The sequence below is a fragment of the Streptomyces sp. NPDC004266 genome (assembly GCF_042874095.1).
GTDB lineage: Bacteria > Actinomycetota > Actinomycetes > Streptomycetales > Streptomycetaceae > Streptomyces.
On sequence record NZ_JBIAMM010000020.1, the window covers coordinates 1 to 55013 of the forward strand.

At 74.7% G+C, this 55013-nt stretch carries 53 protein-coding genes and 1 pseudogene (1 of these 54 running past the window's edge); 31 read left to right on the plus strand and 23 right to left on the minus strand.

The annotated features are described in order from the left end of the window. Positions 1-261 precede the first annotated feature (261 nt). The 6 genes from bioD to ACFYUZ_RS34590 all read left to right on the plus strand — a co-directional run bounded on the left by bioD (position 262) and on the right by ACFYUZ_RS34590 (position 5018). The gene (bioD, locus tag ACFYUZ_RS34565; protein ID WP_389316022.1) at positions 262-993 is read left to right on the plus strand and encodes a dethiobiotin synthase; all 732 of its coding nucleotides are present in this window, start codon (positions 262-264) and stop codon (positions 991-993) included. Between the two features lie 4 nt (positions 994-997). Continuing rightward, entirely contained in the window at positions 998-1342 is a 345-nt protein-coding gene (locus ACFYUZ_RS34570; RefSeq protein ID WP_389316024.1) for a VOC family protein, read from the plus strand. Positions 1343-1353: 11 nt separating this feature from the next. Next, positions 1354-2007 carry a class I SAM-dependent methyltransferase gene (locus tag ACFYUZ_RS34575; RefSeq protein WP_389316025.1) on the plus strand — a complete coding sequence of 218 codons (654 nt, stop codon included), beginning with the start codon at positions 1354-1356 and terminating at the stop codon, positions 2005-2007. A gap of 40 nt (positions 2008-2047) precedes the next feature. Then, the gene (locus tag ACFYUZ_RS34580; RefSeq protein ID WP_389316027.1) at positions 2048-2485 is read left to right on the plus strand and encodes a GNAT family N-acetyltransferase; all 438 of its coding nucleotides are present in this window, start codon (positions 2048-2050) and stop codon (positions 2483-2485) included. 176 nt (positions 2486-2661) lie between these two features. Continuing rightward, positions 2662-4002, plus strand: a complete 1341-nt coding sequence (locus tag ACFYUZ_RS34585; protein ID WP_389316029.1) for a hemolysin family protein — start codon at positions 2662-2664, stop codon at positions 4000-4002. Beyond that, a complete protein-coding gene (locus ACFYUZ_RS34590; RefSeq protein ID WP_389316031.1) occupies positions 3999-5018 on the plus strand; it encodes a hemolysin family protein in 1020 nt (339 codons plus the stop codon). The genes ACFYUZ_RS34585 and ACFYUZ_RS34590 overlap by 4 nt, the downstream gene beginning before the upstream one ends. A gap of 67 nt (positions 5019-5085) precedes the next feature. Here ACFYUZ_RS34590 and ACFYUZ_RS34595 read toward each other — a convergent pair whose 3' ends face one another. Next, positions 5086-6228, minus strand: coding sequence for a maleylpyruvate isomerase N-terminal domain-containing protein (locus ACFYUZ_RS34595; RefSeq protein WP_389316033.1), 1143 nt, complete (start codon positions 6226-6228; stop codon positions 5086-5088). Positions 6229-6292: 64 nt separating this feature from the next. Between ACFYUZ_RS34595 and ACFYUZ_RS34600 the strand changes: the two genes are divergently transcribed. The 4 genes from ACFYUZ_RS34600 (at position 6293) to ACFYUZ_RS34615 (ending at position 10538) form a co-directional block, all read left to right on the plus strand. Beyond that, complete coding sequence (locus ACFYUZ_RS34600) at positions 6293-7075, plus strand: SGNH/GDSL hydrolase family protein (protein ID WP_389316035.1); 783 nt, start codon at positions 6293-6295, stop codon at positions 7073-7075. 98 nt (positions 7076-7173) lie between these two features. After that, positions 7174-8616 (plus strand): adenylosuccinate lyase, encoded by a 1443-nt coding sequence (purB, locus tag ACFYUZ_RS34605; RefSeq protein ID WP_389316037.1) that lies wholly within the window; start codon positions 7174-7176, stop codon positions 8614-8616. 62 nt (positions 8617-8678) lie between these two features. Beyond that, complete coding sequence (mug, locus tag ACFYUZ_RS34610) at positions 8679-9164, plus strand: G/U mismatch-specific DNA glycosylase (RefSeq protein ID WP_389316039.1); 486 nt, start codon at positions 8679-8681, stop codon at positions 9162-9164. Between the two features lie 216 nt (positions 9165-9380). After that, the gene (locus tag ACFYUZ_RS34615; protein WP_389316041.1) at positions 9381-10538 is read left to right on the plus strand and encodes an ROK family transcriptional regulator; all 1158 of its coding nucleotides are present in this window, start codon (positions 9381-9383) and stop codon (positions 10536-10538) included. A 40-nt stretch (positions 10539-10578) separates the two neighbouring features. Here the strand turns inward: ACFYUZ_RS34615 and ACFYUZ_RS34620 are convergent, their stop codons facing one another. Together ACFYUZ_RS34620 and ACFYUZ_RS34625 are read right to left on the minus strand one after the other, a co-directional pair. Then, positions 10579-11319, minus strand: a complete 741-nt coding sequence (locus ACFYUZ_RS34620; protein ID WP_389316043.1) for a GntR family transcriptional regulator — start codon at positions 11317-11319, stop codon at positions 10579-10581. Positions 11320-11578: 259 nt separating this feature from the next. Next, on the minus strand, positions 11579-12490 hold the full coding sequence (locus ACFYUZ_RS34625) for an RNA polymerase sigma-70 factor (protein ID WP_389316045.1): 912 nt from the start codon (positions 12488-12490) through the stop codon (positions 11579-11581). A gap of 168 nt (positions 12491-12658) precedes the next feature. Here ACFYUZ_RS34625 and ACFYUZ_RS34630 point away from each other — a divergent pair, with 168 nt between their 5' ends. Continuing rightward, on the plus strand, positions 12659-13489 hold the full coding sequence (locus ACFYUZ_RS34630; RefSeq protein ID WP_389316047.1) for an alpha/beta fold hydrolase: 831 nt from the start codon (positions 12659-12661) through the stop codon (positions 13487-13489). A 48-nt stretch (positions 13490-13537) separates the two neighbouring features. Here ACFYUZ_RS34630 and ACFYUZ_RS34635 read toward each other — a convergent pair. Then, positions 13538-14374, minus strand: a pseudogene (locus ACFYUZ_RS34635) (EamA family transporter); the annotation flags it as partial. 53 nt (positions 14375-14427) lie between these two features. After that, positions 14428-15402 (minus strand): helix-turn-helix domain-containing protein, encoded by a 975-nt coding sequence (locus ACFYUZ_RS34640; protein ID WP_389316049.1) that lies wholly within the window; start codon positions 15400-15402, stop codon positions 14428-14430. 108 nt (positions 15403-15510) lie between these two features. On the opposite strand from ACFYUZ_RS34640, the gene ACFYUZ_RS34645 reads away from it, so the two are divergent. Continuing rightward, positions 15511-16542 (plus strand): saccharopine dehydrogenase family protein, encoded by a 1032-nt coding sequence (locus ACFYUZ_RS34645; RefSeq protein WP_389316051.1) that lies wholly within the window; start codon positions 15511-15513, stop codon positions 16540-16542. On the opposite strand, the gene ACFYUZ_RS34650 is transcribed toward ACFYUZ_RS34645, so the two are convergent. Then, positions 16515-17732 carry a pentapeptide repeat-containing protein gene (locus ACFYUZ_RS34650; protein WP_389316053.1) on the minus strand — a complete coding sequence of 406 codons (1218 nt, stop codon included), beginning with the start codon at positions 17730-17732 and terminating at the stop codon, positions 16515-16517. The genes ACFYUZ_RS34645 and ACFYUZ_RS34650 overlap by 28 nt on opposite strands. A 217-nt stretch (positions 17733-17949) precedes the next feature. Here ACFYUZ_RS34650 and ACFYUZ_RS34655 point away from each other — a divergent pair, with 217 nt between their 5' ends. From ACFYUZ_RS34655 to ACFYUZ_RS34670, 4 genes are all read left to right on the plus strand, one after another. Then, complete coding sequence (locus ACFYUZ_RS34655; RefSeq protein ID WP_389316055.1) at positions 17950-19422, plus strand: PLP-dependent aminotransferase family protein; 1473 nt, start codon at positions 17950-17952, stop codon at positions 19420-19422. Positions 19423-19690: 268 nt separating this feature from the next. Then, complete coding sequence (locus ACFYUZ_RS34660) at positions 19691-21283, plus strand: alkaline phosphatase D family protein (protein ID WP_389316057.1); 1593 nt, start codon at positions 19691-19693, stop codon at positions 21281-21283. Positions 21284-21351: 68 nt separating this feature from the next. Then, positions 21352-24228 (plus strand): DUF6493 family protein, encoded by a 2877-nt coding sequence (locus tag ACFYUZ_RS34665; RefSeq protein ID WP_389316059.1) that lies wholly within the window; start codon positions 21352-21354, stop codon positions 24226-24228. A gap of 76 nt (positions 24229-24304) precedes the next feature. Further along, positions 24305-25756 carry a GNAT family N-acetyltransferase gene (locus ACFYUZ_RS34670; protein WP_389316061.1) on the plus strand — a complete coding sequence of 484 codons (1452 nt, stop codon included), beginning with the start codon at positions 24305-24307 and terminating at the stop codon, positions 25754-25756. Here the strand turns inward: ACFYUZ_RS34670 and ACFYUZ_RS34675 are convergent. Next, positions 25668-26894, minus strand: coding sequence for a trans-sulfuration enzyme family protein (locus ACFYUZ_RS34675; RefSeq protein WP_389316063.1), 1227 nt, complete (start codon positions 26892-26894; stop codon positions 25668-25670). The two genes, ACFYUZ_RS34670 and ACFYUZ_RS34675, sit on opposite strands and share 89 nt — an antisense overlap. 59 nt (positions 26895-26953) lie before the next feature. Here ACFYUZ_RS34675 and ACFYUZ_RS34680 point away from each other — a divergent pair, with 59 nt between their 5' ends. The 3 genes from ACFYUZ_RS34680 (at position 26954) to ACFYUZ_RS34690 (ending at position 29724) form a co-directional block, all read left to right on the plus strand. After that, positions 26954-27451 carry an Lrp/AsnC family transcriptional regulator gene (locus tag ACFYUZ_RS34680; protein ID WP_030686247.1) on the plus strand — a complete coding sequence of 166 codons (498 nt, stop codon included), beginning with the start codon at positions 26954-26956 and terminating at the stop codon, positions 27449-27451. 49 nt (positions 27452-27500) lie between these two features. Beyond that, positions 27501-29204 (plus strand): DUF885 domain-containing protein, encoded by a 1704-nt coding sequence (locus tag ACFYUZ_RS34685; RefSeq protein ID WP_389316064.1) that lies wholly within the window; start codon positions 27501-27503, stop codon positions 29202-29204. A gap of 70 nt (positions 29205-29274) precedes the next feature. Then, positions 29275-29724 (plus strand): Lrp/AsnC family transcriptional regulator, encoded by a 450-nt coding sequence (locus ACFYUZ_RS34690; RefSeq protein WP_123458959.1) that lies wholly within the window; start codon positions 29275-29277, stop codon positions 29722-29724. On the opposite strand, the gene ACFYUZ_RS34695 is transcribed toward ACFYUZ_RS34690, so the two are convergent. The 3 genes from ACFYUZ_RS34695 to ACFYUZ_RS34705 form a co-directional block, all read right to left on the minus strand. Then, the gene (locus ACFYUZ_RS34695) at positions 29714-32752 is read right to left on the minus strand and encodes an AAA family ATPase (protein WP_389316066.1); all 3039 of its coding nucleotides are present in this window, start codon (positions 32750-32752) and stop codon (positions 29714-29716) included. The genes ACFYUZ_RS34690 and ACFYUZ_RS34695 overlap by 11 nt on opposite strands. After that, positions 32749-33924, minus strand: a complete 1176-nt coding sequence (locus tag ACFYUZ_RS34700) for an exonuclease SbcCD subunit D (RefSeq protein WP_389316068.1) — start codon at positions 33922-33924, stop codon at positions 32749-32751. The genes ACFYUZ_RS34695 and ACFYUZ_RS34700 overlap by 4 nt, the downstream gene beginning before the upstream one ends. Positions 33925-34129: 205 nt before the next feature. Next, complete coding sequence (locus tag ACFYUZ_RS34705) at positions 34130-34756, minus strand: YigZ family protein (RefSeq protein WP_389316070.1); 627 nt, start codon at positions 34754-34756, stop codon at positions 34130-34132. Positions 34757-34974: 218 nt separating this feature from the next. Between ACFYUZ_RS34705 and ACFYUZ_RS34710 the strand changes: the two genes are divergently transcribed. Next, a complete protein-coding gene (locus ACFYUZ_RS34710) occupies positions 34975-35415 on the plus strand; it encodes a CoA-binding protein (protein WP_389316072.1) in 441 nt (146 codons plus the stop codon). A gap of 12 nt (positions 35416-35427) precedes the next feature. On the opposite strand, the gene ACFYUZ_RS34715 is transcribed toward ACFYUZ_RS34710, so the two are convergent. Then, positions 35428-35991 (minus strand): YbaK/EbsC family protein, encoded by a 564-nt coding sequence (locus ACFYUZ_RS34715; RefSeq protein ID WP_389316074.1) that lies wholly within the window; start codon positions 35989-35991, stop codon positions 35428-35430. A gap of 99 nt (positions 35992-36090) precedes the next feature. Then, entirely contained in the window at positions 36091-36663 is a 573-nt protein-coding gene (locus ACFYUZ_RS34720; RefSeq protein WP_030686272.1) for a helix-turn-helix domain-containing protein, read from the minus strand. Between the two features lie 104 nt (positions 36664-36767). Between ACFYUZ_RS34720 and ACFYUZ_RS34725 the strand changes: the two genes are divergently transcribed. Beyond that, complete coding sequence (locus ACFYUZ_RS34725; RefSeq protein WP_389316075.1) at positions 36768-37631, plus strand: EamA family transporter; 864 nt, start codon at positions 36768-36770, stop codon at positions 37629-37631. 93 nt (positions 37632-37724) lie between these two features. Here ACFYUZ_RS34725 and ACFYUZ_RS34730 read toward each other — a convergent pair whose 3' ends face one another. Beyond that, positions 37725-38492 (minus strand): acyltransferase, encoded by a 768-nt coding sequence (locus ACFYUZ_RS34730; RefSeq protein ID WP_389316076.1) that lies wholly within the window; start codon positions 38490-38492, stop codon positions 37725-37727. Positions 38493-38639: 147 nt separating this feature from the next. Between ACFYUZ_RS34730 and ACFYUZ_RS34735 the strand changes: the two genes are divergently transcribed. Further along, positions 38640-39167 carry a gamma carbonic anhydrase family protein gene (locus tag ACFYUZ_RS34735; protein WP_389316077.1) on the plus strand — a complete coding sequence of 176 codons (528 nt, stop codon included), beginning with the start codon at positions 38640-38642 and terminating at the stop codon, positions 39165-39167. Between the two features lie 216 nt (positions 39168-39383). On the opposite strand, the gene ACFYUZ_RS34740 is transcribed toward ACFYUZ_RS34735, so the two are convergent. Further along, positions 39384-40037 carry a DedA family protein gene (locus ACFYUZ_RS34740; protein WP_389316079.1) on the minus strand — a complete coding sequence of 218 codons (654 nt, stop codon included), beginning with the start codon at positions 40035-40037 and terminating at the stop codon, positions 39384-39386. Positions 40038-40353: 316 nt separating this feature from the next. Between ACFYUZ_RS34740 and ACFYUZ_RS34745 the strand changes: the two genes are divergently transcribed. Beyond that, positions 40354-40533, plus strand: coding sequence for a hypothetical protein (locus tag ACFYUZ_RS34745; RefSeq protein WP_389316081.1), 180 nt, complete (start codon positions 40354-40356; stop codon positions 40531-40533). A gap of 313 nt (positions 40534-40846) precedes the next feature. On the opposite strand, the gene ACFYUZ_RS34750 is transcribed toward ACFYUZ_RS34745, so the two are convergent. Together ACFYUZ_RS34750 and ACFYUZ_RS34755 are read right to left on the minus strand one after the other, a co-directional pair. After that, a complete protein-coding gene (locus tag ACFYUZ_RS34750) occupies positions 40847-41491 on the minus strand; it encodes a LysE family translocator (RefSeq protein ID WP_389316083.1) in 645 nt (214 codons plus the stop codon). 445 nt (positions 41492-41936) lie between these two features. Further along, positions 41937-42389 (minus strand): DUF4442 domain-containing protein, encoded by a 453-nt coding sequence (locus tag ACFYUZ_RS34755; protein WP_389316085.1) that lies wholly within the window; start codon positions 42387-42389, stop codon positions 41937-41939. 106 nt (positions 42390-42495) lie between these two features. Here ACFYUZ_RS34755 and ACFYUZ_RS34760 point away from each other — a divergent pair, with 106 nt between their 5' ends. Next, the gene (locus ACFYUZ_RS34760; protein WP_389316086.1) at positions 42496-43641 is read left to right on the plus strand and encodes a hypothetical protein; all 1146 of its coding nucleotides are present in this window, start codon (positions 42496-42498) and stop codon (positions 43639-43641) included. 150 nt (positions 43642-43791) lie between these two features. Then, on the plus strand, positions 43792-45117 hold the full coding sequence (locus ACFYUZ_RS34765; RefSeq protein WP_389316088.1) for an MFS transporter: 1326 nt from the start codon (positions 43792-43794) through the stop codon (positions 45115-45117). On the opposite strand, the gene ACFYUZ_RS34770 is transcribed toward ACFYUZ_RS34765, so the two are convergent. The 3 genes from ACFYUZ_RS34770 to ACFYUZ_RS34780 all read right to left on the minus strand — a co-directional run bounded on the left by ACFYUZ_RS34770 (position 45079) and on the right by ACFYUZ_RS34780 (position 47630). Continuing rightward, the gene (locus tag ACFYUZ_RS34770) at positions 45079-45924 is read right to left on the minus strand and encodes a spermidine synthase (RefSeq protein WP_389316090.1); all 846 of its coding nucleotides are present in this window, start codon (positions 45922-45924) and stop codon (positions 45079-45081) included. The genes ACFYUZ_RS34765 and ACFYUZ_RS34770 overlap by 39 nt on opposite strands. Positions 45925-46010: 86 nt before the next feature. Next, a complete protein-coding gene (locus tag ACFYUZ_RS34775; RefSeq protein WP_389316092.1) occupies positions 46011-46880 on the minus strand; it encodes a patatin-like phospholipase family protein in 870 nt (289 codons plus the stop codon). 48 nt (positions 46881-46928) lie between these two features. Further along, a complete protein-coding gene (locus tag ACFYUZ_RS34780) occupies positions 46929-47630 on the minus strand; it encodes a DNA alkylation repair protein (protein ID WP_389316094.1) in 702 nt (233 codons plus the stop codon). Between the two features lie 94 nt (positions 47631-47724). Here ACFYUZ_RS34780 and ACFYUZ_RS34785 point away from each other — a divergent pair, with 94 nt between their 5' ends. After that, a complete protein-coding gene (locus ACFYUZ_RS34785; protein WP_389316095.1) occupies positions 47725-48480 on the plus strand; it encodes a TVP38/TMEM64 family protein in 756 nt (251 codons plus the stop codon). A gap of 95 nt (positions 48481-48575) precedes the next feature. Continuing rightward, a complete protein-coding gene (locus tag ACFYUZ_RS34790) occupies positions 48576-49451 on the plus strand; it encodes an undecaprenyl-diphosphate phosphatase (RefSeq protein WP_389316097.1) in 876 nt (291 codons plus the stop codon). A gap of 21 nt (positions 49452-49472) precedes the next feature. Here the strand turns inward: ACFYUZ_RS34790 and ACFYUZ_RS34795 are convergent, their stop codons facing one another. Further along, positions 49473-50066 carry a flavin reductase family protein gene (locus ACFYUZ_RS34795; protein WP_389316099.1) on the minus strand — a complete coding sequence of 198 codons (594 nt, stop codon included), beginning with the start codon at positions 50064-50066 and terminating at the stop codon, positions 49473-49475. 73 nt (positions 50067-50139) lie between these two features. Between ACFYUZ_RS34795 and ACFYUZ_RS34800 the strand changes: the two genes are divergently transcribed. Next, positions 50140-50583 carry a nuclear transport factor 2 family protein gene (locus ACFYUZ_RS34800; RefSeq protein ID WP_389316100.1) on the plus strand — a complete coding sequence of 148 codons (444 nt, stop codon included), beginning with the start codon at positions 50140-50142 and terminating at the stop codon, positions 50581-50583. Positions 50584-50590: 7 nt separating this feature from the next. On the opposite strand, the gene ACFYUZ_RS34805 is transcribed toward ACFYUZ_RS34800, so the two are convergent. Beyond that, positions 50591-51496, minus strand: a complete 906-nt coding sequence (locus ACFYUZ_RS34805) for a Gfo/Idh/MocA family protein (RefSeq protein ID WP_389316102.1) — start codon at positions 51494-51496, stop codon at positions 50591-50593. A gap of 60 nt (positions 51497-51556) precedes the next feature. Continuing rightward, positions 51557-52786 (minus strand): FAD-dependent monooxygenase, encoded by a 1230-nt coding sequence (locus ACFYUZ_RS34810; RefSeq protein WP_389316103.1) that lies wholly within the window; start codon positions 52784-52786, stop codon positions 51557-51559. A 194-nt stretch (positions 52787-52980) separates the two neighbouring features. Here ACFYUZ_RS34810 and ACFYUZ_RS34815 point away from each other — a divergent pair, with 194 nt between their 5' ends. The 3 genes from ACFYUZ_RS34815 to ACFYUZ_RS34825 all read left to right on the plus strand — a co-directional run bounded on the left by ACFYUZ_RS34815 (position 52981) and on the right by ACFYUZ_RS34825 (position 54847). Next, entirely contained in the window at positions 52981-53598 is a 618-nt protein-coding gene (locus ACFYUZ_RS34815) for a TetR/AcrR family transcriptional regulator (protein ID WP_389316105.1), read from the plus strand. A 126-nt stretch (positions 53599-53724) separates the two neighbouring features. Next, positions 53725-54261: a DinB family protein gene (locus tag ACFYUZ_RS34820; RefSeq protein WP_389316107.1), complete on the plus strand. Its 537-nt coding sequence runs from the start codon at positions 53725-53727 to the stop codon at positions 54259-54261. A gap of 127 nt (positions 54262-54388) precedes the next feature. After that, on the plus strand, positions 54389-54847 hold the full coding sequence (locus ACFYUZ_RS34825) for a hypothetical protein (protein ID WP_389316109.1): 459 nt from the start codon (positions 54389-54391) through the stop codon (positions 54845-54847). A gap of 22 nt (positions 54848-54869) precedes the next feature. Here ACFYUZ_RS34825 and ACFYUZ_RS34830 read toward each other — a convergent pair whose 3' ends face one another. After that, a protein-coding gene (locus ACFYUZ_RS34830; RefSeq protein WP_389316211.1) for a hypothetical protein crosses the window boundary here: on the minus strand, positions 54870-55013 show its 3' end. Its footprint extends 294 nt past the window's final position; only the last 144 of its 438 coding nucleotides appear in the window; its start codon lies beyond the right edge, outside the window; it ends in the stop codon at positions 54870-54872.

Below are 55013 nucleotides of genomic sequence, written 5' to 3' on the forward strand. Positions count from 1 at the left end.
GGGGGTGGGGGGGGGGGGGGGGGGGGGGGGGGGGGGGGGGGGGGGGGGGGGGGGGGGGGGGGGGGGGGGGGGGCGCGGGGGGGGGGGGGGGGGGGGGGGGGGGGGGGGGGGGGGGCCCCCCGGGGGGGGGGGCCCCCCCCCCCCCCCCCCCCCCCCCCCCCCCCCGGGCCGGCGCCCCTGCCGGCGCCAGAGGCTTCCGGGCCCTGGCCCGCCGCACCCGCACCCGCACCCGCACCCGCACACCAGCAAGAAGGGACACCCATGGGCATCATCGTCATCAGCGGCACCGGCACGGAGATCGGCAAGACCGTCGTCACCGCGGCGGTCGCCGCCGTCGCCACCGCCGCCGGCCGCTCCGTCGCCGTCCTGAAGCCCGCTCAGACCGGTGTCGGTCCGGACGAGCGGGGCGACGCGGACGAGGTCGTCCGGCTCTCGGGCGCGCACGCCTCCGCCGAACTCGGCCGTTTCCCGGAGCCGCTGGCCCCCGGGACGGCCGCCCGACGGGCCGGGCTCGCCCCGGTCGGGCCCCGGGAGGTCGCCGAGGCCGCCCGGAAGCTGGCCGAGGAGCACGACCTGGTGCTCGTGGAGGGCGCCGGCGGGCTCCTCGTCCGCTTCGACGAGGAGGGCGGCACGCTCGCCGACGCGGCCGCGCTGCTCGGCGCTCCGGTGCTGGTCGTGGCGCCGGCCGGGCTGGGGACGCTCAACTCGGCGACCCTGACGGGCGAGGCGCTGCGGGCTCGCGGGATCGAGCAGCTCGGCGTGGTCGTCGGCAGCTGGCCGGCCGCGCCGGACCTCGCGGCGCGCTGCAACCTCGCGGACCTGCCGGAGGCGGCGGGCGCGCCCCTGCTCGGAGCCGTGCCGGAGGGTTCGGGCGCGCTCGACCCTGCGGAGTTCCGGGCGGCCGCGGGCGGCTGGCTGGGACCGGAGCTCGGCGGCGCGTGGGACGCGGAGGCGTTCGCGGAGGCGCACGCGGCACCGCTCTCCGTAGGCTGAGCGCATGCGCGCACACGTTCAGGAGATCGTCTTCGACTGCGCCGCTCCGGCGGCGCTGGTCCGCTTCTGGGCCGGGCTCCTCGGCGGCGAACCCGTCGACCGGAGCGCCGACTGGTCGTACGTGGATCCGCCGGGGTTCGTGCGGATCGCCTTCCAGCGGGTGCCGGAGGGCAAGGCCGCGAAGAACCGGCTCCACCTCGACCTGGAGGTGGCCGATCCGGCGCGGGCGGCCGGGGAGGCGGTGCCGCTCGGGGCGGTCGCGGTCGGCGGGCTCGTCACCGACGCCCAGGGGTCCTTCCAGGTCATGCGGGACCCGGAGGGCAACGAGTTCTGCTTCGTGACGGGCTGAGGCGACCGAGGATGACCCGCCCCGGCCCGCCTCCTCGTGTCCACCACCCCCTGTTCGCCCGTTTCTACGCCCGGTTCAGCGAGTCGGCCGACACGCGGGGCGGGCTCGGCGCCCTGCGGGCGGAGCTGCTCGCCGGGCTTTCCGGCCGGGTCGTGGAGATCGGGGCGGGGAACGGCCTGAACTTCGCGCACTACCCGGCCGGGGTCACCGAGGTCGTCGCCGTCGAGCCGGAGCCTCATCTGCGCCGGCTCGCCGGGGAGGCCGCGCGCCGGGCGGCCGTCCCGGTGACGGTGCTGCCGGGCACGGCCGAGGCGCTGCCGGGACCGGACGGCGCCTTCGACGCGGCGGTGGCCTCGCTGGTGCTGTGCACCGTACGGGACGTGCCGCGGGTCCTCGCCGAGCTGCGGCGGGTCCTGCGTCCCGGCGGCGAGCTGCGGTTCCTCGAGCACGGTGCGGCGGACACGCCCGGGCTCGCGCGGGTGCAGCGGGGTCTCGACCGGACGGTCTGGCCGCTGCTCTTCGGCGGCTGCCACACCTCCCGCACCCCGCTCGCGGCGATCGGGGCGGCCGGCTTCGACCTCGTCTCGTACCGCTCCTTCGACGTCCCGGAGCAGGGGCCGCGGCTGCCGTCCTCGCCCTGTGTGCTGGGGACGGCCCGACGGTGATGCCTGGCGGCGCCGCCGCCCCGCGTGATGGGATCCGACCATGATCGATCTGCAGATACGTCCGGCCGCTCCCGACGACGTCGAGGCCGTCCTGGCCTTCTGGAAGGAGTCGGCCGAGGGCACGTCCGTCTCGGACGACGTGAACGGGGTGACCCGGCTGGTGGAGCGCGACCCCGAGGCCCTGATCCTGGCCCTCGTCGACGGCGTGGTCGTCGGCTCCGTGATCGCCGGCTGGGACGGCTGGCGCGCCTCCCTCTACCGGCTCGCCGTCCTGCCCTCGTACCGCCGCCGCGGCATCTCCACCGCGCTCCTGCGCGCGGCCGAGGAGAGGTTCCGCGCGCTCGGCGGACGGCGTGCGGACGCCATGGTCCTGGAGGCGAACGAGACGGGCCGGGCTCTGTGGACGGCGGCCGGGTACGAGCGCGAGGAGCGCTGGCGCCGCTGGGTGAAGCCGCTCGCGGCCCCGGCCACGGGGTGATCACCGGGGTGACCGTTCCACCGCTTTGCCGATCCTTTACCATGGTGTCCTTCCGACCCGCCGACCGAAAGGTGTGAGCGTCCGCCCATGGGCGAGCCTCCCAGTAGCAGTGGTTCCGACCGCCGACATCGAGCGATCCCTCTCCCCCTGGCCGATCATGGGACGGAGGTGAACCGATGACCGAAGTGCTTCTGCTCGTGGTGGCGCTCCTGCTCGCGCTCGCGTGCGGCGGGTTCGTCGCGGCCGAGTTCTCGCTGACCACGGTCGAGCGCGGCGAGCTCGAAGCCGCCGTGGAGCGCGGCGAGCGGGGGGCGGCGGGCGCGCTCAAGGCCGTCCGCTCGCTCACCTTCCAGCTCTCCGGCGCGCAGCTGGGCATCACCGTGACCAACCTGGTCGTCGGCATGCTCTCCGAGCCCTCGATCGCCAAGCTGATCAGCGGCCCCCTGGAGTCGATCGGACTCTCGTCCTCAACAGCCTCCTCGGTCGCCCTCGTCCTGGGCACCGCCCTGTCGACCGTCGTCCTGATGGTCGTCGGCGAGCTGGTCCCCAAGAACTGGGCGATCTCCTCGCCGCTCGCCGTCGCGAAGGTGGTGGCCACCCCGCAGCGCGTGTTCACGGCCGCCTTCAAGCCGCTGATCAGCCACCTCAACAACACCGCGAACCGGATCCTGCGCCGCCTCGGCATGGAGCCGACCGAGGAGCTGGCCTCCGCGCGCTCCCCGCAGGAGCTGGTGGCGCTCGCCCGGCACTCCGCGAAGGAGGGCGCCCTGGAGGCGGACACGGCCGAGCTGTTCGTCCGCACCCTCAACCTGGCGGAGCTGACCGCCGAGAACGTGATGACGCCCCGCGTGCAGGTCACCGCCCTGGAGGTGCAGGCCACCGCCGAGGACGTCGCCAACGCGACCCGCGCGACCGGCCTGTCCCGCTTCCCCGTCTACCGGGGCAGCCTCGACGCGGTCGTCGGCATCGCCCACATCAAGGACGTGCTGGCGATACCGGCCGAGGAACGGCCCCGCCGCCGGATCGGCGAGATGCTGCGCGAGCCGCTGCTCGTCCCCGAGACGCTCACCGTGGACCGGCTCCTCGACCGGCTGTCGGGCCGGCAGACGATGGCCGTCGTCATCGACGAGTACGGCGGCACGGCCGGGGTCGTCACCCTGGAGGACATCGTCGAGGAGGTCGTCGGCGAGGTGCGCGACGAGCACGACCCGCACGAGACCCCGGACCTGGTCCGGGCGGGCGAGGACGCGGACGGGCGCGAGCTGTGGTCCGCCGACGGCGCCGCCCGTACGGACCAGCTGGCCGCGATCGGCCTGCGCGTGCCGGACGGCCCGTACGAGACGCTCGCGGGCGTCCTCGCGACGGAGCTGGGGCGCATCCCCTCCTCCGGCGACCGGGTGGAGCTGGCCGGCTGGCGCCTCGACGTCGTCGACGCCTCGGGCCGGCGCGCCGCGCGCGTGCTCCTGCACGCCCCCGCGCACGACACCGACGACGAGTCCGGGGAGGCCGGCCGATGATCGCGATCCAGCTGCTGATCGGTCTGCTCACGCTGGTCGTCAACGCCTTCTTCGTCGGCGCCGAGTTCGCCCTGATCTCGGTCCGCCGCAGTCAGATCGAGCCCCTGGCCGACTCCGGGAACCGGCGGGCGCGCAGCGTCGTCTGGGGCCTGGAGCACGTCTCCGCGATGCTCGCGGCGGCGCAGCTCGGCATCACCCTGTGCACCCTGGTCCTCGGCATCGTCGCCGAGCCGGCCATCGAGCACCTGCTGGAACCGGTCTTCGACGCGGTCGGCGTGCCGCACGGCGTGGCCGCCACGATCTCGTTCGCGATCGCGCTGGCCCTGGCGACGTACCTGCACATGCTGCTGGGCGAGATGGTGCCGAAGAACATCGCGCTCGCCGAGCCGACGCGCTCCGCGCTGCTCCTCGGGCCGCCCCTGGTGACGCTCGCGCGGGCGCTGCGGCCGGTGATCTTCGCGATCAACGCCTTCGCCAACGCGCTGCTCAAGCTGCTGCGGGTGGACACCAAGGACGAGGTCTCCGCGACCTTCTCGGACGACGAGCTGGCCCGGATGGTCACCGACGCGGGCGACGCGGGTCTCCTGGACGACCGGGCCACCGAGCGGCTGCACGACGCCCTGGAGCTGGGCCGGCGTCCCGTGCGGGACGTCGTCATGCCGGCGGAGAAGGTGGTGTACGCGCAGGTCGGCACCACTCCTGAGGAGCTGGAGGCGCTGGCGGCACGGACCGGGTACTCCCGCTTCCCGGTCCTCGACTCCGAGCGCCACATCCTGGGCTACCTGCACGTCAAGGACGCCCTGGACGTCACCCCGCGCGATCTGCCGTTCCCGGTGACGGCGCTGCGGCCGATCGCCCGCGTCCGGGCGGCGACGCCGCTGGACGACGTCCTCACCGCGATGCGCCGCAGCCGGACGCACCTGGCGGCGGTGCTCGACGAGGACGGCAAGCCGGCCGGTCTGGTGACGATGGAGGACGTGCTGCGCGAGCTGGTGGGACGCCCGGCGGCGTCCTGACCCGCCTCGAAGCCCGAGAGGGGCCCCGGGAACCGCTTCCCGGGGCCCCTCCGGCGTGTCAGAGCTGTCAGAGCGGGGTGGCGGCGAGCCAGTCGTCGAGCAGGTCCCGGTCGCCGGTGCGGACGAAGCGCGGCTCGTCGGCGGCGTACCGGCGGTGGAGGAGGAGCAGCAGCTCCCCGGTGTCCGCCTCGACGGAGACGGTCGGCTCCGCGGCTCCGCTCCCCCGGACCTCCCGGGCCGCTCGGCCCTCCCGGTCCTCCCGGTCCTCCCGGTCCTCCCGGTCCTCCCGGCTCCAGGTGAAGCCGCCCCCGCCGAGGACGAGGGTCCGGACGGTGCCGGTGTCGCGGGCGTCGAGACGGAGGACGGCGCCGTCGCGGTCGAGGTGGGCGAGCGGTTCGGCGACCCAGGGGACGTACGGGGCGTCGGTGAGGAAGTGGTCGAGCGCGGCGGCGGCGACGCGGGGGGCGATCGGCTCCGCGGCGCCGTGGAGGGCGAGCTCGGCGTCGGCGAGGTGGACGACCGCCTCGGAGAGCAGCCGGCGCGGGTAGTACCGGGCGTGCGGGTCCGCTCCCGGCGACCAGACCGGGAGGTCCGGAGCGGCGGCGCGCAGGGTCGTGAGCACGGTGTCGGCGCCCTCGGTCAGCCAGTCGGCGTACGCGGCGGGGTCCGTCGGCGGGTCGAGCGGGAGGTCCTCCACGTGGACGCGGACGGTGGCCCGGGTGCGTACCAGGTGATCGGTCCAGCGGTGGACCGCGCCGAGGTGCCGGGTCAGGTCCGCGAGGGTCCAGCCGGGGCAGGTGGGCACCGGGGTGGCGGGATCGGCCTCCCGCACGAGGGCGGCGAAGCGCAGCACGCGCTCGGCGACGGCGTCGCAGGCGCCGGCCGGGTCGTCGGTCCGCGGCGCGGTCGCCGACGGCCGGGCCGTCGCGGTCGGCGAGGCCGGCCGGAGGTCCGCGGAGACGCCGAGCTGCGCCGGGAGACGGAGCAGCGCCGCCCGGCGGGGCCCCTCCGGGCGGCGCAGCGCGGTCTCACGGAACAGCCCGTCGAGGGCGCGGCGGTCGGCTGGGCCGAGTGCGCCCAGGGTGTGCCCCGTGTGCTCCAGCCACTTCACGGCCGCGTCGGGATCGAGGACCTCGTCGTCGGAGGTCTCGACCGCCGTCACCAGGTCGGCCAGGGACTCGGCCAGGGCGCTCAGCAGCGCGTCGCTCATCGGATTTCCCCTCCCGGGTTCTCCTCGGCGTCCCGCGCATACCGCGCGGTATGATCACTCCGCCATGGAGATCAATGCCACGTACAACAGTCTCGTCGCCGTCGGGGACAGCTTCACCGAGGGTATGTCGGACCTGAACCCCGACGGCTCCTACCGGGGCTGGGCGGACGTCCTCGCGAGCCGTCTCGCCACCCGCTCCCCCGGCTTCCGCTACGCGAACCTCGCCGTGCGCGGCAAGCTCATCGGCCAGATCGTCGACGAGCAAGTCGGCCTGGCCGCAAGCATGAAGGCCGATGTGGTGACCCTCGTCGGCGGGCTCAACGACACCCTGCGCCCCAAGGTCGACATGGTCCGGGTGCGGGACCTCCTCACCGAGGCAGTGGAACGCCTCACACCCTCCTGCGGACAGCTGGTCCTCATGCGCAGCCCCGGCCGCAACGGCCCGGTCATGGAGCGCTTCCGGCCCCGGATGGAGGAGCTGTTCGCCCACATCGACGCCCTCGCCGCCGCGCACGGCGCCCTGGTCGTCGACCTGTACGGCGCCCCGTCGCTCGGCGACCCCCGGCTGTGGGACGTGGACCGGCTCCACCTGACGGCCGACGGACACCGGCGGGTCGCCGAGGCCGTGTGGCAGACGCTCGGCCTGACGCCCGAGGAGGACTGGCGCACGCCGCTGCCCCCGGCCGTGCGGCCCGGCTGGGCGAGCCGCCGGATCGCGGACGCCCGCTTCGCCAGGGAGCACCTCGGCCCCTGGATCGGACGGCGCCTGACCGGCCGCTCCTCGGGGGACGGCCGTCCGCCCAAGCGCCCCGAGCTGCTGCCGTACGAGCCCCCGGCCGGCGCGTAGCGGGGGCGCCCACGCGCGCGCGTGACCTGGGTCTCGTAGCAAGCTCCACACCGGACCGTGGCGCTGGCCTGCAGAAACCACCAGTAAACTCTGTCCACGTGACTGCTGTGACTGCGAAGCCCCGCATCCCCAACGTTCTGGCCGGCCGCTACGCCTCCGCGGAGCTCGCCGTCCTCTGGTCCCCCGAGCAGAAGGTGAAGCTGGAGCGCCGGCTGTGGCTCGCCGTGCTGCGTGCGCAGAAGGACCTCGGGATCGAGGTTCCGGACGCCGCCCTCGCCGACTACGAGCGCGTCCTCGACCAGGTCGACCTCGGCTCCATCGCCGAGCGCGAGAAGGTCACCCGGCACGACGTGAAGGCCAGGATCGAGGAGTTCAACGCCCTCGCCGGCCACGAGCACGTCCACAAGGGCATGACCTCGCGCGACCTCACCGAGAACGTCGAGCAGCTGCAGATCCGGCTCTCCCTGGAGCTGATGCGGGACCGCGCGGTCGCCGTCCTCGCCCGGCTCGGCAAGCTCTCCGCCGAGTACGCGGAGCTGGTCATGGCCGGCCGCTCGCACAACGTCGCCGCCCAGGCGACCACCCTCGGCAAGCGCTTCGCGACGGCGGCGGACGAGCTGCTCGTGGCGTACGCCCGCCTGGAGGAGCTGCTCGGCCGCTACCCGCTGCGCGGCATCAAGGGCCCGGTCGGCACCGCGCAGGACATGCTGGACCTGCTCGGCGGCGACGCCGGCAAGCTGGCGGAGCTGGAGCAGCGGATCGCCGGCCACCTCGGCTTCGCGCACGCCTTCACCTCGGTCGGCCAGGTCTACCCGCGCTCGCTCGACTACGACGTGGTCACCTCGCTGGTGCAGCTGGCCGCCGCCCCGTCCTCGATCGCCAAGACGATCCGCCTGATGGCGGGCCACGAGCTGGTCACCGAGGGCTTCAAGCCCGGCCAGGTCGGCTCCTCGGCGATGCCGCACAAGATGAACACCCGCTCCTGCGAGCGCGTCAACGGCCTCATGGTCATCCTGCGCGGCTACGCCTCGATGACCGGCGAGCTGGCGGGCGACCAGTGGAACGAGGGCGACGTGTCCTGCTCCGTGGTCCGCCGCGTCGCGCTGCCGGACGCCTTCTTCGCGCTCGACGGCCTGCTGGAGACCTTCCTCACCGTGCTCGACGAGTTCGGCGCCTTCCCGGCCGTCGTCGCCCGCGAGCTCGACCGCTACCTGCCCTTCCTGGCGACGACCAAGGTCCTCATGGGCGCCGTCCGCGCCGGCGTGGGCCGCGAGGTCGCCCACGAGGCCATCAAGGAGAACGCCGTCGCCTCCGCCCTCGCCATGCGCGAGCAGGGCGCCGAGCGCAACGAGCTGCTCGACAAGCTGGCCGCCGACGAGCGGATCCCGCTGGACCGGGCGCAGCTCGACGAGCTGATGGCGGACAAGCTGTCCTTCACGGGCGCCGCCGCCGACCAGGTCGCTTCCGTGGTCTCCCGCATCGAGGAGATCCTCAAGCAGCACCCGGAGGCCGCCGCCTACACCCCCGGGGCGATCCTCTGACCCGGACCCCCCGGTTCACCCAGCAGGAGCTGGAGGCCGCTCGCGACCGCGTCGTTCCCGACGTGGTCGCGAGCGGCCTTTCCGTGCTCTTCTGCGGGATCAATCCGGGACTGATGACGGCGGCGACGGGCCACCACTTCGCCCGCCCGGGCAACCGCTTCTGGCCGGTGCTGCACCTGTCGGGGTTCACGCCGAGGCGGCTGCGGCCGGACGAGCAGGAGGAACTCCTGACGTACGGGCTCGGCATCACGAACGTGGTGGCGCGGGCGACCGCCCGGGCCGACGAGCTGAGCCCCGAGGAGTACCGCGAGGGCGGGCGGCTGCTCGTGGAGAAGGTGGAGCGCCTCGAACCGCGCTGGCTCGCGGTCGTCGGCGTCACCGCCTACCGCACGGCCTTCGGGGAGCCGAAGGCGGCGATCGGGCCGCAGGAGCGCGTGATCGGCTCCACCCGCGTCTGGGCGCTGCCCAACCCGAGCGGCCTCAACGCCCACTGGACGACGGAGACGATGGCCGAGGAGTTCGCCCGCCTCCGTGCGGCGGCCGGGTGACGGTTCCGGGACGGACCGCGGACCCGGCTCCTCCGGCGGGTCCCGGCGGGCGGTGAGCGGGGCGGCGGGACCGCCCCGCCCCGCCCCGTACGGCAGTTGGCGTCCCGTCAGGCGCGGGGCGCCGCGCGCCGGGGCAGCCCCGGGGGCGGCACTCGCCGCGACCCGGCCCATTGAGTACCATCCGCCGAAGAGGTGCACGAGCTGGGAGGACACACTGTGGGGCGGCTGACCGGCGGGGATCCGTCTCTGCTGCGGCGGATCAACTCCGCGGTGGTACTCCATGCGCTGCGCGGCGCCGACGCGCCCACGCTCACGGATCTGACCCGGATCACGGGCCTGTCGCGGCCCACGGTCGAGGGGGTCGTCGAGGGCCTCATGGAGGGCGGTCTCGTCGTCGAGTCGGCGCCCGAGGAGGGCGAGGCCCGGCGGCAGGGACGCCCGGCGCGGAGGTTCCGCTTCCGCGCGGAGGCCGGTCATCTGCTCGGCATCGAGATCGGCCCGCACCGCGTGGCCGCCCTGCTCTCCGGGCTGGACGGGCGCATCATCGGCGCCGGGTCCCGCGAGGTGTCGGAGACGGCGTCCGAGGACGAGCGCCTGGAGCGGGTGCGTACCGTCGTGGCCGACGTGCTGCGCAGGGCCGGGGTCGCCCGGTCCAACCTGCGGGCCGTCGGTGTCGGCACGCCCGGCATCGTGGAGGCCGACGGCACCGTACGCCTCGGCACGGCGCTGCCCGGCTGGACGGGCCTCGCGCTCGGCGAGCGGCTGCGGCGCTCCTTCCGCTGCCCGGTGATCGTGGAGAACGACGCCAACGCGGCGGCCGTCGCCGAGCACTGGAAGGGTGCCGCGACCGACTCCGACGACATCGTCTTCGTCCTCGCCGGCCTCAGCCCCGGCGCCGGCTCGCTGATCGGCGGCCGGCTGCACCGGGGCTTCGGCGGGGCGGCCGGGGAGATCGGCGCCCTGCACCTGCTCGGCCGGGACGTGACCCCGGAGCGGCTCCTCTCGACCACGGACGAGCCGCTGCACCCGCTGGACGAGCAGGCGGTCGCCGAGGTCTTCGCGCTGGCCCGCAAGGGCGACGCGCGCGCGGAGGCGGCGGTGGACCGCTTCATCCAGCGGCTCGTGCACGACGTGGCGGCCCTGGTCCTCGCCATCGACCCCGAGCTGGTGGTCGTCGGCGGCTGGGCGGCGGGCCTCGACGGGGTGCTCCAGCCGCTCCGCGAGGAACTGGCCCGGTTCTGCCTGCGGCCGCCCCGGGTGGTGCTGTCCCTGCTCGGCGAGGCCGCGGTGGGCACGGGCGCCCTCCGGCTCGCCCTCGACCACGTCGAGGAGCAGCTCTTCGCCGTCGAGGGCACGGTGACGGCCCGCCGCTAGGGGTCTTCCCGCGACGGGCCGGTGTCCGGGCGCGGGAGTCCTACGAGGCCATGACCAGGTCGGGCGAGTCGCCGAAGGTGAGGCGGCAGGTGTCGGCGCGGTAGGTGGCCACCGAGACGGCGGCCGGACGCCCGGCGGAGAGGTAGCGGGTCGTCACGACCAGGACGGGCGCGCCCGGCAGCCGGTCGAGCTCCTTGGCGTCGTCGGCACGGGCGGAGCCGAGCTCCACGGCGCGGTCCTGGCCGTCGAGGGCGAGGTGCTGGAGTTCGCGGAGCACGGCGCGGGCGCGGGCGGGACCCGCGGGCGCGTCGATGGCGCTGAGGCCCGGGACGGAGCCGGCCGGCACGTAGAGCAGCTCGGCCGCGACCGGCTGGCCCTGGCTGATGCGGAGGCGGCGGACGATGTGCACCTGCTCGTCGGCGGCGGTCTCCAGGACGCGCGCGACGGCGGCCGGGGCCACGTCGGCGGCGGAGTCCTGGGGCTGCCAGACGTCGTCGCCGACGCCGGGCCAGGTGTGCTGGGTGGTGGAGACGTCGACGCCGACGCGCGGAGGGGCGACGGTGGTGCCGACGCCGCGGCGGCGCTGCAGACGCCCTTCCAGCTCCAGCTGCTCCAGGGCCTGTCGGAGCGTGGCACGGGCGACGCCGAAGCGCGCCGCGAGCTCGCGCTCGTTGGGCAGGATCTCCCCGACCGCGAAGTCCGAGTCGAGCGCTTCGCCGATCACTGTCTTGAGGTGCTGGTACTTCGGCTCCGGTACCGATGTCAGCTGCGTGGTCCCCACCCTGATCCTCCGCAATTCGCCGTGTCCCGCGGCGTTTTTCCGCGCCCTTGTTTATTAAAGGTTCCTGCACTAACTCTGCGACCATAAGGCGAGCCACCCCCTTGGTCAAGACCAATCCTCTGTCGAACGGCCCTGAATGTGACCCTCTGACCTGGATCGTTCACAGGACGTTCGCGCCCTCGTGAACCCCGCGCAGCAAAAGGCCCCGCCTCCCGGGAGGGGAGACGGGGCGGGTTCCGGCCGGTCGGCGTGATCTCCGTCAGTCGTCGGCGCGGCCGGCGAGGCCCTGGAGCTTGTCGGGGTTGCGGATGATGTGGACGCACTGGACCAGCCCGTCGCGCGCCTCGATCTGGAAGACGGTGTCGGGCCTCCCGTCGGCGAGGACGAGCACGGCCGGGGCGCCGTTGAGCTCCGGGAAGCGCACCTCGTACCCCGCCCACGCGTCCCGGGCGACGGCGACGAGGAAGCGGCCGACCTTGTCGGCGCTCTCGATGATCCGCAGCGGCGCCTTGGACTTGCCTCCGCTGTCGCCGACGAGCCGGACGTCCGGGGCGAGGAGCGCGAGGAGCTCGCCGAGGTCGCCGCCGGCCGCGGCGGAGAGGAAGCGCTCGGTGAGGTCGCGGCGCTCGGCCGGGTCGACGTCGTAGCGCGGCCTGCCCTCGTCGACGTGGCGCCGGGCGCGCCCGGCGAGCTGGCGCACGGCCGCCTCGGAGCGGTCGAGGGCGGTGGCGATCTCTCCGTACGGGAAGCCGAAGGCCTCGCGGAGCACGAAGACGGCCCGCTCCAGCGGGGAGAGGGATTCGAGCACCACGAGGAGCGCGAGCGAGACGGAGTCGGCGAGCAGGGCGCGCTCGGCGCTGTCGGGGGCGGCGGGGCCGAAGTCGGTCACGAGGGGTTCGGGGAGCCAGGGGCCGACGTAGGACTCGCGGCGCGCCTGCGCCTGGCGGAGCCGGTCGATGGCGAGCCGTGTGGTGATCCGCACGAGGAAGGCGCGCGGCTCGCGGACGGCGGCCCGGTCCGCGGCGGTCCAGCGCAGCCAGGCCTCCTGGACGACGTCCTCGGCGTCGGCGGTGCGGCCGAGCATCCGGTAGGCGACGCCGAGGAGCATCGGGCGGTGCTCCTCGAAGAGTTCGGTCAGGGTGTCGGTCTCGGTGTCGGTCTCGGTGGGCACGCTTCCATCCCAGCCCACGTCATCGGTCCTGTCCAGTTTCCGGCTCCCGTCTTGAACTCCTTGCTACTGAGCGGTAATTCTTACTGACGGGACGTCTAAAAGGTGGCGCCCGACGGTGTCGCCCACCGGTGTTCACCAGGAAGCTGCACGAGGAAGCGAGGGGCCCGCATGCCCGCACGGATCGCGTTCACGATCGAGACCCCGGCGGGCCCCCGCGACGTCTCCCTGACGTACGAGCGGCGGGGCGCGGGCGAGCCCCTGCTGCTGCTCCACGGCATCGGGCACCACTGGCAGGCCTGGGGGCCCGTCCTCGACGTCCTCGCCGTCGAACGCGAGGTGATCGCCGTCGACCTGCCCGGTTTCGGGGCCTCCGACGGGCTGCCGGAGGGCGTCCCGTACGACCTGTCCACCGTCGCCCCGGTGCTCGGCGCCTTCTGCGAGGCCGTCGGCTTCGAGCGGCCGCACGTGGCGGGGAACTCCCTGGGCGGGCTGCTCGCCCTGGAGCTCGGCCGGGAGAAGCTGGTGCGCTCGGTCACCGCCCTCTCCCCCGCCGGCTTCTGGTCGGAGGCCGAGCGGCTCTACGCCTTCGGGACGCTGCGGGCCATGCGCGGCGCCGCCCTGTCGCTGCCGGTGCCGGTGATCGAGCGCCTCTCGCGCACGGCCGCCGGGCGCACCGCGCTCACCAGCACGATCTACGCGCGACCCGGCCGCAGGTCACCCGAGGCCGTCGTCGCCGAGACCCTCGCGCTGCGGCAGGCCACCGGCTTCCACCAGACGCTGGCGGCGGGCCGGGCCGCCCTCTTCCGCGACGACGTCCCGTCGGTCCCCGTCACCGTCGCCTGGGGCACCCGCGACCGGCTGCTGCTGCGCCGCCAGGGCGTCCGCGCCAAGCGCACCCTGCCCGCCGCGCGCCTGGTCCGGCTGCCCGGCTGCGGCCACGTGCCGATGAACGACGACCCCGCCCTGGTCGCGCGCGTGATCCTGGACGGCAGCCGTTGAGCCGGGTCGGGACGAGCGGGTGAACAGCCCCGTCCCCAGGGCGGCTCCGGCACCGACGAGGAGGCTGCCGACCGCCTGGGGGAGGCCGAAGACGGCGCCTCCGACCAGGGCGGCGCTCAGGGCAGCGGCGATCGGGATGGCCCCGGTGTAGAGAGTGGCCCTCTCCATGCCGATGCGCTGGACGCCCATGTAGAAGAGGACGAACCCGACGACCGTGGCCAGGGCCGCCTGCCAGATCAGGGCCCCCGTCTCCACGGCCGTCGGCATCCGCACGAACCCGGCGCCGTCCACCACCAGGCCGACGAGCGCCGCCTCGACCGCGCCGATCCCGCACACGGCGGCCGTCAGCAGCTTCGGCCCGAGCACCCGCAGCACCGGGACGGCCAGCACGGTGAATCCCACCTCACCGGCGAGCGCCGCGACCGACCAGCCGATCCCGGCCGGGTCCGTCCGGCCCCAGCCCTGCACGGTGAAGGCGCCGGCGGCGACGAGCAGCGCCCCGTACAGCACGGCGGGGGCGGGCCTGCGGCCCTCGGTGAGCGGGACCAGGACGGCGACGACGACCGGGGCGCAGCCGACGAGGACGCCGGGGACGGCGGGCTCCGCGGTGCGTTCGGCGGCCAGGACCGCGAGGTTGAAGCCGACCATGCCGACGGCCGCGAGGGCGGCGAGCCGCAGCAGGTGACGGGCGGTCAGGAGCCGCAGCGGAGCGAGTCCGCCACGGCCGAGCAGCGGGAGGAGGAGCAGACAGGCGGCGCCGTAACGGAGGGCCTGCCCGCCCGCGTACGGATAGGCGCCGAGCAGGCTGTTGGCGGTGAAGGAGGCGCCGACGAGGGCGTAGGCGAGGGTCACCAGGAGGACCCCGCGCAGGGCGTTCGCGTTCATGCCTCCGACGCTAGGGAGCCACGCGGCCCGGGTTGAGGTCCACTTCCGTCACGTCATCGGGGACCACTTTCGACGCGTCCGGCGGGTCCGCTCCGGGAGCGGAAGGTGCGGCGGTAGGTGTCCGGGGGCACGCCGACGGTGCGGTTGAAGTGGCGGCGGAGCGTGGTGGCGGTGCCCATGCCGGTGGCCTCCGCGATGGCGTCGACGCTGTCGTCGGTGGCTTCGAGGAGCTCCTGGGCACGGCGGATCCGCTGGGTGAGCAGCCATTGCAGCGGGGTGGTGCCGGTCGCGGCCCGGAAGTGGCGTCCCAGGTGGCGTGAGCTCATGCGTGCCCGGCGGGCCAGGTCCTCCACCGTCAGCGGTTCACCGAGCCGCTCGACCGCCCAGGGCAGCAGCTCGGTGAGCGGGTGGTCCCGCCGGGTGGGCACGGGTGCGGTGACGAACTGGGCCTGTCCGCCGTCCCGGTGCGGGGGCACGACCAGGCGCCGGGCGACCGTGTTGGCGATCGCCGAGCCGTGGTCGAGGCGGACGAGGTGCAGGCAGAGGTCCATCGCGGCGGCCTTGCCGGCGGAGGTGAGCACCGTGCCCTCGTCCACGTAGAGCACGTCCGGATCGACCTCCACGCGCGCGTACCGCCCGGCCAGGGTCCCGGTGTGCGCCCAGTGCGTGGTGGCGCGCCGTCCGTCGAGGAGGCCGGCGGCGGCGAGGACGAAGGCGCCCGTGCACAGGGAGGCCACGCGCGCGCCCGCCTCGTGGGCCGCGCGCACCGCGTCGACCAGGTCGGCGGGCGGTTCCCGGTCGACGTCGGCCCAGCCCGGGACGATCACCGTGTCCGCGTACGGGAGCCGGTCGAGCCCGCCGTCGGGTTCCAGGCGGAACCGCTCGACCGAGACCGGGCCCGGTCCGCAGACGGTCACGTCGTACCAGGGGACGGTGACGGCGTCCGGGGCGGAGCCGAAGACCTCGTGGGCGAGGGAGAGTTCGAAGTGCAGCATGCCGTCGGTGACGGCGAGCGCGAGCGTACCCATGTCCGTAATTGTACGGGGCATGGCGTTCCGGACACTCGTGGTCGGCCGCAACGGCCGCCAGGATGGCTGTAGTTGAACATTCGATAACAGGGGACGGCGGGAGAGGTCATGGAATCGGGTCGGACGGTCGCGGTGTTCGGCGCCTACGGTCACACCGGGCGCTTCGTGGTGGCGGAACTGCTGGAGCGGGGCTTCGTGCCGGTGCTCTCCGGCCGCGACGCCGGCAGGCTGCGGACGCTCGCCGCGTCCCACGGCGGGCTCGACGTCCGCCCGGCGTCGGTCGACGACCCCGCCTCGCTCGACCGCGCGCTGGCCGGGGCGGCGGCCGTCGTCAACTGCGCCGGGCCCTTCGCCGTGACCGGTGCCCCGGTGATCGAGGCCGCGCTGCGCGCCGGGATCCCGTACGTGGACGTGGCCGCCGAGATCGAGGCCAACGCCGACGCCTTCGCGCGCTTCGCCGACCGGGCCCGCGCCGCGGGAACGGCGGTCGTCCCCGCGATGGCCTTCTACGGCGGCCTCGGCGACCTGCTGGTCACCACGGCCATGGGCGACTGGAGGACGGCCGACGAGGTGCACGTCGCGTACGGACTGAGCAGCTGGCACCCCACGGCGGGGACCCTCGCGGCGGGCAAGGTCTCCCGCGAGCGGCGCGGCGGCCGGCACGTCCGGTACACCGGAGGCCGGCTGGAGTACCACGACGAGGCGCTCCCCGTCCTGGAGTGGCCCTTCCCCGCCCCCATGGGCACCCGGCCCGTCATCGGCGGGTTCACCATGGCCGACGTCGTGACCGTCCCCAGCCACGTGGCGGTGCCCGAGGTACGGACGTACATGGCGGTCGACGCGGCCCGGGACCTGTCGGCGCCGGACGCGCCCGCACCGGCCGCCGTCGACGAGCGCGGCCGGTCCGCGCAGACCTTCCTCGTGGACGTCCTCGTCCGCTCCGGGGGCGCGGAGCGCCGGGCCGTCGCCACCGGCCGGGACATCTACGCCGTCAGCGCGCCGCTCGCGGTGGAGGCGGTCCACCGGATCCTCACCGGCCGGACCCGGACGACCGGCGTCGCCTCGGCCGGCGAGATGTTCGACGCGCCCGGCTTCCTGCGCGCGCTGTCCGCTCACCTCTCCCTGGACGTGCGGCGGTAGCCGGGCCCGGCCGCCGGTCCGGATCGGTGCGGCACGTCGGGGCCGGGCAGCCCGCGGGCCCCCTCGGTACGTGCGCCGGCCAGCTCGGCTCCGGTCAGCTCGGCCCCCCTGAGGTCCGCTTCGGTGAGGTCCGCGCCCCTGAGGTTCGCCCGGGTCAGGTTCACCTCGCGGAGATCGGCTCCGCGCAGATCGGCGCCGTGCAGGTCGGCTCCGGTCAGGTTCGCACTCTCCGCCACGGTGCCGGCGACGACCTCGGCCTGCAGCGACCTGTCGGCCGCGCTGAACCGTGCGCCGCGGAGACGGGCGCCGACCAGGGACGCGCCCGTCAGATCGGCGTCGGCGAGGATCGCTCCCGTCAGCGTCGCTCCGCCGAGGTTCGCGCCGGTGAGATCCGCGTCCCAGAGCACGGCGCGGGACAGATCGGCCCCCTTGACGGGAAAGGGCACGTCCGTCGTCGCCAGGAACGTCCCTCGCAGGATCGCACCGCTGAGGTCCGCGCCGGCCAGGTTCGTCTCCATGACGTTCGCCTCGGTCAGGTCGGCCGAGCTCAGGTCGGCCTCGCCGAGGTCGACGCGCAGGAGTTGCGCCCGGCTCAGGTTGGCCTCGCCCGCGAACGCGCTCCGCAGGTCGACCCCCGACAGGTCGGCGTGGCGCAGGTCCGCGCCTTCGAGGTTCACGTAGGCGAAAGGCGCACGCGCGCGTGGGAACGCCCCGCCCTCGGGCACCTTCGCGATGTCCTCGAAGGCCCAGGTGGTCAGGGACAGGCCGCGGAGGTCCGCCCGGCTCCAGTCGACCTGGACGCCGGCGTCGTGGCGGGGGGAGCGGTGGGCCAGGACGTTCACGACGGCGGTCACGTCCGTCGTCGGGCGGCGGTGTTCGGGTGCCTCCCCGCCCTCCCCGGGTTCCTCCGGCTCCTTCACGAACCCGGTCGCGGGGACGCTCGCGTGGCGGCGCACGTACGCCGAGAGGACCTGGACGACCCTGGGCTGGTCGCGCGGCGAGTCCTGCATGATGCGCTCGAGGGCGTAGATGCCGCCGAAGCGCACGTCGAGCGACGGCGAGCCGAGGTTGGTGATCGCGTCGTTGAACCGGCTCGTGAGCTGACCCTGTTCCGTGACCCGTACTTCCCGCCAGGTGAAGAACAGCGCCAGCATCGCGGCCAGACCGGGCAGCACGGCCACCACGAGCACGGGCCACTGGGAGCGGTCCGATCGCCCTGCTCCGGATCCGCCCGCGCCGCTCCGGCTCCCGCTCCGGGCTTCGCGCCGGTTCGCGATCCGTGCCAACAGGCCGCTGCCCGTGCGTCCCCTCACCCGTCCATGGCAGTCGACCGGCCCCGGAACGGGCGGACGCCACACCGCCGATGCACCCGATCGACGTAGCCGCCGGATCACGGGCCCCGGCATCATGGGTCCCACCGGGACGGACCGAGGAGCCCCGGCGCGGGGACGGCGAGAAGGGCCGCGTGAGATGAGAAGCCAGGGCCAGGCGGCCTGGGAGCTGCTCCTGCCGGCCGCCGGCGCTCCGGCGCGGCGGCGGGGGCGGGCCCTGCAGGAGGCGCTGCGGGAGGCGGTGCGTTCGGGCCGGCTCGCGGCCGGGACGCGACTGCCGTCGACCCGCGCGCTCGCGGCCGACCTCGGCGTCTCGCGGGGCCTCGTCACCGAGGCGTACGAACAGCTGACGGCCGAGGGATACCTGCGGAGCGACCGGGGGGCGGGGACCTGGGTGGGCGGCGCGGCCCGAGCGGCCGTGCCCGGAGCCCGTGACCTGGCCGCCGGGGAGCCCGGGGTCCGGGTGGACTTCCGCCCGGGGACCCCCGACCTGTCGCTGTTCCCCAGGAGCGCGTGGGCGGCGGCGCAGCGGTCCGTGCTCACGCGGCTCCCCCACCCGGCGCTCGGCTACCCGGACCCGCGCGGCCTCCCCGAGCTGCGCGAGGCGCTGGCCGCGATGCTGGCGCGGCGGCGGGGAGTGGTGGCCGATCCGGAGCGGCTCGTGGTCTGTTCGGGCGTGGCGCAGGCCTCGACGCTGCTGGGCTTCGTCCTGCGCGCGCGTGGACTGCGTCGGGTCGGGATCGAGGATCCCGGCAGCCCGGAGCACGGGCGCCTGTTCGCCTCGACCGGCCTGGAGACGGTGTGGCTGCCGCTGGACGAGGAGGGGCTGCGGCCGGGGCCGCTCGCCGGCTCCGGGGTGCGGGCGGTCGTCGTGACGCCCTCTCACCAGTTCCCCTCCGGCATCAGCTGGTCGGCGGAGCGCAGGGCCTCGCTCCTCGACTGGGCGCGCGCCGTGGACGGCTACGTCCTGGAGGACGACTACGACGGCGACTTCCGCTACGACCGCGCCCCCGTCGGCGCGCTCCAGGGACTCGACCCCGAGCGGGTCGCCTACACGGGCTCGGTCAGCAAGTCCCTGGCCCCCGGACTGCGGCTCGGCTGGATGCTCGTCCCGGAGGCGCTGCTCGACGAGGTCGTCGAACGCAAGCGGACGATGGACCTCGGCAATCCCGTGCTCGACCAGGCCGTCCTCGCGGAGTTCGTGAGGCGCGGCGGGTACGACCGTCAGCTGCGCCGCTGCCAACGCGCCTACCGGGAGCGGCGGGACGCGCTGCTCGCCGCCCTCGCGGAGCACCTGCCCGGCACTCGGGTGAGCGGCATCGCGGCCGGACTCCACGTCATCGCGCGCGTACCGGCCCGGTTCGGACCCCCGGAGCGGTTCCTCGCGCGGGCGGCGGAGGCGGGAGTGGCACTGCGGTCTCTGGAGGAGTACGGCACCGCCCGGCCGGCCGACGGGGACGTACGGCTCGTCATCGGGTACGCGCACCTGGCCCCTTCGGCCATCGGCACCGGGGTCAGGCTGGTGGCGGAGGGGTGCGGGAGGGAATGAGGCGGGGTCCGGGTCGGGGTTTCGGGATCCGATGTCCTGGATCCGGGATCCGATGTCCTGGGTCCAAGGTGCGATGACCTGGGTCTGGGATGCCATGCCCTGGATCCAGGATCCGAGCTCCGCAGCCGCCAGGAGGGCGATCTGTTCACGCGGGGTTCGTGTGGCCGCCGCACCCGGCCGTTAGGCATGGGGCGGCGCGCCCCGAGCCGGCAGGCACGGACACGGCGCGCCGCCCGCGACCGGAACGACCGACCCCGGAGGCCCTTTCATGTCCCTTTCCCTGTCCGGCTCTTCACCCTCCCCCGCCCGGCGCGGCCTTCTGCGCGGCTCGCTGGCCGCCTCGGCGGCGCTGGCCCTCGGCGGCACCGGTCTCGCCGCCCCCGCGTTCGCGCTCTCGGGGCGGCCCCGGGCCGAGTGGGGCGTGCAGGCGGGTGACGTCACGGCCTCCTCCGGTCTGGTGTGGGTGCGCTCGGACCGGCCGGCGCGGATGCTCGTGGAGACGTCGGCGACCGAGTCCTTCCGGCACGCGCGCCGCCACTTCGGGCCGCTGATCGGCCCGGGCACGGACTTCACCGGCACGACCGCGCTGCGCGGCCTGCCGGCCGGCGAGCAGATCCACTACCGGGTCACCCTCCTCGACCCGGACGATCCGCGCCGGGCGGGCGAGCCGGTCCTCGGCACCTTCCGCACGGCCCCGGACCGGCGCCGCGACGGGGTCCGCTTCCTGTGGTCCGGGGACATCGCGGGGCAGGGCTGGGGCATCAACCCGGACATCGGGGGCTTCCGGGCGTACGAGGAGATGCGCCGGCTCGACCCGGACTTCTTCCTGTGCAGCGGCGACACGATCTACGCCGACGGGGTCATCCAGCCGAGCGTGACCCTGCCGGACGGACGGGTCTGGCGGAACGTCACGACGCCGGAGAAGTCGAAGGTCGCCGAGACCCTCGACGAGTACCGGGGCAACTTCCGCTACAACCTCCTCGACCACAACGTCCGGGCCTTCAACGCACAGGTGCCGTCGGTGGTGCAGTGGGACGACCACGAGGTGCGGAACAACTGGTACCCGGGGCAGATCCTGGACGACCCCCGCTACACGGAGAAGGACGTGGACGTCCTGGCGGCCCGGGCCTCGCGGGCGTTCGGCGAGTACTTCCCGGTCTCCACGCTCCACGCGCGCGGGGAGGGGCGCGAGCGGCGGATGCACCGGGTGGTGCGGTACGGGCCGCTGCTCGACGTGTTCGTGCTCGACATGCGCTCGTACCGGAACGCCAACTCACCCGGTCGTCAGGCCGACGACACCACCGGCATCCTCGGCGCCGAGCAGCTGGCGTGGCTCAAGCGGGAGCTGGCCGCGTCCCGGGCGGTGTGGAAGGTGCTCGCGGCGGACATGCCGATCGGCCTGGTCGTCCCGGACGGCGCGGCGAACTTCGAGGCGGTCGCGCAGGGCGATCCGGGTGCTCCGCTGGGCCGGGAGCTCCAGATCGCGGAGCTGCTGCGGTTCGTGAAGCACCGGCGGATCACCGGCACGGTGTGGCTGACGGCGGACGTCCACCACACCTCGGCGCAGCACTACGCGCCGGAGCGGGCGGCCTTCCGGGACTTCGCCCCCTTCTGGGAGTTCGTGTCCGGGCCGCTGGCGGCGGGCGGGTTCCCGGCGAGCGCCCTGGACGCCACGTTCGGCCCGGAGCGGGTGTTCGTGCGGGCGCCGGAGCGGGGGAACCTGTCGCCGATGGAGAGCCCGCAGTACTTCGGCGAGGTCGACGTCGACGGCCACAGCGGAGAGCTGACCGTACGGCTGCGGGCCGAGGGCGGCACGGTGCTGTTCAGCAAGGTGCTCCAGCCTGGCCAGGTCGGACAGTAACCGCAGGTCAGAGGCGTGCGGAGGTCCGTCCCGGGTGATTGTCGGTGCGGGGTCCTACCGTCGTACCCATGACGCGATCCGTACAGGCGCTCGCCTGTCTTCGCCCGTCCCCGCCGGAGCCCACGGGCTCCGGCGGACTGCGGGGGAGCACCATGGAGAACGGGACGGGGAAGAGCATGGCGACCGGGACGGCCGGGGAAGCGGCGACCGACGAGAACGACGGCGCGGTGAGCCACACGGCTGACGACGCCCCGGCCGGTGCCGACGGCGGCACCGGCGGCGGGAGGGGCCGGGCCGGGGTCGAGGAGCTGCTCGCCGCCGTGCGCGAGGGGCGGGCCGAGGCGGTGCCGGGCCTTCTGGAGCCGCTGGACGCCGCCGCGCGCAAGGTCGCGCTCACCCGCCTCAAGGCGCTGCGCGCGGAGGTGCGCGCCGGGAAGTGGGCGCCGCCCCCGCCCCTGCCGAACCTCGTCCGCGGCGCGCTGTACGCGGCGGGCGCCGGCTGCCTCCCGACGGCCGCGGCGGCCGCGAGCTGGCTCGGCGCGCGCGAGCTGCCGATCAGGGAGGAGGACGGCGCCCTCGTTCTCCGGGCGCTCGGCGACCGGGACCCGGAGTGGGCGGCGGACCTGGCGGGGCGTCTGGCCGGGCGCCGGGCGGTGGCGGAGAACAGCTACACGCTGCTCCACGGGCTCGTGGCCCGCTCCGGGTACACGGTTGCGCCCACCGACGGCTACGTCACCGCCTGGACCCGGCACGTCACCGACGACCGGCTCGTGGAGCGGCTCCGCGAGGATCCGCAGACGCCGGTCCTGGTGGCCCACGCCCTCGCGATGGCCGAGCCCCCCGAGCCGCCGTCCCGTGCTCTCGGCCGCCGGCCGCGGAGGTACTGGCCCACGGCCCTGCTGACGCTCGTCGAGGAGGGGGTCCTGGACCGGGCCCGGGTCCTGGACGTGTGCGTGTCCCGGCTGCTGCGCGGCGGCCCCGCCCGGAGTCTGCGCCTCCCGCTGGAGGTGGTGCGGCTGCTCGAACCGGAGGCGGAGGAGCTGCGGGAGCGGATCCCGGACTGGGTCGGCATCGCGTCCGACGCGCCCTCGCTCGTCGCCGGGTACGCGCAGGACGTGCTGGCGGAGCTCGCCTCGGCGGGGGCGCTGCCGGCCGGGGCGCTGGCCGAGATGACGGCCGGTGTCCTCTTCCGTACCGAGAAGAAGCTGGTGCGGGCCCAGTTGGCGCTGGTCGGCAGGGTGCTGGCCGAGGAGCCGGGCGCGGCCGGGGAGCTGCTGCCCGCCGTGACGGAGGCCTTCGGGAGCGAGGACACCGGTGTGCAGGAGCGGGCCCTCAAGCTGGTCGGCCGTCATCTGCCGTCCGTGGACGCCGAGGTGCGGCGCGAGCTCGCGGAGGCCGCCGGCCTGCTGAGCCCGATGCACCGGCAGGCCGCCGAGGAGCTGTTCGGCGCGGACCTGGGGCTGGGGACGGCTCTTCCGTACGAGGAGATCCTGCCGCCGCTGCCGGAGGCGCAGCGGCTCGCGCCCCCGGCGACGACGGTCGAGGAGCTGGTGGCGCAGCTGGTGGTGAAGCGGCTCTCGGAGGAGCCCGCGGCGTTCGAGCGGGCGCTCGACGGTCTGGTGAGGCATGCGCACCGGGACCGGGCGGCCGTGGTGGAGGCGGTGCGGGAGGCCTTTCCCCGGTCCCACCGGGAGCAGGGGGCCCACTCCCCCACGCGCGAGGCCCAGGGGATCCACGTGGTGCTCGCGGGGCTGCTGGATCCGGCGCCGGTCGACTTCCGCCGGGACCGGGACCGGGACCGGGACCCCGGCCCGGGCTCCTGTCTCCACGAGGCCCTGTCGGGGGTGCTCGACGCCCGGCTGCGGGAGGCCGCCGGCCTCGTCGGCACGGACGCGCTGCCGTTCCTCCTCGCCACGCCGACCTGGAGCACGGGGGCGATCGATCCCCGGGTCCTGGTGGAACGGCTGCGGGAGTACCGGGACTCCGGTGCCGAGCCCGCTCCGGCCGATCTCGCCCAGGCCCTGGTGCGGGTGCTGCGGGCCGACCCGTCGGCCGGGCGGGCGGCCGAGGAGGCGGCGGCGCTCGGCACTCCGGCCGGCCGGCGGCTCGCCGCCTGGCTGCGCGAGGAGACGTCCGTGGGGGCGACCGTGCGGTTCCTCCCCCGGGACGAGGACGGGACGTCGGAGAGGTGGTGGCCGATCGACCGGATCGTGGTCGATCTCGGCGAGCACCGGACGGTCCGGGCGGAGTTCCCGCCCGCCTTCCAGTGGCTCGGCGGCGCTCCGGAGGCGGCCTCCCGCCGCTGCCGCCACCGGGTGGAGGGCCGGGCGCAGTGGGCCCCGGTGCTGCCGGCCGACCGCGAGCTGCTCGCGGCCTGTCTTCTGCCGACCCTCGCGCACTGCGTCGAGGAGGACTCGCGCGGCGCGGCCGAGCCGCTGACCGCGCTGGTCGAGGCCGACGGGCCGGTCGGCCGTGCGGTGCTGCTGGCCCTGGCCTTCGGTCTCGGCTGTGTGGACGCGGACGACCGGCTGCGCGCGGTGGACGGCGTGCTCGTCCTGGCGGCACGGGGCGAGCTGAACGCCCGGCGGCTGGGCACGGAGCTGGCGTGGCTGGTGGCGGAGGGCTCGGTGAAGCCGAACCGGCTGGCGGACGCGGCCCGGACGGCGGCCGCCACGGGTGCGTACCGTACGGTCTGGATAGTGCTGGAGGCGATGCTTCCGGAGGTGCTCGCCCCGGCGCAGCCGGTGCGGGGGCTCGGCGAGGTCCTCGCGGTGGCCGCCGACTGCGTGGAGCGGTGCGGGGCCCGCGGGGAGGTCGCCGGGCTCGAAACGCTCGCCTCGGGGCGGGGTTCTTCGCAGCTGGTGGTGCAGGCCGGGCGGCTGCTGGGCGCACTCCGTCAGGGGGTCGATCAGCCTCTGCCAGAAACGGTCCGAATCGGAATTTAAGTCAACAGATCGGCACTTAACCCGTCAGTCACAAAGCGTTCGCGATCACGCAACACCGCTGGGTCACAGTGAAGTCATGACCGATGTGACGTCTTCGAAGAGCGCCCGCAGTCCGCACCACTGGCGGCACGACCTGATCGAGCTCGCCGCCCTGTTCACCGCCGTGGTGGTGGCCGACACGATCGCCAAGACCATCGTCAAGGGCCCCGACGGCCCCTACCTCCTGGTCTTCTCCGCGATCACGCTGGTCGCCACCGCCGCGTTCCACACCTGGTGGGCGCGCAGGCGCAGTCATGCCGACCATGCCCCGCCCGCCGGTCACACCGGCGGGCGCCCCACCACGGACGTGCCGGCCCCGAGCAGGTCCCCGGAGAACGACCAGGAGACGGAGGGGGAGTCCGGAGCGCCGGCCGAGACGACGCTGTGGCGGATGCGGACCACCGTCGCGGACACGCCGGGCAGCCTCGCCGCGCTGTGCACGGCCCTCGCCCGCCTGGGCGTGGACATCCTCACCCTCCAGACCCATCCGCTCGCCGACGGCACGGTCGACGAGTTCCTGCTGCGCGCCCCCGCCGGCCTCTCCGCGCGGGCCCTCGCCCGCGAGACGGCAGCGGCCGGCGGCCGCGACACCTGGACCGAGCGGGCCGACGCCCACGACCTGGTGGACGCCCCCACCCGGGTCCTGGGGCTCGCCACCCGTACCGCGCTCGACGCGGCCGAACTGCCGCTCGCGCTGCGGCAGCTCCTCGGCCGCTGCACCCTCCACTCGGTGCCGGCGGTCTCGCTGACCGGTCGCCCCACCGGTGAACAGGCCCCGGTCGAAGGCGTCCTGGAGGAGACCGTGATGCGGCTGCGCGACCCGCACGGCGGCACCCTCGTCGTCGAGCGGCCCCATCTGCCCTTCACCCCGACCGAGTTCGCCCGGGCCCGCGCCCTCGTCGAGCTCGACGCCCGGCTCGGGCCCCGCGTCCCGCGCAGCCAGGACGTGCTGACCCTGCCGGAGGGCAACGAGATCACCGTCCGCCGCGCCGACCAGCGCGACCTGCCCGCCGCGCGCGCCATGCACGACCGCTGCTCCGCCCGCACCCTGGGGCTGCGCTACCACGGCCCCGTCGGCGACGCCGACCGCTACCTCGACCACCTGCTCAGCCCCCGCTTCGGCCGCACCCTCGCCGTGCAGACGGCCTCCGGCCGCCTCGTCGCCCTCGGCCACCTGCTGTGGGACGGCGACGAGACGGAGGTCGCCCTCCTCGTCGAGGACGACTGGCAGCGGCGCGGCATCGGCTCCGAGCTCCTCGGCCGACTGGTGGCGATGGCCGAGGAGACCGGATGCGACAGCGTGTACGCCGTGACGCAGTCCTCCAACACGGGGATGGTGGCCGCGATGCGGGCGCTGAACCTCCCCCTCGACTACCAGATCGAGGAGGGCACCCTGGTGATCACCGCCCGGCTGTCCCCGGCGTCGCGACCGGCTGTCCGGGCACGGCAGGAGCAGCCGCGCGAAGGGACCCGGCCGGCGGAGCGCTGAGCGCCTGGGTCAGGTCGCGCCACAGGTCCTCGACGTCCTCCAGGCCCACCGACATCCGCAGCAGCCGGTCGTTGACGCCCGCGGAGCGCCGGTCTCCCTCGGCCACGATCCGGTGGCTGATGGAGGCCGGGTGCTGGATGAGGGTGTCGACGCTGCCGAGGCTGACCGCCGGGGTGATGAGCCGCACGCCGGCGATCACGTCGTGCGGCTCCCCGTACACCTCGAAGGCGATCATCGCCCCGCCGATCCGCGGGTAGTGGACGCGGGCGACGCGGGGGTCGACGGCGAGCCGCCGGACCAGCTCCGCGGCCGTCGAGGACGCCGCCCCGACCCGTACCGGCAGGGTGGAGAGACCCCGCAGCAGCAGGTATCCGGCGAGGGGGTGGAGCACCCCGCCGGTGGCGAAACGGACCTGACGGAGGGTACGGGCGAACTCCTCGTCGCAGGCGACGACTCCGCCCATGACGTCGCCGTGGCCGCCCAGGTACTTGGTGGCGCTGTGCAGCACGATGCGCGCGCCCTGCTCGACGGGGCGCTGGAGCACCGGCGTGGCGAAGGTGTTGTCGACGAGCAGCGGGACGGAGCCGCAGGAGTGGGCGATGGCCCGGACGTCGGCCTCGGCGAGCGTCGGGTTGGCGGGCGACTCGACCATGACGAGGCCGGTGTCGGGCCGGATCGCGTCGGCGATGCCCGCCGGGTCGGTCCAGGTCACCTCGGTGCCGAGCAGCCCGGCGTCGAGGAGGTGGTCGCTGCAGCCGTACAGCGGACGGACCGCGACGACGTGCCGCAGCCCCTGGCTCGCCCGGGCGAGGAGCACGGCGGTGACGGCGGCCATGCCGCTGGCGAAGGCGACGGCGGCCTCGGCGCCCTCCAGACGGGCGAGGGCCTCCTCGAAGCGGGCCACGGTCGGGTTGTCCAGCCGGGCGTAGACGGGCGGGCCGTCGAGCCGGGCACCGGTGGTGGCGAACTCGTCGATCCGGGCGGCCTCGGCCCGGGCGTCGTACGAGGGGTAGGTGGTGGACAGGTCGATCGGCGGGGCGTGCAGTCCGAGTCCGGCGAGGTCCTCGCGGCCGGCGTGCACGGCTTCGGTGGCAAGGGCCCTCGGGATGACCGAGAGGCCGTGATCCATGGCGTCCATGGCGGCACTGTGAACGGATACCGGGAAGTAGCGTCACTTCACCGTGTTACGTTCGCCAGATGGCCGATTCTGTCGTACTGGACGCGGTCGATCTGCACATTCTTCGCCTCCTGCAGAACGACGCCCGGAGCACCTACCGCGAACTCGCCGCCGAGGTCGGGGTCGCACCCTCCACCTGCCTCGACCGGGTGGCACGGCTGCGCCGCACCGGGGTGATCCTCGGACACCAGCTACGACTGGATCCGGCCAAACTCGGGCGTGGACTCGAAGCGCTGCTTCTCGTCCAGGTCCGCCCCCACCGGCGTGAACTGATCGGTCCGTTCGTCGACCGGATCCGGGCCCTCCCCGAGTCCCGGGCGCTGTTCCACCTCACCGGTCCCGACGACTACCTCGTCCACGTGGCCGTGGCGGACCCCGCCGACCTGCAGCGTCTCGTCCTCGACGAGTTCACCTCGCGCCGCGAGGTGGCCCGCGTCGAGACCCGGCTGATCTTCCAGCAGTGGGAATGCGGCCCTCTGCTGCCGCCCTCCCCCGGCCCTTCCTTGTCAGCCGACTGAGGCCTGACGAGGGTGACGCGGGCCCGCCGGAGGCGCCAGGATGACCCCCATGCCAGACACTTCCAGCAGCGCGCTGCCCCGCCAGGTCGCCGACGACCACGTCGACGCACTCATCGCCCTCGACCCGATCACCGGTACGTACCTGGGAGTCAAGGAGAGCGCCGGACTGCTGCCGGACTTCTCGCCCGCCGGCCAGCGGGCGGTGGCCGACCTCGCCCGCCGCACGCTCGCCCGGCTCGACGAGGCCGAGCGGGCACCGGGCGCGGACAGCGACGCCGAGCGGCGCTGCGCCCGGCTGCTGCGGGAGCGGCTGACGGCGGAACTGGCCATGCACGAGGCCGAGGAGAACCTCCGCACGGTCAGCAACATGCGCTCGCCCGCCCACAGCGTCCGCATCGTCTTCACCGTCATGCCGACGGAGACCGAGGAGGACTGGACGGCCGTCGCCGCCCGGCTGCGCGCGGTCCCGGCCGCGCTCGACGGCTACCGCGCCTCCCTCGCGCTGGGCCTGGAGCGCAGGCTCTTCGGCGGCCCGCGCCCCACCGCCACGTTCGTCGAGCAGCTCACCGAGTGGGCGGGCGGGGAGAACGGGAAGCCGGGCTGGTTCGAGGAGTTCGCCGCCGCCGGCCCCGCCACGCTCCCCGGGGAGCTGAGGGCCGAGCTGGAGACGGCCGCGAAGGGCGCCACCGCCGCCGTCGGGGCGCTGCGGGACTGGATGCGGGACGTGTACGCCCCGGCCGTGGCCGACGCGCCGAACACGGTGGGCCGCGAGCGCTACCAGCGCTGGACCCGTTTCTTCAACGGCACCGATCTGGACCTCGACCAGGCGTACGCGTACGGCTGGAGCGAGTACCACCGGCTCCTCGGCGAGATGCGGACCGAGGCCGAGCGGATCCTGCCGGGCGCGGGCCCCTGGGAGGCGCTCGCCCACCTCGACGAGCACGGCACGCACATCGAGGGCGTGGAGGAGGTCCGGGTCTGGCTCCAGGAGCTGATGGACGAGGCGATCGAGGCGCTCGACGGCCACCACTTCGAACTCGCGGAGCGGGTACGGCGGGTGGAGTCCCGGATCGCGCCGCCCGGCGGCGCCGCGGCGCCGTACTACACCGGTCCCTCCGAGGACTTCTCGCGCCCCGGCCGCACCTGGCTGCCCGTGGACGGCACGACCCGCTTCCCGGTCTACGACCTGGTGTCGACCTGGTACCACGAGGGCGTCCCCGGCCACCACCTGCAGATCGCGCAGTGGGCGCACGTCGCCGACCGGCTCTCCCGCTACCAGGCGACCATCGGGAAGGTCAGCGCGAACTCGGAGGGCTGGGCGCTGTACGCCGAGCGCCTGATGGACGAACTGGGCTTCCTGCCCGACGCGGAGCGGCGCCTCGGCTACCTGGACGGCCAGATGATGCGCGCGTGCCGGGTGATCGTGGACATCGGCATGCACCTCGGCCTGGAGATCCCCGCGGAGTCGCCCTTCCACCCGGGCGAGCGGTGGACGCCGGAGCTCGCCCAGGAGTTCTTCCAGCTGCACAGCAGCCGCCCGCCGTCGTTCGTGGAGAGCGAGATGACCCGCTATCTCTCCATGCCCGGCCAGGCGATCGGCTACAAGCTGGGCGAGCGCGCATGGCTGCTCGGCCGGGCCAACGCGCGGGCCGCGCACGGCGAGGCGTTCGACGCGAAGGCCTGGCACATGGCGGCCCTCTCGCAGGGGCCCCTCGGCCTGGACGACCTGGTGGACGAGATCTCCCGCCTCTGAGCCTTTCGCCTGGTGAGAATCCCCGGCCGATCGCTTGATCGACCGGGGATTCCCCTGCACGCTCTCCCCCATGAGCACCGCATACACCCCGGACGCCACCGACTGGCGCATCCTCGAAGCGCTCCAGTCCGAGGGCCGCGCCAGCTTCGCCGAGCTCGCCCGCGCCGTGTCGATGTCGCCGTCCGCGGTGACCGAACGGGTGCGGCGCCTGGAGGACGCCGGGGTGATCACGGGCTACACGGCGATCGTCGACCAGGACCGCCTGGGCCTGCCCATCCTCGCCTTCGTGCGGCTGCGCTACCCGCACGGCAACTACAAGCCCTTCCACGACCTGCTGGACACCACGCCCGAGGTCCTGGAGGCCCATCACGTCACCGGCGACGACTGCTTCGTGCTCAAGGTCGCGGCCCGCTCCATGAAGCACCTGGAGGGGATCACCGGGAAGGTCGCCACGCTCGGCGCCGTGACCACCAGCATCGTCTACTCCTCGCCGCTGCCCCGCCGCTCCCTCAGCCGCTGAGCGCGTCCCCTCCGGTGCGCAGCCGCACCGCCGAGCCCTGTCGTGCCTTGACGACCTCCAGCTGGGCCGGGATCCGGCGGCGCAGGTCGCCGACGTGGCTGACGATGCCGACGCTGCGGTCCCGCTCGCGCAGCGAGTCGAGGACGTCGAGGACCTCGTCGAGCGTCTGCTCGTCGAGGCTGCCGAAGCCCTCGTCGATGAAGAGGGTGTCGAGCCTGACGCCGCCGGCCTCGTCGGTGACGACGTCGGCGAGGCCGAGGGCGAGCGCGAGCGAGGCGAAGAAGGTCTCGCCGCCGGAGAGCGTGGCCGTGTCGCGTTCGTTGCCGGTCCAGGCGTCGACGACGTGCAGGCCGAGGCCGGACCGCTTGCCGCCGGAGCGGGCGTCGGAGTGGACGAGGGTGTAGCGGCCCGAGGACATGCGCTGGAGGCGGGCGCTCGCGGCCGCCGCGACCTGTTCGAGCCGGGCGGCGAGCACGTACGACTCCAGGCGCATCCGGCGCTCGTTCTCCGCGGAGGTGCCGGCGGTGAGGGCGGCGAGCCGGGCCACCCGGTCGTACTCCTCGCGCAGCGGCCCGAGGCGGCGGACCTCGGTGAGGGCCTGCCGGGAGAGCCCGGCGAGTCCGGTGGCCCGCTCGCGGGCGGCGGCCAGGGCGGAGTCGGCCTCGCGGAGGGCGCGTTCGGCCGTGGTGTGCGCGGCCGCCGCGGCGGCGGGGTCGGCGGGCGGCCGGGCGGCGGCCTCGGCGGTGCCGGGCTCGGCGAGCCGGTCCGCGACGGCGGCGGCCTCGGCCCGCCAGGCGTCCACGCGCTGCTGGAGGTCGCGGCGCGCGCCCTCGCCGAGGAGGGCGCCGGCGGCCTCGGCCGGGGTGGCGAAGCCCGCCCGGTAGGCGGCGTCGGCGAGCCGGTCGTCGGCCTCCTTGAGGCGCCGGGCGGCGAGTTCGGCGGTGCGTACGGCTCCGGCGGCGTCGACCAGGAGGGCGATCCGCCGCTCCAGGCGGGTGGCGTGTTCGGCCACGCCGGCGAACGCGCCGCGTCCCCGGGCGAGTTCCTCGTCGAGCGCCGACTGCTCCCGCTCCAGCGCCTCCCGTCGCGAGGTCCGGGCGGCGACCCGCCGCTCGGCCTCGCGCTGCGCGGCCACCCGCTCCTCGTGCTCCCGCTCGGCCCGCGCGAGTGCCTCGCGCGCGCCGTGCGTCTGCCCGGCGAGCGCGTGCGCCTCGGCGTGCAGCCGGGCCAACTCCTCGACCTCGCCCGCCAGTTCGCCCGCCTCGGGATCGGACGCACCGGGTTCGGCACCCGCCAGGACCTCCGTGCGGGCCGCGGACCAGGACTCGCGAGTGACGGCGAGTTCGCGTTCGGCGGCCGTGCGGGTCTCCTCGGCGCGGCTGTAGGCCGCGTAGGCGGCGTCCTCCGTGGCGCGGTCGACGTGGCCGGCGGTGGTGCGGGCGGGGGCCGGGTGGTCGGTGGAGCCGCAGACCTGGCAGGGGTCGCCCGGGGTGAGGGCGACCGCGAGTTCGGCGGCGATGCCCTCCAGGCGGCGGGACTTGACGTCGAGCCAGCTCTCGTGGGCCGCGTTGCGCCGCTCGCGGGCCTCCGCGAGGCGTGCCTCGGCCGCCCGGGCGTCCTGGGCGAGGGAGTCGCGGCGGCGGGCGGCGGCGAGCCTGCGGCGGGCGGGCTCCAGCCGGCCCGCGAGGTGTTCGGCGCGGGCGGCGGCGTCGCGGGCGGCCTCGACGCGTTCGGCGAGGGCCGTGCGGCGCGGTTCCCAGCCGGCGAGCCAGTCGGCCGCGTCCCGGAGGACGTCCTCGTCGGCGCGCGCCTCCCGGGCGAGTACGGCGCGTTCCTCGGCGACGGCGGCCGCGCGGCGCTCGGCGCGGCGGGCCGCTTCGAGGCCGCCGAGCTCCTCGCGCAGTCGGTGTTCGAGGGCGGAGAGGTGTTCGGCGCCGGCCTCGGCGAGGTCGGGGGGCAGCAGGGCGCGGGCGCGCTCGCGGGCGGCGTGCGCGGCGGCGTGCTCGCGCTCGGCGTCGCGGCGCAGTCCGAGGGCGGGGGCCACCCGGTCGGCCTTGAGGCCCCGGTCGAGGGCGTGCTGGAGGCGGTCGCGCTCGGGGACCTGCTCGGTGAGCCGTTCACGGCGCCGGAGGGCGTCGGCGTGCCGGGCCTGCCGGGCGGCGAGGTCGTTCTCCGCGTCGAGGGCGGCGCGCGCGGCCTCCCGGGCGGCCTCGGCCGCGGTGAGGCGCACGTCCGCGATGTCGAGGGCTTCACGCGCCTCGGTGCGGGCGACGGCGGCCCAGGTGAGGACGGAGTCGGCGAGCCCGGGGTCGCCCGGCCGGCCCTCGACGGGGGTGCGGGCGGCGTCGAGGCCGCCGGCGGCCTGGGTCATGCGGTGGGCCAGGGTGAGCAGCCGCGCGTCCCCGTCCTCGACCTGCTGCTGGGCGGTGCGGCGCAGTTCGGCGAGGCGTTCCTCGACGGCGGCGAAGCGGCGGGTGTCGAAGAGACGGCCGAGGAGTCTGCCCCGGGCCTCGGCGTCGGCGCGCAGGAAGCGGGCGAAGTCGCCCTGCGGGAGGAGGACGACCTGGCAGAACTGCTCGCGGCTCATGCCGAGGAGCTGGGTGATCTCCTCCCCCGTCTCCTGGTGGGAGCGGCTGAGGCCGGCCCACTCGCCGGTGGCCGGGTCGTACTCGCGGAGCCAGGTCTGCGCCTTCTCGGTGGTGAAGCCGCCGCCGCGCTTCTTGGGCCGCTGCTGGGCGGGGCGGCGGGTGATCTCCAGCCGCCGGTCCCCCACGGTCAGTTCGAGGAGGACCTCGGTGTACGTGCCGACGGGGGCGTGGTCGCTGCGCAGGGAGGTGCCGGGGGTCTGGCGGACGCCGGGCACGCTTCCGTACAGGGCGAAGCAGACGGCGTCGAGGACGGAGGTCTTGCCGGCGCCGGTCGGCCCGTGGAGGAGGAAGAGGCCGGCGGAGGACAGCGCGTCGAAGTCGATCCTCTGCGTGGTGCCGAACGGGCCGAAGGCGGTGATCTCCAGGCGGTGCAGCCTCACCGGCCCACCTCGCGCTCGGCCGTGTCGACGCGGACGTCGTCGAACGCGCCGTACAGGACCGTCCGTTCGGCGCCGTCGAGGGCGCCGCCGCGCACGTGGGCCACGAAGTCCTCCGCGATCTGCTGGTCGCTGCGGTCCCGGAGCCGCTGGGCGTAGGAGGCGCCGGGGTCGTCCGAGGTCCGCTCGGGGTCGAAGACCAGGTTGAGGGTGTGCGGGAAGCGCTCGGCGAGCCGGGCCATGGGCTCGGCGGGCCGCACGGGGTCGGTGAGGGTGGCCTCGACCCAGGACTGCTCGTGCGGGGTGAGCGCGGGGTCGGCGAGGAGGTCGTCGAGCCGTCCCCGGATGCGGGCGAGGGGGCGCGGGACGGGGCAGTCGAGGCGTGCGTCGCCGGTGATCGCCCCGTCGGGACCGCCGGGGCCCAGGTCGATCAGCCACATGCTCTTGCGGTGGTCGGCCTCGGAGAACGAGTAGGCGAGGGGGGAGCCGGAGTAGCGGACGCGCGGGGTGAGGGTCTGGCTGCCGTGGAGGTGACCGAGGGCGACGTAGTCGACGCCGTCGAAGATCCCGGCGGGGACGGCGGCGACGCCGCCGACCGTGATGTCCCGCTCGCTGTCGCTCGGCGCGCCGCCCGCGACGAAGGCGTGGGCGACCACGACGGAGCGGGTGCCGGCGGGTCGGCGGGCGAGGTCTGCGCGGACCCGGTCCATGGCGGCGGCGAGGACGGCCTCGTGGCCGCCCTTCCCGGCGCCGAGCCGTTCGCGGACGAGCACGGGTTCGAGGTAGGGCAGCCCGTAGAGGGCGACCTCGCCGTGGGCGTCGGAGAGGAGGACGGGGGTGCCGATGCCGTCGGGGTCGGTACGGAGGTGGATGCCGGCCCGCTCGATGAGTCCGGCGCCGACGCCGAGGCGGCGGGCGGAGTCGTGGTTGCCCGAGATCATGACGGTGGGCACCCCGGCCTCGGCGAGGCGGTGCAGCGCGGTGTCGAAGAGCTCGACGGCGGGCAGCGGGGGCACGGCCCGGTCGTAGACGTCCCCGGCGACGAGGACGGCGTCCACGTCGTGCGCGTGGACGGTCGCCACGAGGTGGTCGAGGAAGGCGGCCTGGGCGTCGAGGAGACCGACGCGGTGGAAGGACCGGCCGAGATGCCAGTCCGAGGTGTGCAGGAGCCTCACGATGCCGCCCCACCCCGCATGTGTCCTGCTCCTCGCCGCCGGTTCCCGTTCGTGTGCGCGCACCACGCTATCCCGAGCGGGCGGGTGGGTGCGGCCCGTCCACGGGAGCGCGTGCGGCCGGGCGGGCCCCTGCGTCCGGCCGCACCGCGTCGGGCGCGGGACGCCGCTGACGGCCCGTCACGTGAGGTGCGTCACGTGTGACGTCTCACGCGTCGCCGTACGCCTCGCCGCCGAGTTCGAAGGAGGCCGTGCCGGCCGTGGCGTCGGCGAGCCAGCCGCGGAAGGCGGGCACGTCCGCGTCGGGAAGGCCGATCTCGATCGTGACGGCGTCGGCGTACCGCACCTCGCGGACGGCGCGGCCGGTGGCCCGCAGGTCGTTCTCCAGCTTGCCCGCGCGCTGGTGGTCGACGGTGACGGTGGCGAGCCGGAAGCGCTGCCGGGTGACGGTGCCGAGGGCGTCGAGCGCCTCGCCGACCACCCCGCCGTAGGCGCGGATCAGGCCGCCCGCGCCCAGCTTCACGCCGCCGTAGTAGCGGGTGACGACGGCGGCGACGTACCGCATCTCGCGGCGCAGCAGCATCTGGAGCATGGGGACGCCGGCCGTGCCGCCCGGCTCTCCGTCGTCGCTCGCCTTCTGCACGGAGGCGTCGGCACCGAGGACGTACGCGAAGCAGTTGTGGCTGGCGGTCGGGTGCTCCCTGCGGATCCGTGCGACGAACTCCTGCGCCTCGCGCTCGTCGGCGACGGGCGCGAGCGCGCAGAGGAAGCGCGAGCGGTTGATCTCGGTCTCGTGCACACCCTCGCGGGCCAGCGTGCGGTACTGCTCCTGCATCCGACCAGCCTACGGGCCGTCCGGCCCGGCCCCCTCCGGCGCCCTCCCGGCGCACCTCCCCCCGCCGGCCCCGCGCTCCCGGAGGGGGCCGACGCGAGGTGACCGGGGTGCCCCTGAGGGGGACGCCGGGGCCGCCGGGGCGCGCGCACGGGAATCCCGGCCCGTCGCGGCTCGTTCTCCTGGTGGACGGACCGCACCGACGAGAGGCAGCAGAAGCGATGAGCGTAGACACGACGACCACGGACCCCACCGCGTACTCCGCGTCGGAGACGGTGCGGCGGATCCTGACGTCCACGGGCGACACGTGGGCGGTGGTCGGCCTCTCGTCGAACCAGGCCCGTGCGGCGTACGGGGTGGCGGCGGTCCTCCAGCGCTTCGGCAAGCGGATCGTCCCGGTCCACCCGAAGGCGGAGACGGTCCACGGCGAGCAGGGTTACGCCTCGCTGGCCGACATCCCGTTCCCGGTGGACGTCGTCGACGTCTTCGTGAACAGCGAGCTGGCGGGCGCCGTCGCCGACGAGGCCGTCGCGATCGGCGCCAAGGCGGTCTGGTTCCAGCTGGACGTCATCGACGACGAGGCCTTCGCCCGCACGCGCGAGGCGGGCCTCGACATGGTCATGGACCGGTGCCCCGCCATCGAGATACCGCGCCTGGGCTGAGTGCCCGGAGGTTCAGCCGACGGGGACGCCGAGGCCCTCCAGGACGACGGCGCCGGGGAGTTGGGCGAAGGCCTTGCCGGGGAGGATGAGCTTGCCCCGGCGGCGGCCGCTGCCGACGAGGACCCACTCGGTGTCGACGACGGCGGCGTCGACGAGCAGCGGCCAGTCGGCCGGGAGGCCGAGCGGGGTGATCCCGCCGTACTCCATGCCGGTCTCGCCGGTCGCGGTGTCCATCGGCGCGAACGAGGCCTTGCGGGCGCCGAGGTGCTTGCGGACGAGGCCGTTGACGTCGACGCGGGTCGCCGACTTCACGAGGCACGCGGCGAGGGTCGTCGTCTCCCCGCGCCTGCCCGCGACGACCACGCAGTTGGCGGAGGCGTCGAGGAGTTCGGCCCCGTGGTGCTCCACGAAGACGGCCGTGTCGGCGATGGCCGGGTCGGTGTCCACGTACAGCACCCGGTCGGCCGGGACGGGTCCCGTCCAGGCACGGACGGCGGCGGCGACGGGGCCGGTCAGGAGGTCGAGGCAGTCGGGGGCGGGTCGGGCGTCGTCGAAGTCTCCGATGGGTGCGCGCATGCGCCTCACGCTAACAACCGCCGCCCGGTTCGGGGGCGTCCGTCTCAGCGTGCGGGCGGCGGGACCTGGGCGACGCCTTGCGTACGGGCGGCGGGCGCGTCAGCGTACGGGCGGGATGGAGACGGCCATCGTCATCTCGACCGGCTCGTCGCCGTCGTTGCGGTAGGTGTGCGCGACGTTCGCCTCGAAGACGGCGGAGGTGCCGGCGGGCAGCGGGTGGTCCTCGCCGTCCACGACCAGGGTGAGCGTGCCGGCGGTGACGTGCAGCAGTTCGACCGTGCCCTCCGGGTGCGGGTCGGAGGCGGTGCCGTCGCCGGGCATGAGGGTCCAGGACCAGAGCTCCAGCGGACCGCGGGCCTCCGTGCCGACCAGGAGGGTGGTGTGGCTGCCGGCGGAGGTGGACCACATCCGGACGGCCTGGCCGGGCGGGACGAGCCGGACCTGGGGGCCCTGCTCGTAGTCGAGGAGCGTCGTGATGGAGACGCCCAGGGCGTCGGCCAGCTTCACGGTGGTGCCGACGCTGGGATTGGTCCGGGCCTGCTCGATCTGGATGATCATGCCGCGGCTGACGCCGGCGCGTGCGGCGAGCGCGTCCAGGGTGAATCCCCGCTCCTTGCGCCAGCGCTTCAGGTTCCGGGCGAGCGACTGCGTGAGCTGGTCGAGGTCCGACACATTCCGTCCAATATTCTGGATGACAGAGTCCAATGAACTGAACTACGGTGGGGTGCACCCGACCGTTCACCGCACTGTACTGCCGCACGCCCTTGCGAGGATCCATGACCGCCCTGTTCGCCCTGGCCACCAGCCTTCTCTGGGGCCTCGCCGACTTCGGGGGCGGACTCCTCACCCGCCGGATCCCCGCCCTCACCGTGGTCGTGGTCTCCCAGACCCTCGCCGTCCTCGTCCTGGGCACGATCGTCCTCGCGACCGGCGCCTGGACCGAGGCGGGGCCCCAGCTCTGGTACGCGGTGGGGGCGGGCGTCGTCGGCCCGGCGGCCATGCTCGCCTTCTACAAGGCGCTCGCGCTCGGCCCCATGGGCGTGGTCTCCCCGCTCGGCTCCCTCGGCGTCGTCGTCCCCGTCTCCGTCGGCCTGCTCGTCGGCGACCGGCCGGGGCTGCTCCAGTTCGCCGGCATCGGCGTGGCGATCCTCGGCGTGGTGCTCGCGGGCGGGCCGGAGCTGCGCGGGGCGCCCGTCCAGCGCCAGGCGGTCCTGCTGACCCTGGTCGCCGCCTTCGGCTTCGGCTCGGTGATGGCGCTCATCGCCGAGGCGTCCACGACCGTCACGGGCCTGTTCCTCGCCCTGTTCGTCCAGCGCGTCACCAACGTCCTGGTCGGCGGCGGAGCCCTGTACGCCTCGGTGCGCCGCGGTGGCCGCGCGCTCCCCGAGGGCGGGCCCCGGACCGTCGGCGCCGCGCTTCCGGCCCTCGCCTTCGTGGGTCTCGCGGACGTCGCCGCCAACGGCACGTACGCGATGGCCGCGCAGCAGGGTCCGGTCACCGTCGCCGCCGTCCTCGCCAGCCTCTATCCGGTCGTCACGGCCCTCGCGGCCCGCGGCGTCCTCAAGGAACGCCTCCGCGCCGTCCAGGCCGCGGGCGCGGGCCTCGCCCTGGTGGGCACGGTCCTCCTGGCCACGGGCTAGGTGCATCGACCCGCAGCGTTGTTGACGCGGCTGATGGGCGGGCGCCCGGCCCGGTCGGCAGGACACCCCCCGGTGCCGGTCACCCCCGTCGGCTCACGAGGGCACGGACTCGGAGCTGCCCGTGCGCCGGGCCTCCCAGACCGCCAGCGCCGCGAGCTGCTCCGGGGTGACGTGCTCCGGGATCGGGATGGGGGCGGGGGTGCGGAGCGGGGGCTGCCAGCCGTTCTCCCGGTCCCAGCTGCGGACGACCTTGGCGGGGGCGCCCGCCACGACCGAGTGGTCCGGGACCTCGCCGCGCACCACCGCGCCCGCCGCGACGACGACGTTGCGGCCGAGGCGCGCGCCGGGAAGGATCACCGCGCCCGTGCCGAGCCAGCAGCCGGGACCGATGGAGACGGGTTCCGAGCGGGGCCACTGGCGGCCGACGGGCTCGTCCGGGTCGTCGTAACTGTGGTTCGTCGAGGTGATGTAGACGTACGGGCCGCAGTAGGTGTCCGAGCCGATCGTCACCTTCGCGTCGGCGATGACGTGGCTGCCCCGCCCGAGGACGACCCCGTCCCCCAGGGTCAGGACCGTGTCGGTCCCGAGGTCGAGGTCCGGCAGCATCCCCGCCGTCAGCGTGACCTGTTCGGCGATGATGCAGCACGCGCCGATCTCGATCCACGGCTCGCCGAAGACCGTGCCCTGCGGGAAGGCGAGCCGGGTGCCCGCGCCGAGGCGGCGGAACCGCAGCTTCCCGGGGTGTTCGGCGGTGACGGAGCCGGCCTGCTGCACCCAGCGCCAGCCGCCCTGTACGGCACGGGCGAGGAGCCTGCGCCGCCAGGCGGCGAGGGATGAGAACGTGTTTCTGTTCCTGGGCACCCGGCCACCGTAGTCGGAGCCGTCGTACCTGATCAGTGCGGTGCGCTGTGATGTCCGTCATGAGCACGGCATAGGCTGCGCCCGGGGGCACCCCCGGGCGTGACACGACGGCTGACGATCCCAGGATCCGACGATCAGGAGCGAACCATGACAGAGGCGTTGATCAAGGGAGTGGGCGGCAAGGAGCCGCGGATCGACCCGACCGCCTTCACCGCCCCGACCTCCGTGGTGCTCGGCGAGGTCACGCTCGGCGCGCGCGCCAGCATCTGGTACCACGCGGTGCTGCGGGCGGACTGCGGTCCGATCGCCATCGGCGAGGACTCCAACGTCCAGGACAACTGCACGGTCCACGTCGACCCCGGCTTCCCCGTCTCGATCGGGGACCGGGTGACCGTCGGCCACAACGCGACCGTGCACGGCTGCGTGATCGAGGACGACGTGCTCGTCGGCATGGGGGCGACCGTCCTCAACGGGGCCCGGATCGGCGCCGGCTCGCTCGTCGCCGCCCAGGCGCTCGTCCCGCAGGGGATGGAGATCCCGCCGGGCTCGCTGGTCGCGGGGGTCCCCGCGAAGGTGCGCCGCCCGCTGACCGACGAGGAGAAGGCGGGGATCCGGCTGAACGCCGAGATGTACCTGCAGCTCGCCAAGGGCCACGCCGAGGCCTTCGAGGACTGAGGCCCGGCACGGCGGAGGGGGCGGGCACCTCGCCGGCGGGAGCCGCGCCCCCACCGCACGGAGCGGAGGGCGGGCACCGCGCACGATACGAGGGGCGCCCCACCGCACGACACGAGGGGCGCCCCACCGCACGACACGAGGGGCGCCCCACCGCACGGCGGAGGGCGGCACCCGTCCGGGGTGCCGCCCTCCGTTCCGTACGCGTGCGGTCCGCGCTCAGTCCGTCACGGGGACCGGCTCCGGCTCCGCGGCCTCGGCCCGCTGCGCCGCCGCCTTCCTGGCGCGGTTCCTGACGACCAGCATCGAGGCGACGCCGATCAGCACGGCGAGGACGAGGCCCAGCCAGGAGAAGCGCTTGAGCCAGGCCTCGGCGACGACGCCGACCGAGTAGACGACGGCCGTGGTGCCGCCGGCCCACAGGATGCCGCCGAGGACGTTGGCGATGAGGAACTTCCAGTACGGCATGTGCAGCACGCCCGCGAGCGGTCCCGCGAAGATGCGGAGGAGGGCGATGAAGCGGCCGAAGAAGACCGCCCACATGCCCCACTTCTGGAAGGAGTTCTCGGCGAGCCCGATGTTGGCCTCGCTGAAGTGCTTGGGGAACTTCCCGCCCAGCCAGGCGAGCAGCGGCCGTCCGCCCTTGCGGCCGATCGCGTATCCGATCGAGTCGCCGACGATCGCGCCGGCGGTGGCGCAGGCGCCGAGGACGTACGGGTTGATGTCGCCGTGCTGCGAGGCGAGCAGCGCCGAGCTCACGAGCACGATCTCGCCGGGGAGCGGGATGCCCAGGCTCTCCAGCCCGATCACCACCGCCACAAGGACGTAGACGGCGATCGCGGGGATCGTCTCCAGCCACTCCTGGACGTGCAACGCGCTTCCTCCCGTATCGGCTGCTCAGCTGCTCGATGGCCCGGACACACCTCGACGGGCACGCCGTCGAAGCCTACCCCGGCCGGTGGGACGGGGCCCTCGACGAGCGCCGCCCCCCATACGGACGCCCCCGCACCCCGGAGGGTTGCCGGGGCGGCGTGCGGCAGCCGGCGCGGCGTCGACGCTCCCCTTCCGTGCCGGGCGCCCGGCTTCCCTTCGGCGACGCGCCGCTCGCAAGGGGCCCGCTCCGGTGACGTGGCGGAACCCACGTCACCGGAGCGGGGTTCTTGTCGGACCCTGGCCGTAGCCTTGACTCATGCTCGATTCGCACAGAGAGACCCCCAGCCCCGCAGCCCTGAACGATGCCATCCGCACCCTGTGGGCCCGTGCCGGCGAACAGCGCCGCTCACTGACGGCCGACGAGCAGCGGATCTATCAGGTGCTCGTGGCCGCGTGGGCCGAGGCGACGGACGCCGAGCAGGAGCTCGCGGCCTAGGGCCTGATCCGAAAGACAGGCCCTAGTCCGCCGGTCGCCGTCCCCCGTAGGGCCGACGGGCGGGTCCGGATGCGAACGGCCGCGCGGCCCCGCCGTGCTCGCAGCTACAGACGGGGCCGTGGCGGTTCCCCCGACGGGGGTGGCGGGGAGGCCGTGCCGACAGCATGCACCTGAAACCAGCCACGGGCCAGGGGTATGGCGAAAAATGCACGAGCGCCGCGGCTTGTACGAGTGCGCCGGCCGCTTCGTCACGGCCTGTCGACGCCGCAGCCGCCTCGGCGGAGCACCGGTCTCAGGGACGCACGCGCACGGCTCAGGCCGAGACAGGCGTACGGGACAGGGCCGTGCGCAGCGCGAAGACACCGAGCAGACCGCCTGCCGCGAACCGCTGGGCGGCCATCACGCGGGGCCGGGCCGCCAGGAACCCCGACAGCCGTGCCGCGCCCAGCATGACGAGAGCGTTCACGGAGATCCCCACGACGATCTGCACGCCACCGAGCTGCAGCAGCTGCGCCCAGTCCGGACCCGCCTGCGCCTCCATGAACTGGGGCAGGAGGGCGGCGTACATGAGAGCGATCTTGGGGTTGAGCAGGTTGGTCAAGAGCCCCGTCGAGAACAGGCGGGCGTCGGAGACGGGAGGCAGGCCCTGGGCGGGAGCGAAGGGTGAGCGGCCACCGGGCCTGAGCATGGTCCAGGCCAGGTAGGCCAGGTAGGCGGCCCCGGCGAGCTTGACCGCCGTGAACGCCGGCGGCACGGCGGCGAACAACGCGGACAGGCCGGCGGCCGCGGCCACCAGGTAGCACAGGAATCCCACGGCGGTCCCGCTCAGGCTGACGAGGCCCGCCCTGCGGCCCTGGGTGATCGCGCGGGAGGCGAGGTGGATCATGTTCGGTCCCGGAGTCAGGGCCATGCCCAATTCGACCAGGGCCACTCCTCCCGCTGCGGCCAGACCGATCACTGTCGACTCCCCCTCGTCTACCGGGCACCCGGTGCCCGGCGTGGGCCGCGCCCGGCGGCGACGGACGGCTGCGACGCGTCGGCAGCGCCTGGGGCGCCCGCTCAGGATACGGTCCTGCCGTTCGGCGTCTCCGTGCGCCCTCGTTCCAGCGGGCCGACGGCATCGACGACTGCCCGTGAACGCCTCGGCGATCTCCGAGCGATCGGCCGGACAGGTCCCGGTCGCCCACTCGGGCTCCAAGGGTTCCCGGCGGAACACGAAGCGCGCCGCGGCCCGGACGACGGTCCCCACGCCCTGCGTCGCACCTTCGCGTCGGTGCGACCGGACGCCCGGAACCCGTCGTCGCGGGTCTCACGGCGGCTCGGTCACGCAGACCCTTCGATCACGCCGGCCCTTCGATCACTCCGAAGGTCCGTGCCCACACGATGGCGAGCGGGCCGGAGGCCTATCCGTGGGGCCGAAGCGTCCAGACGACGGTCATCTCGCCGGTCACGGCGCCGTCCTCGCGGGTGATGTCGATCCGCACCGGGAACTCCGGGCGCTGTCCGGCGTCGAGCTCGGCGACGACCTCGGCGGCGGGGCGGCCGAGGGTGGCGGTGGCGGTGACGACGCCCATGGCCAGCTTCTTGTAGCCGATCTCGGCCTTGACGGCGAGCGGGACCGCGCGGCTCAGCTGGTCGCCGAAGGCGGCGAGCACGATGGCGCCGCTGGCGGACTCGGCGAGGGTGAACATCGCTCCGGCGTGCGGGCCGCCGACGTGGTTGTGGTAGGCGGGCTGGTCCGGGAGGCGCACGACGGCGCGCTCGGCGGTGGTCTCCAGGAACTCCAGGTTCAGGGTTCCGGCCATGGGGACCGTGGCGGCGAGCATCTCGCCGACGGACATCTGGTCTGCGCTCATGGACCGTGATGTTACCCGCGAGTAGCAGCCTTGGCCATCCCCCGCCCGCCCGCCGCCCGGGGGCGGGCGTGGTCGAGCGGCCCCCGCACCTCTATGGTTACTGGCCATGTGGCCAGGACAGCAGCCGCCCGGGGGCGAGCAGAACCCGCAGGACCAGAGTCAGAACCCCTACCAGCAGTCGGGGTACCAGCAGCCGAACCCGTATCAGCAGCCGCCGGCCCAGCCCGGGTATCCGCAGCAGCCGCCGACGCAGCCCGGCTACCCGCAGCAGCCTCAGCCCGGCTATCCGCAGCAGCCGCCGACGCAGCCGGGCTACCCGCAGCAGGGATACGCCCAGCAGCCCGGTCACCCCAACCCGTACCAGCAGCCGACCGTGCCGCAGCAGTACGCGGTGCCCGGACCCGGACAGCCCGGCGGACCCGACGGCGGGAAGAAGAAGCAGACGACGATCGTGGCGATCGTCGCCGCCACCGCCGTGGTCGTCGCGGCCGGAGTCACCGGTTTCCTCGTGCTCGGCAAGGACGACGACCAGAAGAACACGGCCGGCGACCCCAAGCCGTCCGTGACCGCCACCGCCTCCTCGGACCCCTCGTCCGCCCCGGCGCCCGACCCGAGCCAGTCGATCGCCAATCCGCGCGACGGCGCTGCGCAGCAGCCGACGATCCCCGGCTGGAAGGTCGTCTACAACCCGAAGTACGGCACCCTCTTCGACGTGCCGCCGGAGTGGGAGGTGCACAAGCCGGGCTCGATCACCTTCTTCGAGGACGAGAAGAAGGGCGGCGGCCTTCCACTGGTCACGATGTCCAGCCCCACGAGCCTCAAGACCAAGTGGTGCACGTACGACGTCGACAAGAACGGCACCGCGGAGACCTGGAGCCTGTCCACCAGCGGCACCAAGGGCGGCCAGGGCGCCAAGGACACCGCCTCCCTCGCCCGCAGCGAGGCCGGCACCTGGGTGTGGGGCGGCTACGCGCAGCACATGCCGCAGAGCATCATCAAGATCACCAAGTCAGTGCCGTACACCACCAAGTCCGGTCTCACCGGCAGCCTGGCGACCGCCACGGCGCCGGGCGTCAAGAAGCGGAACAAGTGCGAGACGGACGGCAAGTCCATCGCCTTCTCCTTCAAGAACGCCGCCGGCGACTTCTCGACCTGGGTGCTCTACGGGGCCGACGGCGTCAAGGACGAGCTGCCCGACACCACGATCCGGCAGATCCTCTCCACGGTCCGGCTCGCCCCCTCCGGGTCCTGACCCACCCGACCGCCCGACCGCCCGACCGCCCGTCCGCCGGGGCCACCGTGCCGGCCCCGGCGGAGGCTCTGGGCGGACGGCCCTCGGCGGTCGACGGGCCGTCCGGATATCCGGTTGGCAGTACGGGGAGGAGCCGGGGATAGTCCCGGGGTGACATCACCCGCCACCTCCCCCCGCCGGACACCGTCCCGCTCCCGCCGCCCCGAGTGGGCCGGCCGCAACTACCTCCTGCTCACCGCCGCCACCGTCGTGACCAACCTCGGCACGCACGGCGCGCTGATCGCCACGACCTGGGCGGTCTTCGACACCGGGGGCGACGCCGGCGACGTGGGCCTGGTGGCCATGGCGCGCTTCGCGCCGCTGGTCCTCTTCCTGCTCATCGGCGGCGCGGTGGCCGACCGGCTGCCCCGCCACCGGGTGATGGTCGCGGCCAACGCCCTCAACTGCGTCTCGCAGGCCGTCTTCGCCGTCCTCGTGCTCTCCGGCGAGGCCCGCATCTGGCAGATGATGGTGCTCACCGCGCTCTGCGGCACCGGTCAGGCCTTCTTCAACCCGGCGGCCGAGGGCATGCTCATGGCCAGCGTCAGCGGGGAGCAGGCGAGCCGCGCCTTCGCCGTCTTCCGCATGGCGATGCACGGCGCCGCCATCGGCGGTGCCGCGCTCGGCGGCGCGCTCGTCGCCTTCGTCGGACCGGGCTGGGTCCTCGCGATCGACGCGGTCGCCTTCGCCGTCGCGGGCGGCCTGCGGGCCTTCCTCGACGTGAGCGGCATCCCGGACCGCGCGCCCGGCGGCGGCCTCCTCGCGGATCTGCGGGAGGGCTGGCAGGAGTTCGTCGGCCGGCCCTGGCTGTGGTCGATCGTCGCCCAGTTCTCGGTGGTGGTGGGCCTGATCGGCGCGGTCGAGTCGGTGTACGGACCGCTGGTAGCCCGGGACGAGCTGGGCGGCTCGCGCCCCTGGGGCATCGCGCTCGCCGCGTACGGGGCGGGGACGGTCGCGGGCGCCGTCCTGATGACCCGGTGGAAGCCCCGCCGGATGCTGTTCGTCGGGACCCTGTGCGTCTTCCCGATCGCGCTGCCCTCGGCGGCCCTCGCGGTGCCGCTGGACGCGGCGGGCCTGACGGCGGCGATGTTCGTCAGCGGGGTCGCGATCGAGGTCTTCGGCGTCTCGTGGATGACGACCATGCACCAGGAGATCCCGGAGGAGAAGCTGTCCCGGGTCTCCGCGTACGACTGGTTCGGCTCGACGGCGCTGCTGCCGCTGTCCACGGCCCTCGCGGGCCCGGCGGAGAGCGTGTTCGGCCGGAGCGAGGCGCTGTGGGGCGCGGCGGCGCTGATGGTGCTGGTCACCGCGCTGGTCCTGTTCGTGCCGGACGTACGGAACCTGACGCGCCGCCCGCACACGAAGGAGGTCGCGGGCGCCGTCGCGGCCCCCGGCGTCTCAGCCGATGCCGAAGGCGCCCTCCGGGGGAACGGGTGACGGGACGGCCCCGGCGTCGAGGACCGGCTGCGCGCCGCCGGTGAACCGGCCGAGCGTCTCCCCGTGCTCCACGCGCGCGGGGAAGGCGTCGGCCGCCGCACGCCGCGCGAGGTGGGCGGTGTCGATCTCCCGCCCGGAGGCGACGAGCACCGCGTTCCCGAAGCGGCGGCCGCGCAGCACGGCGGGCTCCGCGACGAGCGCCAGTTCGGGGAAGACGACGGCGAAGGTGGCGAGCTGGGAGCGGAGGAAGGCGAAGGGCGCGCCGTCGGCCAGGTTGGCGGCGTAGAGACCGCCGGGCCGCAGGACGCGCCGGACCTCGCGGGCGTACTCGACGGAGGTGAGGTGCGCGGGCACGCGCGAGCCGCCGAAGACGTCGCCCACGATCAGGTCGGCCGAGGCGTCCGGGGCCGCCTCCAGCCAGGCGCGGGCGTCCGCCGCGTGCACGGTGGTCCCCGAGCCCTCGGGCAGCGGCAGGTGCTCCTCGACCAGGGCGAGCAGCCCCCGGTCGGCCTCGACCACGTCCTGGCGCGAGCCGGGCCGGGTGGCGGCGACGTACCGGGGCAGCGAGAGCGCCCCGCCGCCCAGGTGGAGGACGGCGAGGGGCGCGCCGGGCTCGGCGGCGCCGTCGACGACGTGGGCGAGGCGCCGCGCGTACTCGAACTCCAGGTACGCCGGATCGTCCAGGTCGACGTACGACTGGGGCGCGCCGTCGACCGTCAGGAGCCAGGCCCGCTCCCGGTCCACGTCGGGCATGAGGCGTGCGGTGCCCTGATCGACCTCGCGGATGACGGGGATGTGCTCGTTCACGGTCTCATTGTCCCCCGGCCGGTGATCCGGCCCGCTCGTGATCCGGCTCGCTCGTGATCCGGCCCGCTCGCCGCCCGGCCCGCTCGTCATCCGGCCCAGACGGCGGCGACGGCCTCGGCGTGGGAGGCGGCCTGGGCACGTCCGGCGCGGGCCGCGGCGGCCCGGTGCGCGGGGTCCAGCGCGTTGCTCCCGATCGCCTTGCGGGAGGCCCCGTCGGGGGTGATCACCTCGACGCGCGCCCCGGCGGCGGCGAGGTCGGCGCCCTGCCGGGCCGGGGAGAGCACGGCCTTGCCGCCCCGGGCGCTGGGGGCGATGACGACGATCCGGTCGCAGCCGGCGGCGAGGTGGGCGTTGGCCGTGGAGTGGACGCCGCCGTCGATCCAGCGGCGCCCGTCGATCGTCGCCGGGGGCCAGACGCCGGGGACGGCGCAGCTCGCGGTGACGGCGTCGGTCAGCGGGACGCCGCTGTCCTCGTCGTACGCGGCGAGTTCGCCGGTCTCGGCGTCGACCGCGGTGATCAGCAGCGGCCGCGCGGGCCAGTCGGCGGCCCGGCCGAGCCGCCGGGCGACGGTCGCGCGGCGGTCCGCCTCGGCCACCGTGGGGGCGGCGAGGGCGAGACGGCCGAGCCTGCGCCCGTACTCCTCGGGGGTCCGGGAGCGGAGGACGGCGAGGGCGTACCGGAGGATCATCGGGATCCCGAGCCGGGCGGCGGGCTCGGTGGCCGCCCCGTCGAGCTGCTCCTCGTACAGGGCGTCGAGGCCGCCCCGTCCGGAGGCGAGCCGCGCCCCGACGACGGCTCCCGCGGAGCTTCCGACGATCAGATCGGCGGCGGTCAGATCGACCCCGGCGTCGAGGAGCCCGCGCAGGACCCCGGCCTCCCATCCCGCTCCGACCAGCCCTCCGGCCCCCAGGACCAGTGCCGTCCGCTTCCCCGTGCGCTTCCCCGACCGCGTCATGTGCCGAGTCTGGCGCAGGAGTCGGTCCGGTCCTCGACCGGGGTGGGGTCAGAGGTTCTTGAGGGCCTCGCGGACGGAGAGCGGGGAGAGGCGGGAGCCGTGGGCGGTGACGAAGGCGCGGACCTCGGCGGGAGCCGTCCTGCCGTACTCGCGCAGGCTCCAGCCGATGGCCTTGCGGATGAAGAAGTCGGGGTGGGCCGAGCGGCGCAGGCAGTGGGCGAAGAGCCGGTCCGCGTCGGTGGCGTCCTTGAAGCGCAGCTGGTGGAGGAGGGCGGTGCGGGCGACCCACAGGTCCTCGTCGTCGATCCACGCGTCCATCTCGGTGCCCAGGGCGGGATCGGCCGCGACCAGGCCGCCGACGACGTGGGCGGCGAGGTGGTCGACCGTGTCCCACCAGGAGACGGTGGTGACGAGTCGGCGGGCGACCGGCAGGAAGCCCGGGGAGCAGCGCTTCACGTGCCGGCGCAGGTAGTCGACGGCGAAGTAGTGGTACTCGCGCTCCGGGAGGGCGAAGCAGCGCAGGGCGATCGCGGCGCAGTCGCTCTCGTCGGGCCGCGGGGTGCCGTCGAGGACCGTGCGGGACAGGGTGCGGCGCTCGGGCGCGCGGATGCCGAGGAAGGGAGCAGCGCCCTTCATGTACGCCACCATCTCCTGGGCCCGGAAGGGGTTCCCCGCGGCGGGGTAGACGGCGGTGAGCCGCTCCAGGACGGTGTCGGCGAGGCCGCTCGCGGGTGGCGCGGTGTCGTGCACGGGACCCTCTCGGTCGCGATGCGCTCCGGGCGCGCCCGGACGGACATGACACACATTACGGCGCTCCTACGGGCGCGTCCGTTACTCTCCCCGAATGCTCGCTCCCGTCCCCAGGCCGCCGGGCTCCCTCGCCGTCCGCTGTTCCCGGGCCCTGCTCTCCCCCCGCGCGCGGCTGTCGCTGCTCGCGCTCCTGCTGCTCACGGCCGCCTCCCTCGTGGTCCTCTACCAGCCGCAGCGGATGCTCGCCTCGGGCTGGCCGCCGTACACGGGCGGTGCCGGGGCGGTGCTGCTCTTCGGCCTCGCGTACGGGGTGTGCGCGGCGGCGTTCGTACCGCGTCCGGTGCTCAACCTGGCGGCGGGCGCGCTCTTCGGCGCCGCGGCCGGTCTGACGGGGGCGCTGGCGGGGACGGTGCTCGGCGCGGGGATCGCGTTCACCCTCGGCCGGGTCCTGGGGCAGGACGCGCTGCGGCCGCTGGTGCGGGGCCGCTGGCTGACGGCGGCGGACGGGCAGCTGAGCCGGCACGGGTTCCGTTCGATGCTGGCGATCCGGCTGTTCCCCGGGGTGCCGTTCGCTGCGGCCAACTACTGCGCGGCCGTCTCGCGGATGCGGTACGTCCCCTTCCTGGTCGCCACGGCGCTCGGCGCCCTGCCGAACACGGCGGCGTACGTGGTGGCGGGTGCCCGGGCCGGCTCGCCGGGCTCGCCGGCGTTCCTCTTCTCGGCGGGGTTCATCGTCCTGTCGGGCCTCGGCGCGGCGGTGGTGGCCTGGCGCAAGCGGCACGGCCTGCGGGCCGCGGCCGGCGCTGCGGCCGGGGAGCCCGAGCCGGAGCGGGAGGCGGTGCTCCGGTAGCGCCGCGGACCTCGCCACGGGCCCGTCATCTTGGGCATGTACTCTGCGCACGACCTTCTGACCGCACACGTACATAACGGGACGGCCCTAGCCCCATGAGTTGGTTCGAATCGTTCATCCTCGGACTCGTACAGGGGCTGACGGAGTTCCTTCCCATCTCCTCCAGCGCGCACCTCCGCCTCACCGCGGCCTTCGCCGGCTGGCACGACCCGGGTGCGGCCTTCACCGCGATCACCCAGATCGGCACGGAGACCGCGGTCCTGATCTACTTCCGCAAGGACATCGCCCGGATCGTCTCGGCCTGGTTCCGCTCCCTCACGGACAAGGCGATGCGTTCCGACCACGACGCCCAGATGGGCTGGCTGGTGATCGTCGGCTCGATCCCGATCGGCGTCCTCGGCGTCACGCTCAAGGACCAGATCGAGGGCCCCTTCCGCGACCTGCGGATCACGGCGGCCACCCTCATCGTGATGGGCGTCGTCCTCGGCATCGCCGACCGGCTCGCCGCCCGGGACGAGATAGGCGGCCGGCACCGCGCGATGCGCGAGCGCAAGACGCTCAAGGACCTCGGCGTGAAGGACGGCCTGATCTACGGCGTCTGCCAGGCGATGGCGCTCGTCCCCGGCGTCTCCCGCTCGGGCGCGACGATCTCCGGCGGTCTGTTCATGGGCTACACCCGTGAGGCGGCGGCCCGGTACTCCTTCCTCCTCGCCATCCCGGCGGTGCTCGCCTCGGGCGTGTTCGAGCTGAAGGACGCGGGCGAGAGCGGCCACGTGTCCTGGGGCCCGACGATCTTCGCCACGATCATCGCCTTCGCCGTCGGCTACGCGGTGATCGCGTGGTTCATGAAGTTCATCACCACGAAGTCCTTCATGCCCTTCGTGATCTACCGGATCCTGCTCGGCATCCTGCTGATCGTGCTGGTCTCGGCCGGTGTGCTCAGCCCGCACGCGGGCGAGTCCGCGGGCTGACCCGACAGCCGGCCGGCGGCCTCAGGCGCGGTAGGGCACCCTGGCGATCTCCTCGATGCCGCCCAGGGTGCCCCACTCGTTCCTGCCGAGCCGGGTCAGCGGGCGCATCAGGGTCATCTCGGGGTGGCCGTCGACCATGACGGACTCGTCGACCGCCGCGTGCACGACCCGGCCGAAGACGACCGTGGAGTCGCCGATCCGCAGTGTGCTGTGCAGCTCGCACTCCAGGGCCACCGGCGACTGGGCGACCCGCGGCGGCTTCACCCGCAGGCTCGGCTCCCGCTCGATGCCGCACGCGTCGAACTCGCTCACCCCGCGCGGGAAGTCGGTCGCCGTGGCGTTGATCCGCTCGAAGAGCCCCTCGGGGGCGAGGTTCACCACGAACTCCCCCGTCTCCTCGACGTTGCGCAGCGAGTCCTTGCGCCCGACGGAGGTGAACTGCACGACCGGCGGCGCGACCGAGGAGATGGTGAAGAAGGAGTGCGGGGCGAGGTTGTCCGTGCCGTCGGCCGAGGCCGTGGACACCCAGGCGATCGGCCGGGGCACGACGGTGGCGGTCAGCAGCCGGTAGAAGGAGGTGCGGTCGGTCAGAGCGGGGTCGATGTTCACGCGCATGGCGGCCAGTATGACCGGCGGCCGCCGCCGCACACCCCTTGGCCCCCGGCCTCCGCTGCCCGACACTGAACCGATGACGCAGCGCGTGGACCTCGCGACCGTGATGGACCGATTCGCCCTCGACGACCTGGTCACCGGCTACGCGGCGGCCGTGGACGAGGGCGACTGGAGCGCCTACCGGGGTCTGTTCACCCCGGACGGCAGGGCCGACTACCGCGGCTCGGGCGGGATCGAGGGGCCGGCGGAGGAGGTCGCGGACTGGCTCGCCGCGACGCTGCCCCTCTTTCCCGTACGCCAGCACCTCATCGTGAACCGGCGGGTGCGGTTCCGGGAGCCGGGCGGATACCCGGAGGCCGGGGACCGGGCGGACATCGGCGCCGACTACGTCAACCCGATGCGGTTCGCCACCGGCGAGGAGTTCGTCTGCGGTGGGCGCTACGCCTTCGCGGCGCGCCGCACCGCCGACGGCTGGCGGCTCTCCTCGGTCGTCGTCGACGAGCGCTGGCGCCGCGCCTGACGGGCGGTCAGGACGCCTGGGCCAGGGCTTCGCGGACGACGCGCTCGCACAGTTCGTGGGTGAGCAGGGCGTCCCGGGCGCTGAGCACCCGGCCGTCCCGTACCGAGTCGAGGAAGGCGAGGACCGCCTGCTCGATGCCGCGCTGCCGGGCCACGGGCACCCAGTCGCCGCGGCGGCGCACGGTCGGCTGCCCCTTGTGGTCGACGACCTCGGCGAGGTTGAGGACCTGGCGCTTGGTGTCCTGCCCCGAGACCTCCAGGACCTCCTCGGTGGAGCCGTTCATCCGGTTCATCATGCCGATGGCGGTGAAGCCGTCCCCGGAGAGCTGGAGCACCACGTGGTGCATGAGCCCCTCTCGGATCCGGGCGCGCACGTCGATGTGCTCGACCTCGCCGGGCAGCAGGAAGCGCAGGGTGTCGACGACGTGGATGAAGTCGTCGAGGACGAGGGTGCGGGGGTCCTCGGGCAGGCCGACGCGGTTCTTCTGGAGGAGGATCAGCTCGCGCGGGTGGTCGAGGCACTGGGCGTAGGAGGGGGCGAGGCGCCTGTTGAAGCCGACGGCGAGGCTGACGGAGCGCTTCTCGGCGAGCTCCACGATCCGCTCGGAGTCGGCGTACTCGTACGCGAGGGGCTTGTCGACGTACGTGGGGACGCCGGCTTCGATCAGCCGGCCGGCGATCTCGGCGTGGGCGGCCGTGGAGGCGTGGACGAAGGCCGCGTCGAGGCCGGCGGAGAGCAGCGAGTCGAGGTCGCGGTGGCGCCGGTCGGCGGGCAGGTGCAGGGTGTCGGCCACCCGCTCCAGGGTCGCCGGGGTGCGGGTCTGGAGGTGGAGTTCGACCCCGGGCAGGGTGCCGAGGACGGGGAGGTAGGCCTTCTGCGCGATGTCGCCGAGTCCGATGCAGCCAACCTTCACGGGCTCTCCCTTGTCGTCGTTCGACGGCCCCGGCCGTAGGGGTCGTTCGCGCCGGTCAGCTTACGCGGGACGGGTCGCGTCCCCGGCCGGAGGGACCGGGTCGACGGGCGGGTGCCAGTCGCAGATGCCGTCGAAGCCGCGCAGGGCGAGGCCGGGCCCGAAGCGGGAGACGGCGCCGACGGCCACGGCGCGGAGGGCGACGGCTGGGCGGCCGGAGAGCATGGTGATCGCGCCGGTGCGGGCGGCCTTGCGGACGATGGCGGTGGTGCGCGGCAGCCGCTCGGCGGTGTACGCGGCGAGCGCGCGGCCCGGCACGAAGCCGGGGTCGGTACGGGCGTGGTGGGCGAGGACGACGGCGTCCTCGACGGCCTGGTTCCCGCCCTGGCCGAGGCTCGGCATCATCGCGTGCGCGGCGTCGCCGAGGAGGGCGACCCTGCCCCGGTGGAAGGCGGGCAGCGGATCGGGCAGGTGGTGGACGTCGTGCCGCAGGATCCGGTCGGGGGTGACCCCGGCGAGGATCTCGGGGACGGGGTGGTGCCAGTCGCCGAAGAGCCGGAGCAGTTCGGCCTTCTCGTCGTCGGGCGCGTGGGCGCCGGCGGGGGCCACGGCCATGGCGTACGCGTAGACCCGGCCGTCCTTGAGGGGCTGGCTGCCCCACAGCCGGCCGGCGCCCCAGGTCTCGTGCGGGGCGAAGGGCCGGGCGGGGGCGGGGACGACGACGCGCCAGCTGGTGCTGCCGGAGTAGCGGGGGCCGGGGTGGCCGGGGAAGAGCGTCCGGCGGGTCGCCGAGTGGATGCCGTCGGCGGCGACGACGAGCTCGGCCTCGATCCCGCCGCGGTCCGTGGTCCCGGCGTCCGAGACGGTGAGCCGGGCGGGGCGGCGGTCGTCGCCGGGGTCGGTGACGGTGGCGGTCGCGCCGGTGCGGACGACGCCCTCGGGGAGGGCGGAGGTGAGGATGTCGACGAGGGTGGCCCGGTGGAGGAGGACGAGGGGCCCGCCGAAGCGGGTGGCGGCGGCCTTGGCGTCGGTGCGGGAGAGCCAGCGGCCGCCGGGGGTGCGCATGCCGCCGTCGCCCTGCCAGGCGGAGAGCTCGCGGACGCGGTGGCCGAGGCCGATGACGTCGAGGGCGCGCTGGGCGTTGGGGGCGAGGGCGATGCCGGCGCCGACGGGGGCGAGGTCGGTGGCGCGTTCGAGGAGGGTGACCTGCCAGCCGCGCCGGTTCAGGGCGACGGCGGCGGTGAGTCCGCCGATGCCGGCTCCGACGATGACGGCGCGGTGCCGCTGTTCCATGACTGCTCCTCGGTTCGGACGGTTCGGATGGTTCGGACGGGCCGGGTGGTTCGGACGGTTCAGGGGGTTCAGGGCGGTTCGGGGCGGTGAAGACGGGCGAGGCAGGATGGGGCAGAACGGTTACTACAGGTGTAGTGACCCCTTCCCTCGCGACGCTACTACAGGTGTAGTCACGCCGGTAGTAGGTTGTCCCCATGACTCGTGCCACCGCCGGAAGCCCCGCCCCGGAGACCTCCGCCTCCCGCGCCGAACGGATCGGCGACGCCGCCCTCGCCCTCCTCGTCGAGCGCGGGATGCGGGGCCTGACCCACCGCGCCGTGGACGAGCGGGCCGGTCTGCCGCAGGGCTCGACCTCCAACCACGCCCGCACCCGCCAGGCCCTCCTGGAGACGGCCGTGCGGCGCCAGGTCCAGCGGGAGGCCGAGGTCCTCACCCCGCACGAGCTGCCCGGCCCGGAGAGCGGCGGCGACGCGCTGGTCGACGCGCTCGCCCTCGCCCTGCACCGCTACCTCACCGACCACCGCTCCCTGCTCGTCTCCCGCTACGAGCTGGCCCTGGAGGCCACCCGCCGGCCCGAGCTGCGCACCTTCTTCGACTCGGCCGGCTCGACGTTCCACACCCCGCTGATCGCGATGATGGCGGGGGCCGGTTCCCCGCAGCCCGAACGGCACGCGCTCTCGCTGATCGCCTGGAGCGAGGGGCTGATGTTCTCCTGCGCCGCGGGCTCCTTCCACGAGGCCGTGCCGAGCCGTGCCGAACTGCGCACCGGCTTGGACGAGTTGCTGCGCGGCATGCTCGGCGACCTCGCCTGACGCGGCCGGCCGACGGCGGGTGGGGCAGAGCGCGGAACCCCTGGACGGCGTCCCGCCGGTCGGGCCGGGTTCGCGACGTCCGATCGCCACGACGCCCCCTGGCGCCGCCCGCGATCATGGGAGACGATGCCGCCCATGACCACCGAACGCACCGACACCACCCCACGCGTCGACCCGGCCACCACCACGGGCGAGCGCGAGGCGCTGGAGCAGTGGCTCGACTTCCACCGCGCGACCCTCGCGATGAAGTGCGAGGGGCTCGACGACACCCAGCTGCGCACCCCGTCCGCCCCGCCCTCGGACCTCAACCTGCTGGGCCTGGTCCGGCACATGGCCGAGGTCGAGCGCGGCTGGTTCCGCCGTGTCCTGGCCGGCGAGAAGGCGGAGTGGATCTACTCGACGGAGGAGGACCACGACCGGGACATCCACGTCACGGACGAGGACACCTACGAGGAGGCCCACGCCACCTGGCAGGCCGAGATCGCCCACGCGCGCACGCTGGCCGCCGGCCGCGGCCTCGACGACCTGGGCGCGGGCGAGCACCGCACCGGCGAGACCTTCAACCTCCGGTGGATCTACCTCCACATGATCGAGGAGTACGCCCGCCACAACGGCCACGCGGACCTCATCCGCGAGCGCATCGACGGCGCGACCGGGGACTGAGCCCGGCCGGACCGGTCAAGACCGGGCCCCGCACGGCTCACCCGTGCGGGGCATTCCCCGCCGGTAGGGGCGCGAAGATCGCGTACGGAGCAGCAGAGTTGCGCGGGTGCATGGAACCCGAACAACAGTGAAGATCCTGGTCGGTGCGGCGGTCGCCGCCCTGGCGGGCTGCGTCTCGGTGGACGCCCCTCCGACGGCCCCCGTCCCCGCCCCCGCGGCCGGCACCGTCCCCGCCCAGGACGTGGCACCGCAGATCGTCGAGGGGCCGGCCCGCGAGGCCCTCGAAGCGGCTCTTCCCGCCCCCCCGCCGTCCGCCGCGCCCCGCGCGGCACCTCCCGCGGGGCAGCACCGGCGGACGGTGACGCCTCCCCGCCCGGAGAAACCGCGCCCCGCCCCCTTACCGCCACAGCACGAGCGTCCGCGCCCGGCGGCCCGGCCTGACCTTCCCGCGCTGCCGGAGCTCGAGGGGCTGCCGCGGAACCCGCCGGTCTCCCGGGCGGACGTCTGCGACCTCGGCGAGCGGTACGGCGGCTGGGACCGCGACAGCTCCCAGGCCAGGATCTGTCACGGCGCGTACGGCCGATGATCCTCCCCCGCGGGTCGGCCGGTCACGCGTCCCTGAGCCGCAGCTCCAGACGCTCGATCGCGGCCCGCACCCCGTTCCCGTAGCCGTCGTCGTCGAGGTGGTCCGAAGCGGCGCGGGCCCGGTCCAGATGGACCCGCGCGGCGTCGGGCCGCCGGAGCTTGACGTA

Coding starts and splice junctions, on each gene's coding strand:
- bioD (WP_389316022.1), top strand. CDS start 262: ATGGGCATCATCGTCATCAGCGGCACCGGCACGGAGATCGGCAAGACC.
- ACFYUZ_RS34570 (WP_389316024.1), top strand. CDS start 998: ATGCGCGCACACGTTCAGGAGATCGTCTTCGACTGCGCCGCTCCGGCG.
- ACFYUZ_RS34575 (WP_389316025.1), top strand. CDS start 1,354: ATGACCCGCCCCGGCCCGCCTCCTCGTGTCCACCACCCCCTGTTCGCC.
- ACFYUZ_RS34580 (WP_389316027.1), top strand. CDS start 2,048: ATGATCGATCTGCAGATACGTCCGGCCGCTCCCGACGACGTCGAGGCC.
- ACFYUZ_RS34585 (WP_389316029.1), top strand. CDS start 2,662: ATGACCGAAGTGCTTCTGCTCGTGGTGGCGCTCCTGCTCGCGCTCGCG.
- ACFYUZ_RS34590 (WP_389316031.1), top strand. CDS start 3,999: ATGATCGCGATCCAGCTGCTGATCGGTCTGCTCACGCTGGTCGTCAAC.
- ACFYUZ_RS34595 (WP_389316033.1), bottom strand. CDS start 6,228: ATGAGCGACGCGCTGCTGAGCGCCCTGGCCGAGTCCCTGGCCGACCTG.
- ACFYUZ_RS34600 (WP_389316035.1), top strand. CDS start 6,293: ATGGAGATCAATGCCACGTACAACAGTCTCGTCGCCGTCGGGGACAGC.
- ACFYUZ_RS34630 (WP_389316047.1), top strand. CDS start 12,659: ATGCCCGCACGGATCGCGTTCACGATCGAGACCCCGGCGGGCCCCCGC.
- ACFYUZ_RS34640 (WP_389316049.1), bottom strand. CDS start 15,402: ATGGGTACGCTCGCGCTCGCCGTCACCGACGGCATGCTGCACTTCGAA.
- ACFYUZ_RS34645 (WP_389316051.1), top strand. CDS start 15,511: ATGGAATCGGGTCGGACGGTCGCGGTGTTCGGCGCCTACGGTCACACC.
- ACFYUZ_RS34655 (WP_389316055.1), top strand. CDS start 17,950: ATGGGTCCCACCGGGACGGACCGAGGAGCCCCGGCGCGGGGACGGCGA.
- ACFYUZ_RS34660 (WP_389316057.1), top strand. CDS start 19,691: ATGTCCCTTTCCCTGTCCGGCTCTTCACCCTCCCCCGCCCGGCGCGGC.
- ACFYUZ_RS34665 (WP_389316059.1), top strand. CDS start 21,352: ATGACGCGATCCGTACAGGCGCTCGCCTGTCTTCGCCCGTCCCCGCCG.
- ACFYUZ_RS34670 (WP_389316061.1), top strand. CDS start 24,305: ATGACCGATGTGACGTCTTCGAAGAGCGCCCGCAGTCCGCACCACTGG.
- ACFYUZ_RS34675 (WP_389316063.1), bottom strand. CDS start 26,894: ATGGACGCCATGGATCACGGCCTCTCGGTCATCCCGAGGGCCCTTGCC.
- ACFYUZ_RS34680 (WP_030686247.1), top strand. CDS start 26,954: ATGGCCGATTCTGTCGTACTGGACGCGGTCGATCTGCACATTCTTCGC.
- ACFYUZ_RS34685 (WP_389316064.1), top strand. CDS start 27,501: ATGCCAGACACTTCCAGCAGCGCGCTGCCCCGCCAGGTCGCCGACGAC.
- ACFYUZ_RS34690 (WP_123458959.1), top strand. CDS start 29,275: ATGAGCACCGCATACACCCCGGACGCCACCGACTGGCGCATCCTCGAA.
- ACFYUZ_RS34705 (WP_389316070.1), bottom strand. CDS start 34,756: ATGCAGGAGCAGTACCGCACGCTGGCCCGCGAGGGTGTGCACGAGACC.
- ACFYUZ_RS34710 (WP_389316072.1), top strand. CDS start 34,975: ATGAGCGTAGACACGACGACCACGGACCCCACCGCGTACTCCGCGTCG.
- ACFYUZ_RS34715 (WP_389316074.1), bottom strand. CDS start 35,991: ATGCGCGCACCCATCGGAGACTTCGACGACGCCCGACCCGCCCCCGAC.
- ACFYUZ_RS34725 (WP_389316075.1), top strand. CDS start 36,768: ATGACCGCCCTGTTCGCCCTGGCCACCAGCCTTCTCTGGGGCCTCGCC.
- ACFYUZ_RS34735 (WP_389316077.1), top strand. CDS start 38,640: ATGACAGAGGCGTTGATCAAGGGAGTGGGCGGCAAGGAGCCGCGGATC.
- ACFYUZ_RS34745 (WP_389316081.1), top strand. CDS start 40,354: ATGCTCGATTCGCACAGAGAGACCCCCAGCCCCGCAGCCCTGAACGAT.
- ACFYUZ_RS34755 (WP_389316085.1), bottom strand. CDS start 42,389: ATGAGCGCAGACCAGATGTCCGTCGGCGAGATGCTCGCCGCCACGGTC.
- ACFYUZ_RS34760 (WP_389316086.1), top strand. CDS start 42,496: ATGTGGCCAGGACAGCAGCCGCCCGGGGGCGAGCAGAACCCGCAGGAC.
- ACFYUZ_RS34775 (WP_389316092.1), bottom strand. CDS start 46,880: ATGACGCGGTCGGGGAAGCGCACGGGGAAGCGGACGGCACTGGTCCTG.
- ACFYUZ_RS34785 (WP_389316095.1), top strand. CDS start 47,725: ATGCTCGCTCCCGTCCCCAGGCCGCCGGGCTCCCTCGCCGTCCGCTGT.
- ACFYUZ_RS34790 (WP_389316097.1), top strand. CDS start 48,576: ATGAGTTGGTTCGAATCGTTCATCCTCGGACTCGTACAGGGGCTGACG.
- ACFYUZ_RS34795 (WP_389316099.1), bottom strand. CDS start 50,066: ATGCGCGTGAACATCGACCCCGCTCTGACCGACCGCACCTCCTTCTAC.
- ACFYUZ_RS34800 (WP_389316100.1), top strand. CDS start 50,140: ATGACGCAGCGCGTGGACCTCGCGACCGTGATGGACCGATTCGCCCTC.
- ACFYUZ_RS34810 (WP_389316103.1), bottom strand. CDS start 52,786: ATGGAACAGCGGCACCGCGCCGTCATCGTCGGAGCCGGCATCGGCGGA.
- ACFYUZ_RS34815 (WP_389316105.1), top strand. CDS start 52,981: ATGACTCGTGCCACCGCCGGAAGCCCCGCCCCGGAGACCTCCGCCTCC.
- ACFYUZ_RS34820 (WP_389316107.1), top strand. CDS start 53,725: ATGCCGCCCATGACCACCGAACGCACCGACACCACCCCACGCGTCGAC.